The 56,739-nt window shown below is 60.9% G+C and carries 57 protein-coding genes (2 of these 57 only partly in view); 13 read left to right on the top strand and 44 right to left on the bottom strand.

Features of this window, described 5'->3' with window-relative positions; genetic code table 11:
- The 4 genes from AC13RM_RS19100 to AC13RM_RS19085 all read right to left on the bottom strand — a co-directional run.
- A protein-coding gene (locus AC13RM_RS19100; protein WP_488555424.1) for a formate dehydrogenase subunit gamma crosses the window boundary here: on the bottom strand, positions 1-115 show its start. The gene continues 365 nt to the left of window position 1, outside the view; only the first 115 of its 480 coding nucleotides appear in the window; the start codon lies at positions 113-115; its stop codon lies off the left edge, out of view.
- 160 nt (positions 116-275) lie between these two features.
- Positions 276-1,172 (bottom strand): LysR family transcriptional regulator, encoded by an 897-nt coding sequence (locus AC13RM_RS19095; protein WP_132720648.1) that lies wholly within the window; start codon positions 1,170-1,172, stop codon positions 276-278.
- A 70-nt stretch (positions 1,173-1,242) separates the two neighbouring features.
- A complete protein-coding gene (locus AC13RM_RS19090; protein WP_285174606.1) occupies positions 1,243-1,581 on the bottom strand; it encodes an ArsR/SmtB family transcription factor in 339 nt (112 codons plus the stop codon).
- A 101-nt stretch (positions 1,582-1,682) separates the two neighbouring features.
- On the bottom strand, positions 1,683-2,453 hold the full coding sequence (locus AC13RM_RS19085) for an SDR family NAD(P)-dependent oxidoreductase (RefSeq protein ID WP_285174604.1): 771 nt from the start codon (positions 2,451-2,453) through the stop codon (positions 1,683-1,685).
- A gap of 97 nt (positions 2,454-2,550) precedes the next feature.
- Between AC13RM_RS19085 and AC13RM_RS19080 the strand changes: the two genes are divergently transcribed.
- Both AC13RM_RS19080 and glpD read left to right on the top strand, forming a co-directional pair.
- On the top strand, positions 2,551-3,324 hold the full coding sequence (locus tag AC13RM_RS19080; protein WP_374822802.1) for a DeoR/GlpR family DNA-binding transcription regulator: 774 nt from the start codon (positions 2,551-2,553) through the stop codon (positions 3,322-3,324).
- 114 nt (positions 3,325-3,438) lie between these two features.
- Positions 3,439-4,950 (top strand): glycerol-3-phosphate dehydrogenase, encoded by a 1,512-nt coding sequence (gene glpD, locus AC13RM_RS19075; RefSeq protein WP_488555423.1) that lies wholly within the window; start codon positions 3,439-3,441, stop codon positions 4,948-4,950.
- Between the two features lie 9 nt (positions 4,951-4,959).
- Here the strand turns inward: glpD and soxR are convergent, their stop codons facing one another.
- Entirely contained in the window at positions 4,960-5,424 is a 465-nt protein-coding gene (gene soxR / locus AC13RM_RS19070; protein WP_488555422.1) for a redox-sensitive transcriptional activator SoxR, read from the bottom strand.
- 73 nt (positions 5,425-5,497) lie between these two features.
- Between soxR and AC13RM_RS19065 the strand changes: the two genes are divergently transcribed.
- Positions 5,498-6,073, top strand: a complete 576-nt coding sequence (locus AC13RM_RS19065; protein ID WP_488555421.1) for an NADPH-dependent FMN reductase — start codon at positions 5,498-5,500, stop codon at positions 6,071-6,073.
- Positions 6,074-6,245: 172 nt separating this feature from the next.
- Positions 6,246-7,457, top strand: a complete 1,212-nt coding sequence (locus tag AC13RM_RS19060; protein WP_488555420.1) for an acyltransferase family protein — start codon at positions 6,246-6,248, stop codon at positions 7,455-7,457.
- A gap of 150 nt (positions 7,458-7,607) precedes the next feature.
- On the opposite strand, the gene AC13RM_RS19055 is transcribed toward AC13RM_RS19060, so the two are convergent.
- From AC13RM_RS19055 to AC13RM_RS19045, 3 genes are read right to left on the bottom strand one after another with little or no spacing between them, the layout of a single operon-like run.
- Entirely contained in the window at positions 7,608-8,729 is a 1,122-nt protein-coding gene (locus tag AC13RM_RS19055; protein WP_113231547.1) for a mandelate racemase/muconate lactonizing enzyme family protein, read from the bottom strand.
- Between the two features lie 21 nt (positions 8,730-8,750).
- Complete coding sequence (locus tag AC13RM_RS19050) at positions 8,751-10,250, bottom strand: aldehyde dehydrogenase family protein (RefSeq protein ID WP_113231546.1); 1,500 nt, start codon at positions 10,248-10,250, stop codon at positions 8,751-8,753.
- Position 10,251: 1 nt separating this feature from the next.
- Positions 10,252-11,397 carry an iron-containing alcohol dehydrogenase gene (locus tag AC13RM_RS19045; protein ID WP_488555419.1) on the bottom strand — a complete coding sequence of 382 codons (1,146 nt, stop codon included), beginning with the start codon at positions 11,395-11,397 and terminating at the stop codon, positions 10,252-10,254.
- Positions 11,398-11,515: 118 nt separating this feature from the next.
- On the opposite strand from AC13RM_RS19045, the gene AC13RM_RS19040 reads away from it, so the two are divergent.
- On the top strand, positions 11,516-12,418 hold the full coding sequence (locus tag AC13RM_RS19040; RefSeq protein WP_374822826.1) for a LysR substrate-binding domain-containing protein: 903 nt from the start codon (positions 11,516-11,518) through the stop codon (positions 12,416-12,418).
- A gap of 237 nt (positions 12,419-12,655) precedes the next feature.
- Positions 12,656-13,216, top strand: a complete 561-nt coding sequence (locus AC13RM_RS19035) for a type II secretion system protein GspG (RefSeq protein ID WP_374822829.1) — start codon at positions 12,656-12,658, stop codon at positions 13,214-13,216.
- Positions 13,217-13,312: 96 nt separating this feature from the next.
- On the opposite strand, the gene AC13RM_RS19030 is transcribed toward AC13RM_RS19035, so the two are convergent.
- The 11 genes from AC13RM_RS19030 to AC13RM_RS18980 form a co-directional block, all read right to left on the bottom strand.
- Positions 13,313-13,720 (bottom strand): F0F1 ATP synthase subunit epsilon, encoded by a 408-nt coding sequence (locus AC13RM_RS19030; RefSeq protein ID WP_015341386.1) that lies wholly within the window; start codon positions 13,718-13,720, stop codon positions 13,313-13,315.
- Between the two features lie 77 nt (positions 13,721-13,797).
- A complete protein-coding gene (atpD, locus tag AC13RM_RS19025) occupies positions 13,798-15,228 on the bottom strand; it encodes a F0F1 ATP synthase subunit beta (protein WP_285176742.1) in 1,431 nt (476 codons plus the stop codon).
- A 24-nt stretch (positions 15,229-15,252) separates the two neighbouring features.
- Positions 15,253-16,137 carry a F0F1 ATP synthase subunit gamma gene (locus tag AC13RM_RS19020; protein WP_015341388.1) on the bottom strand — a complete coding sequence of 295 codons (885 nt, stop codon included), beginning with the start codon at positions 16,135-16,137 and terminating at the stop codon, positions 15,253-15,255.
- A gap of 29 nt (positions 16,138-16,166) precedes the next feature.
- Positions 16,167-17,696 (bottom strand): F0F1 ATP synthase subunit alpha, encoded by a 1,530-nt coding sequence (atpA, locus tag AC13RM_RS19015; RefSeq protein WP_069613405.1) that lies wholly within the window; start codon positions 17,694-17,696, stop codon positions 16,167-16,169.
- Entirely contained in the window at positions 17,696-18,262 is a 567-nt protein-coding gene (locus AC13RM_RS19010; RefSeq protein WP_285176739.1) for a F0F1 ATP synthase subunit delta, read from the bottom strand. Before AC13RM_RS19010 ends, atpA begins: the two co-directional genes overlap by 1 nt.
- A gap of 261 nt (positions 18,263-18,523) precedes the next feature.
- Entirely contained in the window at positions 18,524-18,907 is a 384-nt protein-coding gene (locus AC13RM_RS19005; protein ID WP_488555418.1) for an AGROH133_08824 family phage infection protein, read from the bottom strand.
- 109 nt (positions 18,908-19,016) lie between these two features.
- Entirely contained in the window at positions 19,017-21,248 is a 2,232-nt protein-coding gene (locus tag AC13RM_RS19000; protein WP_488555417.1) for a primosomal protein N', read from the bottom strand.
- A 150-nt stretch (positions 21,249-21,398) separates the two neighbouring features.
- Positions 21,399-21,959: a hypothetical protein gene (locus AC13RM_RS18995; protein WP_285176736.1), complete on the bottom strand. Its 561-nt coding sequence runs from the start codon at positions 21,957-21,959 to the stop codon at positions 21,399-21,401.
- A 64-nt stretch (positions 21,960-22,023) separates the two neighbouring features.
- Positions 22,024-22,458 (bottom strand): hypothetical protein, encoded by a 435-nt coding sequence (locus tag AC13RM_RS18990; protein WP_285176735.1) that lies wholly within the window; start codon positions 22,456-22,458, stop codon positions 22,024-22,026.
- Between the two features lie 26 nt (positions 22,459-22,484).
- The gene (locus AC13RM_RS18985; protein ID WP_285176734.1) at positions 22,485-23,621 is read right to left on the bottom strand and encodes an AAA family ATPase; all 1,137 of its coding nucleotides are present in this window, start codon (positions 23,619-23,621) and stop codon (positions 22,485-22,487) included.
- 26 nt (positions 23,622-23,647) lie between these two features.
- A complete protein-coding gene (locus tag AC13RM_RS18980; protein WP_113231535.1) occupies positions 23,648-24,592 on the bottom strand; it encodes a GNAT family N-acetyltransferase in 945 nt (314 codons plus the stop codon).
- Between the two features lie 247 nt (positions 24,593-24,839).
- On the opposite strand from AC13RM_RS18980, the gene AC13RM_RS18975 reads away from it, so the two are divergent.
- Together AC13RM_RS18975 and AC13RM_RS18970 are read left to right on the top strand one after the other, a co-directional pair.
- A complete protein-coding gene (locus AC13RM_RS18975; protein WP_374822928.1) occupies positions 24,840-25,775 on the top strand; it encodes a tyrosine recombinase XerC in 936 nt (311 codons plus the stop codon).
- A 130-nt stretch (positions 25,776-25,905) separates the two neighbouring features.
- Positions 25,906-26,997 (top strand): TraB/GumN family protein, encoded by a 1,092-nt coding sequence (locus tag AC13RM_RS18970; protein ID WP_374822853.1) that lies wholly within the window; start codon positions 25,906-25,908, stop codon positions 26,995-26,997.
- Here the strand turns inward: AC13RM_RS18970 and AC13RM_RS18965 are convergent.
- The 20 genes from AC13RM_RS18965 to sdhC all read right to left on the bottom strand — a co-directional run bounded on the left by AC13RM_RS18965 (position 26,981) and on the right by sdhC (position 48,932).
- Positions 26,981-27,487, bottom strand: a complete 507-nt coding sequence (locus AC13RM_RS18965) for a DUF2867 domain-containing protein (protein ID WP_374822856.1) — start codon at positions 27,485-27,487, stop codon at positions 26,981-26,983. The two genes, AC13RM_RS18970 and AC13RM_RS18965, sit on opposite strands and share 17 nt — an antisense overlap.
- A 101-nt stretch (positions 27,488-27,588) precedes the next feature.
- Positions 27,589-30,450 carry a M16 family metallopeptidase gene (locus tag AC13RM_RS18960; RefSeq protein ID WP_374822859.1) on the bottom strand — a complete coding sequence of 954 codons (2,862 nt, stop codon included), beginning with the start codon at positions 30,448-30,450 and terminating at the stop codon, positions 27,589-27,591.
- A 112-nt stretch (positions 30,451-30,562) separates the two neighbouring features.
- Complete coding sequence (gene lpdA, locus AC13RM_RS18955) at positions 30,563-31,969, bottom strand: dihydrolipoyl dehydrogenase (protein WP_374822862.1); 1,407 nt, start codon at positions 31,967-31,969, stop codon at positions 30,563-30,565.
- 141 nt (positions 31,970-32,110) lie between these two features.
- Positions 32,111-32,749 carry a LysE family translocator gene (locus tag AC13RM_RS18950; protein ID WP_374822865.1) on the bottom strand — a complete coding sequence of 213 codons (639 nt, stop codon included), beginning with the start codon at positions 32,747-32,749 and terminating at the stop codon, positions 32,111-32,113.
- A 17-nt stretch (positions 32,750-32,766) separates the two neighbouring features.
- A complete protein-coding gene (locus AC13RM_RS18945; RefSeq protein ID WP_374822931.1) occupies positions 32,767-33,519 on the bottom strand; it encodes an SDR family oxidoreductase in 753 nt (250 codons plus the stop codon).
- Positions 33,519-34,040 (bottom strand): hypothetical protein, encoded by a 522-nt coding sequence (locus AC13RM_RS18940; RefSeq protein ID WP_374822868.1) that lies wholly within the window; start codon positions 34,038-34,040, stop codon positions 33,519-33,521. Before AC13RM_RS18940 ends, AC13RM_RS18945 begins: the two co-directional genes overlap by 1 nt.
- Positions 34,041-34,042: 2 nt before the next feature.
- Positions 34,043-34,792: a DUF4241 domain-containing protein gene (locus tag AC13RM_RS18935; RefSeq protein WP_374822871.1), complete on the bottom strand. Its 750-nt coding sequence runs from the start codon at positions 34,790-34,792 to the stop codon at positions 34,043-34,045.
- Positions 34,793-34,807: 15 nt separating this feature from the next.
- Entirely contained in the window at positions 34,808-36,046 is a 1,239-nt protein-coding gene (gene odhB / locus AC13RM_RS18930) for a 2-oxoglutarate dehydrogenase complex dihydrolipoyllysine-residue succinyltransferase (protein ID WP_113231528.1), read from the bottom strand.
- A 31-nt stretch (positions 36,047-36,077) separates the two neighbouring features.
- Positions 36,078-36,398 (bottom strand): YciI family protein, encoded by a 321-nt coding sequence (locus AC13RM_RS18925; protein WP_285176725.1) that lies wholly within the window; start codon positions 36,396-36,398, stop codon positions 36,078-36,080.
- Positions 36,399-36,409: 11 nt separating this feature from the next.
- Positions 36,410-39,394 carry a 2-oxoglutarate dehydrogenase E1 component gene (locus AC13RM_RS18920; protein ID WP_374822875.1) on the bottom strand — a complete coding sequence of 995 codons (2,985 nt, stop codon included), beginning with the start codon at positions 39,392-39,394 and terminating at the stop codon, positions 36,410-36,412.
- A gap of 175 nt (positions 39,395-39,569) precedes the next feature.
- Positions 39,570-40,472: a succinate--CoA ligase subunit alpha gene (gene sucD, locus AC13RM_RS18915; RefSeq protein ID WP_077471929.1), complete on the bottom strand. Its 903-nt coding sequence runs from the start codon at positions 40,470-40,472 to the stop codon at positions 39,570-39,572.
- Between the two features lie 12 nt (positions 40,473-40,484).
- Positions 40,485-40,976, bottom strand: coding sequence for a DUF1579 family protein (locus tag AC13RM_RS18910; protein WP_285176724.1), 492 nt, complete (start codon positions 40,974-40,976; stop codon positions 40,485-40,487).
- Positions 40,977-40,981: 5 nt separating this feature from the next.
- Positions 40,982-42,175 carry an ADP-forming succinate--CoA ligase subunit beta gene (sucC, locus tag AC13RM_RS18905; protein WP_374822880.1) on the bottom strand — a complete coding sequence of 398 codons (1,194 nt, stop codon included), beginning with the start codon at positions 42,173-42,175 and terminating at the stop codon, positions 40,982-40,984.
- Between the two features lie 27 nt (positions 42,176-42,202).
- Positions 42,203-43,165, bottom strand: a complete 963-nt coding sequence (gene mdh / locus AC13RM_RS18900; RefSeq protein WP_015341411.1) for a malate dehydrogenase — start codon at positions 43,163-43,165, stop codon at positions 42,203-42,205.
- Positions 43,166-43,345: 180 nt separating this feature from the next.
- A complete protein-coding gene (gene zapE / locus AC13RM_RS18895; RefSeq protein WP_374822883.1) occupies positions 43,346-44,509 on the bottom strand; it encodes a cell division protein ZapE in 1,164 nt (387 codons plus the stop codon).
- Between the two features lie 65 nt (positions 44,510-44,574).
- Complete coding sequence (locus AC13RM_RS18890) at positions 44,575-45,102, bottom strand: protease inhibitor Inh/omp19 family protein (protein ID WP_113231665.1); 528 nt, start codon at positions 45,100-45,102, stop codon at positions 44,575-44,577.
- Between the two features lie 325 nt (positions 45,103-45,427).
- Positions 45,428-46,207, bottom strand: a complete 780-nt coding sequence (locus AC13RM_RS18885; RefSeq protein WP_112607823.1) for a succinate dehydrogenase iron-sulfur subunit — start codon at positions 46,205-46,207, stop codon at positions 45,428-45,430.
- 17 nt (positions 46,208-46,224) lie between these two features.
- Positions 46,225-48,081, bottom strand: coding sequence for a succinate dehydrogenase flavoprotein subunit (sdhA, locus tag AC13RM_RS18880; protein ID WP_374822888.1), 1,857 nt, complete (start codon positions 48,079-48,081; stop codon positions 46,225-46,227).
- A gap of 7 nt (positions 48,082-48,088) precedes the next feature.
- On the bottom strand, positions 48,089-48,469 hold the full coding sequence (sdhD, locus tag AC13RM_RS18875; protein ID WP_069613381.1) for a succinate dehydrogenase, hydrophobic membrane anchor protein: 381 nt from the start codon (positions 48,467-48,469) through the stop codon (positions 48,089-48,091).
- 64 nt (positions 48,470-48,533) lie between these two features.
- Positions 48,534-48,932 carry a succinate dehydrogenase, cytochrome b556 subunit gene (gene sdhC, locus AC13RM_RS18870; protein ID WP_113231519.1) on the bottom strand — a complete coding sequence of 133 codons (399 nt, stop codon included), beginning with the start codon at positions 48,930-48,932 and terminating at the stop codon, positions 48,534-48,536.
- A 302-nt stretch (positions 48,933-49,234) separates the two neighbouring features.
- Between sdhC and AC13RM_RS18865 the strand changes: the two genes are divergently transcribed.
- On the top strand, positions 49,235-49,630 hold the full coding sequence (locus tag AC13RM_RS18865; RefSeq protein WP_440479754.1) for a hypothetical protein: 396 nt from the start codon (positions 49,235-49,237) through the stop codon (positions 49,628-49,630).
- 6 nt (positions 49,631-49,636) lie between these two features.
- On the opposite strand, the gene AC13RM_RS18860 is transcribed toward AC13RM_RS18865, so the two are convergent.
- The 5 genes from AC13RM_RS18860 to tsaD are packed head-to-tail and all read right to left on the bottom strand — an operon-like array spanning position 49,637 to position 53,170.
- Positions 49,637-50,287, bottom strand: a complete 651-nt coding sequence (locus AC13RM_RS18860) for a class I SAM-dependent methyltransferase (RefSeq protein WP_374822896.1) — start codon at positions 50,285-50,287, stop codon at positions 49,637-49,639.
- 30 nt (positions 50,288-50,317) lie between these two features.
- Entirely contained in the window at positions 50,318-50,749 is a 432-nt protein-coding gene (locus AC13RM_RS18855) for an EVE domain-containing protein (protein ID WP_113231516.1), read from the bottom strand.
- Between the two features lie 3 nt (positions 50,750-50,752).
- Entirely contained in the window at positions 50,753-51,046 is a 294-nt protein-coding gene (locus AC13RM_RS18850) for a YciI-like protein (protein ID WP_374822899.1), read from the bottom strand.
- Between the two features lie 40 nt (positions 51,047-51,086).
- Positions 51,087-52,076 (bottom strand): NAD(P)H-dependent glycerol-3-phosphate dehydrogenase, encoded by a 990-nt coding sequence (locus AC13RM_RS18845; protein ID WP_374822902.1) that lies wholly within the window; start codon positions 52,074-52,076, stop codon positions 51,087-51,089.
- The gene (tsaD, locus tag AC13RM_RS18840; protein WP_374822905.1) at positions 52,073-53,170 is read right to left on the bottom strand and encodes a tRNA (adenosine(37)-N6)-threonylcarbamoyltransferase complex transferase subunit TsaD; all 1,098 of its coding nucleotides are present in this window, start codon (positions 53,168-53,170) and stop codon (positions 52,073-52,075) included. The genes AC13RM_RS18845 and tsaD overlap by 4 nt, the downstream gene beginning before the upstream one ends.
- An 84-nt stretch (positions 53,171-53,254) precedes the next feature.
- On the opposite strand from tsaD, the gene hemC reads away from it, so the two are divergent.
- The 4 genes from hemC to AC13RM_RS18820 all read left to right on the top strand — a co-directional run.
- Entirely contained in the window at positions 53,255-54,184 is a 930-nt protein-coding gene (hemC, locus tag AC13RM_RS18835; RefSeq protein ID WP_113231511.1) for a hydroxymethylbilane synthase, read from the top strand.
- A gap of 6 nt (positions 54,185-54,190) precedes the next feature.
- A complete protein-coding gene (locus AC13RM_RS18830) occupies positions 54,191-54,919 on the top strand; it encodes a uroporphyrinogen-III synthase (protein WP_374822908.1) in 729 nt (242 codons plus the stop codon).
- Positions 54,920-54,999: 80 nt separating this feature from the next.
- Entirely contained in the window at positions 55,000-56,295 is a 1,296-nt protein-coding gene (locus tag AC13RM_RS18825; RefSeq protein WP_374822911.1) for a COG4223 family protein, read from the top strand.
- Between the two features lie 15 nt (positions 56,296-56,310).
- Positions 56,311-56,739, top strand: partial view of a heme biosynthesis protein HemY gene (locus AC13RM_RS18820; protein ID WP_374822914.1) — the 5' portion only. The gene runs 1,173 nt beyond the window's last position; 429 of the gene's 1,602 nt are visible here — the first part of the coding sequence; it begins with the start codon at positions 56,311-56,313; the stop codon falls past the right edge of the window.

The raw sequence follows: 56,739 nt of genomic DNA, 5'->3' as shown, positions 1-56,739 counted from the left end.
ATTCCTCTTGAATCCCGTGCAGGATCGGCAAAAGCGGCCCTTCCATCGATTTCATGCTATCGATGATGGTGCCGGCCCGGGTTGCGATATCGCCCGCGGCCTGATTCAAACTCATTAGCAGCCTCCCGCGCATAGCTCCGAAGATCGAAGGCGAATCTTCGGAAAAGGCCTATGCGGCATTTCCTCCTGGCGCACGATCGACACGCCACAGTGATAAGCTCGCAGGGAGACGACTAGGGATCAATAAGGCAGTCCCGTCGCGTGATAGAAAATTTCTATCGACTTCTATTCTCTTCCGCGAGCAATCTCGCCTCGTGCAACAAGGCAGACACGAGCGGCGTAAAGGGTTCACGATGTGTGGCGACCAGGCCGACAAGATGCTCGGCGTCAGGCTCCGTGATCGGGATCTTATGAATATCCGCCGGAAAACCGAATGAATCGGCAATATTCTTCGGCATAATGCTCGCCCAGCGCCCGGTCTGCACATGCGAAAACAGCACGATCATCGAATTGGATTCCAGCGTCGGCCTGGCCGTTGCGCCCGCCTCGGCAAGATGCCGGTTGATGATGCGGCGATTCTGCATGTCGGCAGTCAATAGACAAAGCCGAAGATCGCCGACCTCTTTCCAGGTGACCGTCTCACGCTCGGAAAACGGGCTGCCTGCCGCGGTGATGAGGTGATAGCGCTCGGCATAGAGCGGCACGCTGGTGACGCGGCCGAGCGGCTCGTTTTCCAGATAGGTAATGCCGGCATCGATCTCGAGATTTTCCAGCAGGCTCAGAACCTGCAGCGAATTACGCGATAAAATGGAGAAGGTGACATCCGGATGCCTTTCCTGGAAAGGCGTGGTGATTTTCTGCACCATGGCAAGCGCCGTCGGAATGGCGGCGATCCGAATATGGCCGGCAAGGCCCTTGCGCGCAGCCCGCATCTCCTCGCGCATAGTGCGGCTGTCGCCGACGATGCGGCGGGCCCATTCCAAGACACGCTGGCCCTCGGGCGTCAGTCCCTGAAAGCGCGAACCACGGCTGACAAGCATCACGCCGAGCTGGTCCTCCAGCTGGCGGATCGCCGCAGACAGGGTCGGCTGCGTCACGCCGCATTCTTCCGCGGCGCGGCCAAAATGCTTCTGATTGGCCAGCGCTATGAAGAATTCCAGCTTGTCGATCATCCCGCTCTCCCGCGACGAAAGAGTTAGACCGGCAGCATGGCGAGCGCAACATGCAAAGCGGCTTCAGGGATCAGCGATCGGTCTGACAGAAAGCCTTCTGCAGCGAATCGACGACGGCGCAGATTTCCGACCGCGCAACGGCATAATGGATGAGACGTCCTTCGCGGCGCGTATCGACCAGCTTGTCCAGACGAAGGCGCGCCAAATGCTGCGACACGACGGCCTGCGGCAGATCAAGAAGAGCCTCGAGTTCCATCACCGTTTTCTCGTGCCTGGCTAGCATAAAGAGAATTGTCAGGCGCGTCTCATGCGATAGTGCTTTCAACAGGGCGCTCGACTTTCGCGCCCTGTCGGTCATTTCCTCAACATCATGTTCCGCTGCACCGCCCTGCGGTAGAGACGACGACATATCACAGCCTCTAATAAGAATCCCCCAGGGAATGTTTATAATATTATCAAATCAGAAGCTGATTCAAAAAAGACGCGGAAAACCAAAAAAGGTCCGTTTTATCAGCAGATAAGCTGCCCGCCATTGATCTCGATGACCTGCCCGGTGATGTAGCCGGAAAGCAGGGGCGCTGCGAGAAAGAGATAGGCGGGCGCGCAATCTTCGGGGGTGCCCAGGCGCTGAAGCGGGATCGATTTGCGCGTCTGCTCCAGCTTCTCTCTCGATGAATAACGCTCATGAAAATCAGTCGCTATCGTGCCGGGGGAGACGCAATTCACTCGGATGCCGTCAGGCGCCAGCTCGCGCGCCAACCCTTTCGAGTAGGTCGCGACAAAGGCCTTCGAAGCGGAATAAATCGCCGATCCTGGGCTGCCGCCGGTCAGCGCCGAAATCGAAACCGTGTTGACGATCGCGGCCTGCCCGGCTGCCCGCAGCAGCGGCAACAGCCCTCTCGTCACTTCCATGACGGAAGTCTGATTGAGATGAACGATCTGCTCGTATTGTTCGTCCGTCAGTTCGCCGGCGGGAAATCGCCCGACCATGGTGCCGGCATTGTTGACCAGCACGTCGATGCGGTCGAAACGCTCGCCGGCAGCGCTGACGAAATCGTGCGTGCCATTGCCGGTGGCGAAATCGCCGGCAATGAGAAAGGCGCGGCGCTCGGCCTCCGCTTCCATCAGGAAATCGGGCAATTGGCGACCGGCATCGCGGCCGACATGAACAAGGACATGAGCGCCGCAATCGAGGAACTGGCGCGCGACCTCCAGCCCGATGCCACGACCGGCGCCGGTGACCACGACGTTGCGATTGTCGAATAGCTTCGGATGAAACACGATGACCTCCCCAACCACACTATTCGCGTGCCGGTAATTGCGGAATTTTCACTTTACCATATGATGACGAAAAAACGAAAGAAAGGGAGCGAAAACCATGTTCCTGTCCGGGCGTCAGACAGAGATCCTCGACATCGCCAAGGCGGAGGGGCGAGTGCTTGTGGAGGAGCTCGCGCTGCGCTTCTCGGTCACGCCGCAGACCATTCGCAAGGACCTGAACGATCTCTGCGACGGGCGCGTACTCTCGCGCGTGCATGGCGGCGCAATCTTTCCCGGCGGAACCGAGAACGTGAAATATGAGGCGAGACGGTCTATTGCCGCGCCCGAAAAGCATGCGATCGGCCGTGCTGCGGCGAGCCTGATCCCCAACAATAGCTCGCTTTTCATCAACATCGGCACGACGACGGAAGCCGTCGGCGAGGCACTCCTTGGCCACCACGAACTAATGGTAATCACCAATAATATCAATGTCGCCAATAAGTTACGAATTTTCCCGTCCATCGAAGTGGTGATTTCCGGCGGCGTCGTACGCGGCTCCGATGGCGGTATCGTCGGTGAAGCCGCCGTCGATTTCATCAAGCAGTTCAAAGTGGATTATGCCGTCATCGGCGCCTCTGCCATCGATCCCGACGGCGCGCTTCTGGATTTCGACTTTCGCGAAGTGAAAGTCGCACAGGCCATCATCGCCAATGCCCGGCACGTCATACTCGTTGCCGACAGCACCAAGTTCGAACGAACCGCCCCGGTTCGCATTGGTCATCTCTCGCAAGTCCACACCTTCGTCACGGACGAATGCAGCATCGAATCCGTGCGCTCCATCGCCGCGGAACATGACGTGCATCTCGTTGAAACCGCTCGCAGATCAGTCTGACCGGCGCACTTTCCGTCAAGAAACGTTCGTTTGACATTCGTATCTGTTTCGTTTTAGATGGATTAGTTTCGATTTTCCATCTTCAGGGGATGGCTGACCTTTGCGGAGGGGCGGGTGAGCGAGCAGGTCTACGACATTTTCGTTATCGGCGGCGGCATCAATGGCTGCGGCATCGCCCGCGACGCCACGGGGCGCGGCTACAAGGTCGCGCTTGCCGAGATGAACGACTTCGCCTCCGGCACGTCGTCGGGCGCCACAAAGCTCATCCATGGCGGCCTGCGCTACCTCGAACATTACGAATTCCGCCTCGTGCGCGAATCGCTGATGGAGCGCGAGGTGCTCTGGGCCATGGCGCCGCACATCATCTGGCCGATGCGCTTCGTCCTACCTTATCATAAGGGCGGCATCCGTCCGGCCTGGCTTATCCGCCTCGGCCTTTTCCTCTACGACCACCTCGGCGGACGAAAGCTGCTGCCCCCTACCGCGACGCTGGACATGAAGAAGGATCCGGCGGGCAAGCCGCTGAAGGCGCTCTTCACCAAGGCTTTCGAATATTCCGACGGCTGGGTGGATGATGCCCGCATGGTGGTATTGAATGCCCGCGATGCGGCCGACCGCGGCGCAACGATCATGCCGAGAACGAAGGTGGTCTCGGCCCGCCGCGAAGGCGCCGTCTGGGCGATCGAAACGGAGAATACGATCAACGGCGAGAAGAGCGAGTTTCGTTCGCGCATGCTGGTCAATGCCGCAGGTCCCTGGGTCGATCATGTCCTGTCCGGTACGTTCGGCAAGAACCAGGTGCACAATGTCCGTCTCGTTCAGGGCAGCCATATCGTCGTGCGCAAGAAGTTCGATGATCCCCGCGCCTATTTCTTCCAGAACCCGGACAACCGCATCATCTTCGCCATTCCCTACGAGCAGGATTTCACGCTGATCGGCACCACAGATCGCGACTACAAGGACGATCCGAGGGATGTGAAAATCACCGAGGGGGAAACCACCTATCTCTGCAACGCCGCCAGCGAATATTTCAAGGAGCCGGTAAAGCCCGAGGATATCGTCTGGACCTATTCGGCCGTCCGCCCGCTCTATGACGATGGCGCATCGAAAGCGCAGGAAGCCACACGCGACTACGTTCTCAAGGTCGAGGGCGAAGAGGGCCAGGCGCCGCTGCTCAACGTCTTCGGCGGCAAGCTTACCACCTATCGCCGCCTGGGCGAACATGCGCTGGAAAAGATCGGCGAAGCCATCGGCCTCAAGGGTAAACCCTGGACTGCCGGCAGCTCGCTGCCCGGCGGCGATTTTCCGGTTCGCGGCTATGAGGCCGAAGTCACCAAGCTCAAGGCGCGTTACCCCTTCCTTGCCGATCCGCATGCCCGCCGGCTCATCCGCCGCTACGGCACGCGCGCTGCCATGATCCTGGGCAATGCCAAGACGATCGCCGATCTCGGCCGGTGTTTCGGAAGTGATCTCTATGAGGCGGAAGTACGGTATCTGATCGAACAGGAATGGGCCTATAGCGCAACAGATATCCTATGGCGCCGTTCCAAGAAGGGCCTCTACCTCTCGAAGGAAGAAGCCGCAGCGCTCGACAGCTATATGGCAGAGACCCACGTCCACGCCTGAGCAGCCAATTCACTCTCCGGGATCGAGCAGCCGCGGGCCTACGCCTTCCTCGGAAAGCTGATCCCAGGGATTGCGCAAGGGACAGCTATCGAGCGAAAGGCAGCCGCAGCCGATGCAGCTGTCCAGCTGATCGCGAAGTCCCTGCAGGCGCTTGATGCGGGCGTCGAGATCATCCTTCCATAGCTCCGAAAGCGCCTTCCAGTCGGATGCCATCGGCGTGCGACCCTGCGGCAGCGATTGAAGAGCTGCCTGAACCTCAGCAAGCGGAATGCCGACGCGTTGGGCCACCTTGATGACAGAGACTCGCCGCAGCACTTCGCGAGGATAGCGCCGCTGATTGCCGCTGCTGCGATGGCTCTCGATCAGGCCTTTCGCTTCATAGAAATGCAGCGCCGATACAGCCACGCCGCTGCGTGCGGCCACCTCGCCGACCGTCAGCAGCTTCGGAAATTGAGCCGGATCGATTTTTCCCATTTTCGCTATTGACCTCAACTTTACTTGAGGTTTTATAACCCTGGCTCCGAACCGCGTAAAGCAGGAGCATGACATGACAGAAAGAACCCGGCTGGCGATCATCTACGGCAGCACGCGCCCGGGCCGGCTGTGCGACCGGGTGGTCAACTGGGTCGCCCGCGAATTGGCGCACTATCCGCTCATCGACATCGACCTGATCGATCCTCTCGAATTCGATCTGCCTTTCGCGCACAACCGCGAGCATCCCGGCGTCGCCGCCCTATCGGAGCGGCTTTCGGATGCCGATGCCTTCATCGTGGTCACGCCGGAGTACAATCACAGTTTCACCGCCTCGCTGAAATTCGTGCTCGATCTCGTCTATGAGCCCTGGCATGGCAAACCCGTCGCCTTCGTCTCCTATGGCGGCATCTCCGGCGGCTTGCGCGCGGTGGAACAGTTGCGGCTCGTCTTTGCCGAACTGCATACGGTCACCGTGCGCGATACGGTGAGCTTCGCCAATCCCTGGGGCAGATTTGCCGAGGATGGCACGCTGGAAGACCCGCTCGATGCCAGAAAATCGCTTGTCCTCATGATTGCGCGGCTGACGTGGTGGAGCAACGCCCTGAAGCCGGCTCGCACGACACGCCCTTACCGCTCCGCCGCCGCCTGATCCTTATCCCGAACATAGGAATCCGATCTCTCGTTTCTGGCAGGTGCGGGAGATCGGTTCGACGCCCGGACCCGGCACCACGGGTCCGGGCGTCCTGCCTTCAAGGATCACGCTTGCCGAAACCGCCGCAATGACCTAACGCAATAGAGGGAGATCTCGGGCGGATACGGGAATGGAGAACGCCAAGCGGCTGGGAGGAGCGGATTTCATGCGCGCTGTCGCATGCTTGATGGTGCTTGCTCACCATCTCGTGCTCCGAATGAATTTCTACAAGATCCCACCGGATCTGGACATGACCTTCATAATCGCGCGCTTCGGCAATCACGGCGTCTCGGTCTTCTTCGTGCTCAGCGGCTTTCTCCTTGCACGCCCCTTCTGGCTGGCGCTGGATAGAGCCCAACCCTTACCTTCGCTGAAGATCTATGCCATGCGCCGTGCCGCACGCATCCTGCCGGGCTTTTGGTTTGCCCTGACGGTCGGCTTCCTGATCAGCTTCACGATCTATGGCTTTCCGCTGGACGCGGAACTGGTTGGCCGCTACGTCTCCGGTTTCTTCCTGATGAGCCAATGGCATTGGCGCACCTTTTTCCCGGTGCAGGGCGATGGGCCTTTATGGTCGATCCCCTTCGAGACGACTTGCTATGTTCTCCTGCCGATCGGTTTCCTGCTGCTGTTTCATCCGAAACTGAGATCGCGTTCCATGCTCGTTAGCCGCCTGCTCTGGATCGGCATTATCGCCATGTCTTTGGTCTGCCATTGGCTCGTGGTGACCTATTTACCGACCGACAATGTCGGGCGAGGATGGCAATATGGCTTCCAGGGCGGCGCCAAGGAATGGATGCCGCGCTACAACCCGGTCGGCTTCTTCGCGATATTCGCGATCGGGGCGCTGGCTGCCGGCATCCAGACCATCCTCCCGCCTCGGCGCTCGGTGTTCTACGACGTCATCGGTGCACTCGCGATCGTCATGGGCGTGTGGCAGCTGCCGCAGTCGATCGGCGGCGCAGCGGAGGGCTATGCGTGGCTCGGCATTCCCTATCAATTCCCGCTGCTGCCCCTCGCGGTCGCGATCGCCCTTTGCGCGCTTCCTCAATCGCTATTGCTGGCAAAGCTGCTCGATAATCCTGTGTGCCGTTATGTCGCCACTGTCTCCTTCGGCGTCTACATCTGGCAGGATATCGTGCTGACCTTGATGCCGCAGCTCTTTCCCTCATCCTTCGGCGCAGGCTCCGACGACGTTCTCGGCGGCTGGATAATTTCAAGCCTCATCGCAACCGCCATCATTTTTGCCATCGGCACGCTGAGCTATGTCCTGCTCGAACGCCCTGTCATTCAATGGGCGCGGACGCGTGAAAACAAAGTCATGCGACCAGCCACGGCGTAATGTAGGGCCATCACATGTGAGGCATGTCAGAGCAGCAGTTCCTTCTCCCCTCGGGGAGAAGGAGGACGCGGCAACGACTTCACTTCACATTCGATTGCCTAATGCGCGATAGCACGAGGACAGATATCGCCTCGAATTCCGCAAGCGCCTTTAGATTCGCGTCGCCTTCAGCCGCTCCTCGTCAAGGACGATGCCGAGCCCCGGTGCGCCCCCCAGATCCAGCCAGCCGGCATCGTGCTTGAGCGGCGACGCCATCGGATAGTCGCGACGGGCCTCGCTCCACTCCGGATTGTCATAGGGATATTCGAGCCAGGCGGCATCGGCGACGCCGGCGGTCAGATGCGCATTGGCAAGAACCCCGATGCCGTTCGTCCAGGAATGCGGCGTGAACTGCACGCCCGCCTCGCGCGCCTGATAGACCAGCCGCCGGCAACCGGTGATACCGCCGACAAGCGCGACATCCGGCTGGATAACGTCGAAAGCGCGCTCCTCGATGATATCGCGAAACTCGTAGAGCTCGCGCGTCATCTCGCCGCCGGCGATCCGGACCGACGTTGCCTGTTTCAACTCTTTCATGCCCTTGCGGTCGGAGCGGTGAAGCGGCTCTTCCATCCAGTAGACGCCGAGCCGCTCCAGCTCCCTGGCGACAGCAAGCGCATCCTTGAAGGTCCATGGCAAGGTCGTATCCCAGGGCATTCGCCAACCCTGATTGCAGTCGACCATCAGCTCCAGCCGGTCGCCGACGCGGGCGCGGATCGCTTCCAAGGCCTTGACGTCTTCGCGCCAGCCGCCACGACCGCCCGACGACGAGGAGAAGCGCACCTTCATGGCCGGGAAGCCTTCGTCGATATAACGCTCGGCCTGATCCGCCATGGCCGAGGGCTCGCGCAACACGCCGGAGGACGCATAGAGCCGCACGCGGCTGGCGCGCCCGCCGAGCATCCGCCAGACCGGCTCGCCGGTGATCTTCCCGGAGAGATCCCACAGCGCCAGATCCATTGGCCAGCAGCGGCCATAGTGGAAGTTGATGTGCGACAGGACTTCGTAATGGCGTTCGACATGCCGCGGATCCTGTCCGATGAACAGATCCTCATGCCCCTCGAAACCCTTCATCAGGTCGCCGGAGCCAATACCTTCGCGCCCCTCATCGTCTCGGACGCGCACGATGGTCGCATCGAAATGCTTTCGTGGGCGGCCATCCCAACTCGCCTTGAATGCCGGATCGAGCGGCAGGCGGTGATGGGTGATCTCGATGGAAACGATCTTGCTCATGGTCGTGCCTCCCCGCAAACCTCAGCCGAACTGCTGCCAAATGGTCTTGTAGTCGCAATATTTGTCGATCGCATGCACCGAGCGGTCGCGGCCAAAACCGGACTGTTTGAAACCGCCGAACGGCGTCGCGAAGTTCGACATATCGTAAGTGTTGATCCACACCGTACCCGCATGGATCTCTTCGGAAAAGCGGTGGGCGCGATCCATATCCTTGGTAAAGACGGCCCCGGCCAACCCGTAGATCGTGTCGTTGGCGATCTTCAGCGCCTCCTCCTCGGTATCGAAAGGAATGGCGGCCAGCACCGGGCCAAAGATTTCCTGCCGCGCCAGGCTCATGTCATTAGTCATGTCGACGAAGACGCCCGGCGAGACATAATAGCCACCGGTTTCGCTCAAGACGCGTTCGGCCCCGAAGGCACGGCGCGCGCCCTCCTTCTCGCCGGCCGCGATCATCGCCAGCACCTTGATCATATGCTCTTCTTCGATCAGGGCGCCGATCTGCGCCGAGGGATCAAGCGGATGCTTGAGCGCGATATCGGAGCGGGTGACAGCCTCGATCTTCTCGATCAGTTTGTCCTGCACCGAGCGTTGAACGATGAGGCGCGTCGAGGCATGGCAGGTTTCGCCGGAATTGTAGAAACAGCCCCAGGCAGCCGCGACAGCGGCGGCATCGAGATCGGCATCTTCGAAGACGACCAGCGGCGACTTGCCGCCGAGCTCCAGCGCCACACGCTTGACGTTCGATTGCGCCGCATAGCCCATGATCAGCTTGCCGACTTCGGTGGAGCCCGTAAAGGCGATCATGTCGACATCCATGTGCAGCGCCAGCGGCTTGCCGGTCTCTTCGCCGTAACCCGTGACGACGTTGAAGACGCCAGCCGGCAGGCCGGCTTCGATCGCGAGCTCGGCGAGGCGGATCGCCGAAAGCGAGGATTGTTCGGCCGGCTTCAACACGACGGAATTGCCGGCAGCAATCGCCGGCCCGAGCTTCCAGGCATCGATGATCATCGGATAGTTCCAGGGCGTGATCGCGCCGATGACGCCGAGCGGCACCTTGCGCACTAGCGCGCGTGCATTCGGACCGGTCGGCGCAATCTCGTCATACATCTTGTCGATCATCTCGCCGTAGAACTGGATGCCGTCGGCGCAGAGGCGCACGTCAACCGTCAGCGACGCCATGACCGGCTTGCCGACATCGATCGTCTCCAGCATGGCCAGCTCGTCGCCGTGGGCGCGAATGAGATCGGCCCATTTCAGCATGATCTTCTTCTTTTCCAGCGGCTCCTTCTTGCGCCAGATGCCGCTTTCGAAGGCAGCGCGAGCTGAGGCAACGGCAGCATCGACATCGGCTGCATTGCCGCGCGCAAGCTGCGCACCCGTTTTGCCATCCATCGGCCGGATACGGGTGAAAGTTTCGCCTGAAGCGGCGGCATGATGCGAGCCGTCGATGAAATGACGACCTTCTGGCTTGAGGTCGGAAAGAACGCTCTCCCAATAGTCGCGCGTGTAATTCTTGGTCATCTCAGATTCCTTTCGGCAGCGCCATGACGACGGCGGCAAAGCGATCGATATCGGCATCCGTCACGTCGCGGATCGTCGATCGCCGCATGGGCTGGTTTTCGGTCGCCCGCATCTCGCGGGCGAGATCGGAGGCATCGAACGGTTTGAAGGCAGCCGGCAGCGCGCGAACGATACCGCAGCGGTCCATCCAGTTTGAAACGAAAGCGGGCAGCTCGGCGGCACTCTCGACGCCGCAGGCCTTGGCGGCGGCATTGAGATCTGCCGTATCCGCTTCGACGAGCCACGGAAGCGTCGCCTCGAAGCCGAGCGCGGTTGCAAGCCCATGATGGACGGGACCAAGGCCCGCCAGCGCATGGCTGATATTGTGGGCGATCGCCGTGCCGCAATTGTCGATGGCAATGCCGGCAAAGCAGGAACCGAGCAGCACGTCGCCGCGCGCCGTCATATCATCGGGATGCTTGACGGCCGTCTCCAGCGCACCAGTCAGCAGCCGCAGCGCCTGATGCGCATAGAATTGCGCGCCGCGATGGGTGTTGCGGTTCGTCGCCGCTTCAAAGGCATGAATGAAGGCGTCCAGGCCGCACCACGCCGTCAGGCTGGCGGGCAAGGTTTTCGTCAGCGCCGGATCGAGAATGACGAGATCGGCCTTCGTCTCCGGTCCCCAGATCCAGAGCTTCTTGCCCTCAGGCCCCGCGAAGATATTCGTCGCCGATGTTTCCGAGCCCGTGCCGGCCGTTGTGGGTATCATGATCTTCTTCAGCGGATTCTTCGGCAACGGGTTGGCGGCCAGCGCATAATGCATCGGATCTTCGCCCGAAGCGATGCAGCAGGCGACGATCTTGCCGATATCGAGCGCCGAGCCGCCGCCGATGCCGATCACCATATCCGCCCCCTGCCCGGCTTCGATCGCCGCATGCAGATGCGCAAGTTTTGGCTCGCCGGCAAAATCGGAAAAGACCAACGTCTTCACGCCCGTTTCGGCGAGCTCAGCGCCGATCTTGGCGGCAAGACCGGAGTGCGCCAGGAAGGCATCGATGACAAGCAAAACCGTGCCAACGCCATCGAAGGATTTGACCGCAGCGGGAAGGCCGGAGAGCGCACCCTCGCCGAAACGAATGTCTGGAATGGCGGAAACGGAAAAGGACACGCGGGATCCCCTTTGGAGGAGCGGCTGATTTGATACCCACGATCCTGCATCACAATTTCAGATCTTCAAATCCGGGCAATTATCGGGAATATTGATGATCTGAAGTCATGGAGGGGAGATGCTAGAGAAAATACCGCTGGAAGCCTTCCGCGTGTTCGATGCGGCCGCGCGCGCCATGAATTTTTCCCGCGCCGGCCGCGAACTGAATATCACCCAGGCGGCCGTTAGTCGCCGCATCAAGGGGCTCGAGGATCATCTCGGCGCGACACTCTTTACCCGCCGCGGTCGAAATCTCGCACTGACGCCGGACGGCGAGCGGCTGTTTCAGCGCGTGCGGGCTACGCTGGAATATCTGGAGGAAAGCCTGGAGCCCTTTCGTGCCGGCACCGGCGAAATCATCTCGATTGCAGCGAGCGGCTCGATCTCGCATCTCTGGCTCGGACAGCGCCTCCGGGATTTCGGCAAGGAAAGCCCCGGCATCTCCGTGCGCCTGCTGACGACGGATGTGCACTCCGAACTCGCCTCTGAGAACAATGATCTCATCATCATCTATTCCACCGGAGAACATCCGCGCTGGAGCCTGACGCCACTTTTCAACGAGGTGCTGGTCCCGGTCGCCTCGCCGGATTATCTGGCAGCCCGCAGCTTGGACCCGCAGACACTGACGGCGGTCGACATTGCCGGTCTCGATCTCATTGATTACGAGCGCGCCAACGCCCACTGGATCAGCTTCCGCCAGTGGTTCGGCCGCGTCGGCGACCCGCTGAAGGGCAAGCTGCCGCGACCGCGCCTGTCCTTCTCGACCTATATCATGGCAGTAGAAGCGGCCCTCAGGGGTGAAGGCATAGCGCTCGGCAGCCTCGGCCTCATCGAGGAGCATCTGCAGTCCGGCGCACTCGTCACCGTTGGCAACGATCGCGTCGAGAGCGGCTTCGGCTATTATCTCGGCGCGCCGCGCTTTCGCGCACTTTCCTCAGAGGCGGCGCAACTGCACCGGTTTCTGCTGGATGACAATCGCTGATATCGCGATCTCGAATTCGGCCGATGATTGGAAAGATCTAAAGCCATTTGTGGTCCGCCAACGCACCGTGAAAGCTACCTGAGGTGCATTTTCGGCCTATTGCAACCGATCTATTTCGCAGCCATATACATATACAGTTCGTACTGGGCTTAATCCGGTGCAACGTGCAAGATGCTTGCCCCCGGCTCGCAATGAGTGCCGGATGTTTTCCTTATTTCCTGGCGCGAGGCGGATTCGATGATGGACAATCAACAACGGCTTGGCGCAGCGCCGTATGTCATAGCGGGATTTTCATTCTTTCCTCTCTTGGGCGTTCCGTTTGGTATCGCGGCAATTCTCTGGGGATTGCTGACCAAGAAGAAAGGTCGAGGACTATTGGTCGTTCTCGGCGCGGGTGGAATACTCGTCACCATAGGCCTGTACGGTGGTCTTTATTACAAAGGGTTTGTCGAGCGGGGCGGGATTGCGGACGACCTAAAGAAGAGGCTCGCATTGCAGACCCTCGACAATCTGGTTTCGACGGTAGAGCTCTATAGACTGCAGCATGGATCCTATCCGAGTTCGCTCGATGAACTTCAAAAGGCCGTACCGAAAGGCAATGCAGTTTTTATCAACGACCCATTCCAACTCGGAGCTTCGAAAGATCAGGAGCCTTTCTATTATCAGCGTGTGGAGAGCGATCACTACTATCTGCGCAGCATCGGTCCAGACGGCATGCCATTCACGGCCGATGACATAGTTCCAGATGTTACCAATCCATCCGGCAGGCTGGGGCTACTGATTGACAAAAGCCAATGACATCATGGGCAGATGACATCGCGACAAAATCAAATGAGAAACAAAAAAGCGGCCCATAGGACCGCTTTCATCTCACTCATCGATGTTTGGATCTCATCAATCCTGCGTGATCGAACCGCGCAGATGCGAGAGTTCCATGATGAAGTGCTCCAGGCGCGACTTATGCTCGTGATGCTCGGCATCTTCGAGCTCGGCCTTGGCGGCATTGATGCGGCGGTCCAGCTCGTCGCGGCTCATGTCTTCTACCGGAACGGCGGATTCGGCCAGCAGCGTGCAGCCGGTCGGCAGGATGTCGGCAAAGCCGCCGAAAACGACGTAGTCCTGCTTCTTGCCCGAAGCCGAATGCACCTTGACGACACCAGGCTTGATCGTGGTCATGGTCGGCGCATGGTTCGCCATGACGGTCATCTCGCCTTCGCTGGCGGGGATGACGACATCGATGACCTGTTCCGACAGCAGCAGGCGCTCCGGAGAAACCAGTTCGAAATTGAAATTGTCAGCCATGACCCGTCACTTCTCGATTGTCTTATTCGCAAGGCAAGGGCGCGCGGGCAATGCCGCGCGCCAATGGATTGGCCTGATTAGGCAGCCAGCTTCTTGGCCTTTTCGATCGCTTCTTCGATCGAGCCAACCATGTAGAAGGCAGCTTCCGGCAGGTGGTCGTATTCGCCGTTGACGAGACCCTTGAAGCCCTTGATCGTGTCTTCGAGCGCGACGAGCTTACCCGGCGAGCCGGTGAAGACTTCGGCGACGAAGAACGGCTGCGACAGGAAGCGCTCGATCTTGCGGGCGCGGGCAACAGCCAGCTTGTCGTCTTCGGACAATTCGTCCATGCCCAGGATGGCGATGATGTCCTGCAGGGCCTTGTAGCGCTGCAGCGTCGACTGAACCTTACGAGCAATTTCGTAGTGCTCTTCGCCGACGACCAGCGGGTCGAGCATGCGCGAGGTGGAGTCGAGCGGGTCGACTGCCGGGTAGATGCCTTTTTCAGCGATCGAGCGCGACAGAACCGTCGTTGCGTCCAGGTGGGCGAACGAGGTTGCCGGTGCCGGGTCGGTCAAGTCGTCGGCCGGAACGTAAATGGCCTGAACCGAGGTGATCGAGCCCGTCGTCGTCGTGGTGATGCGTTCCTGCATCTGGCCCATGTCGGTGGCGAGCGTCGGCTGATAGCCCACGGCCGAAGGAATACGGCCGAGCAGAGCCGACACTTCCGAACCTGCCTGGGTGAAGCGGAAGATGTTGTCGACGAAGAACAGAACGTCCTGGCCTTCATCGCGGAAGTTTTCAGCAACAGTCAGACCGGTCAGAGCGACACGAGCGCGGGCGCCCGGCGGTTCGTTCATCTGGCCGTAAACGAGCGCAGCCTTGGAACCTTCGCCGCCGCCGTGCTTGTTGACGCCCGATTCGATCATTTCGTGGTAAAGGTCGTTGCCTTCGCGGGTACGTTCACCCACGCCTGCGAACACCGAGTAACCACCGTGCGCCTTGGCGACGTTGTTGATCAGTTCCATGATGAGAACGGTCTTGCCGACGCCTGCACCGCCGAAGAGGCCGATCTTGCCGCCCTTTGCGTAAGGGGCGAGCAGATCGACGACCTTGATGCCGGTGACGAGGATCTGCGCTTCCGTGGACTGCTCGACGTAGGACGGAGCATCCTGGTGGATGGCGCGCTTCTTGGATGTGTTCAGCGGACCTGCTTCGTCGACCGGCTCGCCGATGACGTTCATGATGCGGCCGAGCGTCTCATGTCCGACCGGAACCGAGATCGGCGCGCCCGTGTCCTTGACCGGCTGGCCGCGAACGAGACCTTCGGTCGAGTCCATGGCGATGGTGCGGACGGAATTTTCGCCGAGGTGCTGTGCGACTTCGAGAACCAGACGATTGCCGTTATTGTCGGTCTCAAGCGCGTTCAGGATCGCCGGGAGATCGCCGTCGAAAGCAACGTCCACAACGGCGCCGATAACCTGAGTAACCTTACCGACAGAACCTGCGGGGGTAGCTGCGTCAGCCATTTTCTTACCCTCTTTTCCCTAACCTCAGAGCGCTTCCGCGCCCGAAATGATTTCAATCAATTCCTTGGTGATCTGTGCCTGGCGCTGACGGTTGTAGTTCAGCGTCAGCTTGTTGATCATCTCACCAGCGTTGCGCGTCGCATTGTCCATCGCGCTCATCTTGGCACCCATCTCGCCGGCGACGTTTTCGAGCAACGCGCGGAAGATCTGGACAGAGATGTTGCGCGGGATCAGGTCCGCGAGGATCGAAGCCGCATCCGGCTCGTATTCATACACAGCGCCCTTGTGGGCCGCATCTTCTTCGACGACGGCGGGAGCCGAAGCCGGAATAAGCTGCTGCGCCGTCGGGATCTGGCTGATCACCGACTTGAATTCGGAATAGAACAGCGTGCAGACATCGAATTCGCCGGCTTCGAACATCTCGATGATGCGCTTGCCGATGGCGTCGGCATTGTCGAAGCCGATGCGCTTGACGTCGCGCAGTTCCTTGCGCTCGACGATCAGCGAAGCATATTCGCGGCGAAGGACGTCGTAGCCCTTCTTGCCGACGGTGAAGATCTTCACCGTCTTGCCTTCGGCCAGAAGCTTGCGGGCATGGTCGCGGGCAAAGCGCGAAATCTGCGAGTTGAAGCCGCCGCAAAGGCCGCGTTCGGCCGTGCAGACGACGAGCAGATGCACATCGCTCTTGCCGGTTCCGGTCATCAGCAACGGCGCGCCGTCGGCATCGCTGACGGCAGCCGAAATGTTGGCCAGAACAGCGGCCATGCGCTGCGAGTAAGGCCGGGCGGCCTCGGCCGCCTCCTGCGCACGCCGAAGCTTCGCCGCGGCGACCATTTTCATCGCCTTGGTGATCTTCTGCGTCGCCTTGACGGAGGCGATCCGGTTTTTCAGATCCTTGAGTGAAGGCATCCTTGGTCCGTCCTAGAGCTTGGGCCCGATTACGCGAAAGACTTGGCGAAGCTGTCGAGAGCAGCGGTGAGCTTGCCCTTCGTCGCGTCGCTGATGGCCTTTTCGGTGCGGATGGTGTCGAGGATGTCCTTACCTTCCGAGCGGAGGTACGACAGCAGACCCTGCTCGAACTTGCCGACCTGAGCAACAGGCAGCTTGTCGAGGTAGCCGTTGACGCCGGCGAAGATCACCGCAACCTGCTCTTCCGTCTTCAGCGGCGAGAACTGCGGCTGCTTCAGGAGTTCGGTCAGACGAGCACCGCGGTTCAGCAGGCGCTGCGTTGCGGCATCGAGGTCGGAACCGAACTGGGCGAAGGCGGCCATTTCGCGATACTGGGCGAGTTCACCCTTGATCGAGCCTGCAACCTGCTTCATCGCCTTGATCTGAGCCGACGAGCCGACGCGCGAAACCGACAGACCGACGTTAACGGCCGGACGAATGCCCTGGTAGAACAGGTCGGTTTCGAGGAAGATCTGGCCGTCGGTGATCGAGATCACGTTGGTCGGAATAAAGGCCGAAACGTCGTTGCCCTGCGTTTCGATGACCGGGAGAGCGGTGAGCGAGCCAGCACCCTTCTCGTCGTTCATCTTTGCGGCGCGCTCGAGGAGACGCGAGTGCAGATAGAAGACGTCGCCCGGATAAGCTTCGCGGCCCGGCGGGCGGCGCAGCAACAGCGACATCTGACGGTAGGCAACGGCCTGCTTGGACAGGTCGTCATAACCGATCAGGGCGTGCTGGGCGTTGTCACGGAAATATTCGCCCATGGCGCAGCCGGCAAACGGAGCCAGGAACTGCATCGGAGCCGGATCGGAAGCCGTCGCAGCAACGATGATCGAATACTTCAGAGCGCCGCGCTCTTCGAGCACCTTGACGAACTGGGCGACGGTCGAGCGCTTCTGGCCGACGGCGACGTAGACGCAGAAGAGCTTTTCGCTGTCCGGACCGTTATCCTGAATGGACTTCTGGTTCAGGATCGTGTCGAGGATGATGGCGGTCTTGCCGGTCTGGCGGTCGCCGATAACAAGCTCGCGCTGACCGCGACCAACCGGGATCAGAGCGTCGATGGCCTTGAGGCCGGTCGACATCGGCTCATGAACCGACTTGCGCGGAATGATGCCCGGAGCCTTGACGTCGACGCGCGAACGGCGGGTTGCGTTGATCGGGCCCTTGCCGTCGATCGGATTGCCGAGCGCGTCGACAACGCGGCCGAGCAGTTCCGGACCGACCGGAACGTCAACGATCGCGCCGGTGCGCTTGACGGTGTCGCCTTCCTTGATGTCGCGGTCGGAGCCGAAGATAACCACGCCGACATTGTCGGCTTCGAGGTTCAGGGCCATGCCGCGGATGCCGCCGGGGAATTCGACCATTTCGCCGGCCTGAACATTGTCCAGACCGTAGACGCGGGCGATACCGTCACCGACGGAGAGAACCTGGCCGACTTCGGAGACTTCAGCTTCCTTGCCGAAGTTTTTGATCTGATCTTTCAGAATTGCGGAAATTTCCGCGGCGCGGATATCCATCAGCCGACCTCTTTCAATGCAAGCTTAAGGGTGGAGAGTTTGGTGCGAAGGGACGTATCGATCTGACGCGAACCGACCTTGACGATCAGGCCGCCAAGGATCGACGGATCGACGGTGACGGCAATCGCCACGTCCTTGCCGGTGACGCCCTTCAGCGCCGCCTTCAATTCATCTTCCTGCGCTAGGGTCAGCGCATGGGCCGAGGTGACCTCGGCTGAAATCTCGCCGCGGTGCTGGGCGGCAATGATGCGGAAAGCCTTGATCATGCCCGGCAGCGCAAAAAGGCGCCGGTTGCTGGCCACAAGCTTCAGAAAATTGGTGACATAGGCGCCGAAGCCAGCCTTTTTCGCCAGCGCTTCAATCGCGCCGACCTGCTCTTCAGCCGAAAAGACCGGGCTGAGGACGAAGCGCTTCAGATCATCGCTTTCGTCGAGCATGGCTTGGAACCGATCGAGATCGGCGGTCACTGCCGGTACGACACCCTCTTCAAGGGCCAATTCGAACAGCGACGAGGCATATCGTTCTGCGACACCAGAAACATGCTGGGATGTGTCTGCCACGGGCACAAAATTCCCTGATTTCAACCCAAGAACCAAACTTCCGGGTGACGGAAGCGATATGTCCTTGAATTCGTTTTGATTTCCCCCAGAAATCAGCGGGAGCGCGCTCCTGCCTCATCCGAAATTCGGGGTTCGTCTAACATAGGATATTGAGACTCGCAACACGCGTATTCGACGAATACGCCATTCGGGCGAATTTATGATGGCAAAATTCGAAAAGCATGGGGATACCGCAGGCAAAAATGGCCGCGCCGAGCCGTTTTCCGCTCAAATATAGCCGAGACCATAGAGAAAAGGTAGCGCAGCAAGAATCGCCTGCACAACCAGAAGGAGAAGGCTCAAAAATACGCTGCCCCGATCGGACATGAGCGACAGAATGCGGCCGAACGCCGCAACGCCGAAGGCGGCACCGAGCGCGAGATAGATCATCGGCTGCGCCAGCAGGATCGCGATCAGCCCGAAGCCGATCATGAAGCCGCCAGCCGAGCGCGCCTCGGCATAGGCTTCCGAACGGCCTTCCTTCACCTGCAGCTTGAGGAAGCGATAGGTGTAACCTGGCGCGAACATCAGGAAGAGGCCGATCAGCGCCGTAATGGCAGCCGAACAGTAGGCAAGCCGCTCGCCGAATTCGGTCGGAAAATAAAGCTCCATCGTCGCCCTCAAAATCAACCGCGCGCAAATCACGTCAAGTGAGACGGCCGACTTATGGCATGATCCGCATTGCAAGGGAAAGGTGCAGACTGGATATCTATCCCGCCAATCACAGAAAGCTTTGCGGATCGATATCGAGCTGCACCTGCACAGAGCCGCGCTCCCTAGGTGATTGCGCCAGCATGGCCCGAAGAAAGCCCTGCATGTCGGAATTGCGCCGGCCATGTACGAGCAGGCGGAAGCGATGGCGGCCGCGCACCAGCGCGATCGGCGCCTCTGCCGGACCAAGCACCGAAATACCCGAAACCTGCGGCGCGGCATTGCGCATGCCGCGTGCATGGGTCTCGGCATCCTGCCTTGTATCGGCGGAAACGATGATCGACGCGAGCCGGCCGAAAGGCGGCAAGACGGCCCTCTCCCGCTCTGAAATCTCCCGCTCGTAAAAGGCGCTGGCATCGCCGGATACGATCGCTTGCATGACGGGATGCTGCGGCTGGTAGGTTTGCAGCAATCCGTGGCTCTCGAGACCCGTTCGCCCGGCGCGTCCCGTCACCTGTGACAGGAGCTGGAACGTCCGCTCGGCGGCGCGCGGATCGCCATTCGCCAGGCCGAGATCCGCGTCGACGATGCCGACCAGCGTCATCAGCGGGAAATTATGCCCCTTGGCGACGAGCTGCGTGCCGATGACGATGTCGGCCTCGCCCTTGGCGATGGCGTCGAGCTCCAGCCTCAGCCGCTTGACGCCGCCCATGATGTCGGAGGAAAGCACGATCGTCCGCGCTTCGGGGAAATGCCGCTCCACCTCCTCGGCGATGCGTTCCACTCCCGGCCCGCAGGCGACGAGATGGTCGAGCGTGCCGCATTCGGGACAGGCCTCCGGCGTGCGCTCCGCATAGCCGCATTGATGACACTGAATCTGGTTGCGGAAGCGGTGCTCCACCAGCCAGCTCGAACATTGCGGGCATTGGAACCGATGGCCGCAGACCCGACAAAGCGTCAGCGGCGCATAGCCGCGTCTGTTGAGGAACAAGAGTGCCTGCTCGCCCTTGGCGACCGTCTTGCCGATCGCGCGGATCATGACGGGCGAAAGAAAGCCGCCGCGCTCCGGCGCATGCCGGCGCATATCGATCAGATGCAAATCCGGAAGCGCCGCATCGCCGAAGCGAGTCGGCAGATGGATTTTGGTGTAGCGCCCGCTCTGGCCGTTGACCTGGCTCTCGACCGATGGCGTCGCCGATACCAGCACGACGGGAAAATCACCGATGCGGCCGCGCACCACAGCCATGTCGCGCGCATTATAATAGACGCGGTCCTCCTGCTTATAGGCCGGATCATGCTCTTCGTCGACAACGATCAGCCCGAGATCCTCGAAGGGCAGGAAGAGCGCCGAGCGAGCACCGGCCACGACCCTGACTTCGCCCGTGACCGCCTGGCGCCAGACTTTTTCCCGCATTTTCGGCGCGAGATCGGAATGCCATTCGGCCGGCTTGGCGCCGAAGCGATCCTGAAAGCGCTCCAGGAAGCTGGCCGTCAGTGCGATCTCCGGCAGCAGGATCAACACTTGTTTGCCACGCCTCAGCGTTTCGGCAATGGCCTCGAAATAGACCTCCGTCTTGCCGGAGCCGGTGACGCCGTCGATCAGGGAAACCGCGAACTCGCCCTTGCGCACGTCGGCCAGGATTTCGTCGGCCGCTTGCCTCTGCGGCCCTTGCAGCCGCGACGCGGCGAATTCCGGATCAGGCTTGGCGACGACAGGCGGCGGCGGCAGGAAGATGGTTTCGAAAATGCCCTGCGAGATCAACCCGTCGACGACGCTGGTCGAAACGCCGGCCGCATGCGCCAGACCAAGCCGTGTCCACGAAAGCCCATCGGCAGCGATCTCCATCACTTTGGCGCGGGCCGGCGTCATCCGTTCCGGCTGGCCGCCGATGAATCGCAGTCCCTCGACCATCGGTTCGGGATCGAAGGCGGCCGGCGCTCGAAGCGCCATGCGCGCCACCAGCCCCGGCGGCGACAGCGTATAGGCGGCAACCCAATCGATGAAATCGCGCATATGCTTGCCGAGCGGCGGGCAGTCGAACACATGGCTGATCGGCCGAAGCTTCTTCGGATCGACACCGCCGTCGTCCTCGCCATCCCAGACAACACCGATGACCTGCCGCGGCCCGAGCGGCACCTGCACGACCGAACCGGGCTCCACCGCCATGCTCTCAGGCACGGCATAGGAATAGGCCCGCGGCGCCGGCATCGGCACGAGAACGGGAACCGTACGGCTCATCACAGGCTTTGCGGGCGCCGCCTCGAAAAGCGCACCGAACAGATCGGAAGAATCTTTGCTCATTGCGCCAGACCATGCCCCGGACGGACAGAAAAAGAAACCCGGGAGGAGTGTGCGGCAGCTGCAAAATGGGGACGATTACAGAGGCGCCGATATCATTAACGACCACGATCACCTCGAAATGGACGTCGACTCCACTGCGGAAAAGCGCGGCTATGAACTCGCGGCAGCGATGACAATCTGCACGAAGGTTATCAATAGGCTCGCGATTCCTGTCACACCGGCGAGTGTGGGAGAACGTAAAAGACGCATGATCTCCGGCCAGAGCGGATCTGGCGTTTCGACCAGCTTCTCGGCAGATTCTATTAGAGCCATAGCATTGACTTTACGAGCGTTTGACAACTTAGCCGTTTCAATAATCGCTCGCATCTCATTGAGAATTCTCCGAAGCTCGGACTTCTGATGCTCGGATAGATCGAAGCGCCCGGTCCAAGCTGCGCTATCCACCCTGACGGGGATATCTCCCTTTTCCACGGCATCAAAACCTGCGGCAGTAATTTGGAATAGCCGGCCACCGGACATTTGGTATGCTTGGCGGGTTATTACAAATCCCGCAGTCTCTAAGTCATCAGTCAGAGCTAATAAATATTGGTTGGAGCTCTCGAGCCCTGTGTTCTTTCTGATTGTGGGAATAGTGCAGTACCGGGTGTCTCCACTAGCCAAACGGCGATACAGGTACTCGAGAATTACTTTCTGATCGCTTGTGGCGCTCACCTAGATTTTCCTCCGACTTTACCATAGATCTTGGTAGCATCTCTAGCACCCAAGGAAACTACGGTTAGTGAATGGAAAGCGGGTGTCCACAATGAATCCGATTCAATTTTACTAAGCTCAATTGATAGCAACCATTGCCCGGATGACTATAAATACTGCCTTTAGCGCAAGCTTCCGCGAACGGCTCCGCAAGCTGATCGCACCTACAACGCATCCTGTAAGCATCAAAACCTTCCCGACACAGCAGCCAGCCTACCAGTCTCACGCAGCCGAATCGCCCGCCGATCGAGATCGTCGTTGTTGATAATCGGAGCGGCGGAAAGAGCGGCGCGGTCAGGCTTTCACGAGCAAAGGCGGGCCGATATCGATCGGCATAGAGGTGGCGGGTACCCTCTGCTCCTTTCAGCAGTGTGGTGTCGCGATCTATGCCGCATTGTTCGGAGACATACTCGGGGGTCTCAACGAAGACCGCACCATCGGCTTTACGCGAAGACGTCATATTGCCAATCCCGTTTTGTCAGATCGCTATTCATCCTCGTCATCAATCTCGCCGGTCAGCCGCATACCGTCGATCCAGGTGGAGCCGTCTTCGCGGATCACCCGGCGCGGCTTCGCGCCGCAGCGCTCGCGCACGGCCTCGGCCAGACGTTCCGAGTGGGTCACGATCCAGATTTGGCTGGTCTTTGCGGCCTCAGCGATCATGTCGGCAAGCGGCGGCAGCATATCCGGATGCAGGCTAGCCTCCGGCTCGTTGAGCGCGATCAGCGGCGGTAGGCGGTAGGACATCAAGGCGGCGGCGAGACCGAGAAACCGGATTTGGCCGTCCGACAATTCGCGGGGCTGGAAGACGCGGTTGGGAAATTCGGGCAGCATCAGCCCGAAATCCGCAGTTTCCTGCGGTTCAGGCACAACAAGCCGGGCACCGCCGAGCGCTGCGGCAAGAACCCGGTCCAGCTCGACGGTATCTTCACGCGTATGGACAAGGGTTGCGAAAACGGCGGCGATATTGGCGCCGTCCTCGTCCAGCATGGGCGACGTCACGGCAAGGCAAGGCGCACGCAGCGGCGAGCCGCGATCGGTGCGGAAGCCGTGGTAGAATCGCCAGGCATCGACGGCTCGGCGGAAGGTGCCGACCTCCGGAAAATAGCCGGCATCGCCCAGCAATGCGATCGCAGTTTCGGATGTCAGAGCGTTCTCGGGATGGGCCTGCATGCGGCCGCTCTCGCCGCGTACGGAAATGCCGGGGCCATCGCGCTTCATCATCGTCACCGGCCTGCGCCCGGTTTCGACCGAAAGCTCCTCGGCCTTGACCTGCGGCTCCAGTGGAAAGCCGGCGGAAGCACAAGGCGGCCGCATGCCCGCCTCGATCCAGTAGCGGAAGGTCGCCGCCCGCTCGATGTCGAGCAACTCGACATCGAAGCGGATGCGGGCAGACTCATGCGAACGCCGCTTGCCCGACCACATGGCCGAGAACATGCCACCCTCACCGGAAATCTCATGCGCCAGCCGGCCGCGAACCGCCGCCTGCACGAGCTGCAGCGAACGATAGAGGTTGGATTTGCCCACCCCATTTTCGCCGATGAACAGATTGACGTCGGCAAGATCCATGCGGATCGAGCGCAGGGAGCGATAATTCCGGGCAAACATGGAGCGTAGCTGCATGCCACGCGGTTTAGCCGATTCCCCTATCAAAGAGAATGCGAAACCAGGGGCTCGTCCCGCTCGGGCGAAACAAGCGGCGAGAACGACGCATTGCCGTCGGCCGCAAGGTCGACGACCGTGTGCTTTTCCAGCGCCTTCGTCACCTCGTTGACGTCGCCATCCAGATGTTCGACGGGAATGAGATTGCCGACGAGGAAATCGAACCGGTCGCCGCGCTTGTTGAGCAGCTCGTGGAAGACGGTCATGTCACGCAGCTCGGTCGACCATTTGGCGAACCAATAGAACAGGCCGGAATTGCGCGCCGTCAGGTGCACCGGCAGGATCGGCAGATTGTATTTGCGCGCTAGGCCCACGGCAGAGGTCTTCCACGGCCGCTCGTTCAGCTTGCCGTTCGCCCAATAGGCGATGCGGCCGGACGGGAAGAGCACGGTGACCTTGCCTTCCGCCACGGCGCGATTGGTCAGTTGCAACGTCTCGCGCGTCTTCGGCTTGCTCTTATATTCCTCGCGCCATTCGACTGGAATGATCATCTCGGCAAAGCGCGGGTTGACGCGCACCGCATCGCGATTGGCAAAGATCATCATGTCGGGCCGGCGCGACTTCAGGAGGTCGAAGACGGCGACGCCATCGGCGATGCCTGTGGGATGATTGCTGACGAGAATGAAGCCGCCCTTAGCCGGAATACGATCGGCATGAGTGACGCCGATATCGAGCCTCAGCAGATCGCTCATATATTCGAAGCACTGGAAGCCCGAAAGTTTGGCGACATCATCGGCGAACTCGATCGCCTTGTTGTAGCGCAGCAGCGTGTAGAGAAAGGGGCGCATGAGCGGCCAGAGCGGATTTCGGACAATCTTCTGCCCGCGCTCGGCGATCAGAGTATCGACAATATGTCCGGGCTGACCCTGAGACACCAAAGCGATCGCTTCTGCAAGTTGTCCCAATGCAGTTATCGAGCCGCGGCGCGCCATGAAGTGTCCTGAATGGTTGGGATATATTCTATCGCAATCGAATATGATCGAAGCATGACAAGCGCCTCGCATATGGAAGGCGAACCATCCGAGATCCGGAATCGATCCATATGCAGTTTCATTGAAATCCAGATGCGCCCCGCAGCACGAAGGGAAAACGCACCGGAAGCAGCGGGAAAATTAGCGATTCCATAACCTTCCTTCCTTCAAAGTGGCAGAAGGAATCCGAATTTCAAGGGGTTTTCCACTGAACGAATTGCTTGTTATCGCCGACTCCAGGTTGATGGCGGAACGCAACCGCTGGCTCCTAGCGCTTGGCCAGGAGCGGCGGCTTGCCGCCCATACGCTGAATGCCTATGAACGCGATACGCGGCAGTTTCTGACCTTCCTCACCGGGCATCTCGGCGGTCCGGCGACGATCGAGGATATTCATGCGCTGCGCCCTGCCGATTTTCGCGCCTTTCTGGCCGCACGCCGAAAAGACGGCGCCGGTGCGCGTTCGCTCGGACGCAATCTAGCCGGCCTTCGCTCGCTGCTGCGCTATCTCGAAAAGAAGGGCCTGGTGAATGCTGCGGGTGCAGCCGCGGTGCGTTCACCGAAGCAGCCGAAATCGCTGCCGAAGCCTCTTTCCGACAAGCAGGCGATTACCGTCGTCAGTGACGAGGCGCAGCTGCACGAAGAACCATGGATAGCCGCGCGAGATGCGGCGGTGCTGACCCTGCTCTATGGCTGTGGCCTGCGCATCTCCGAAGCGCTGGATCTGAAGCCGCAGGATTTTCCACCGGGCGCAACCTCACTGCGCATTACCGGTAAAGGCAACAAGACACGGCTGGTGCCGCTGCTGCCGATCGTCACGCAAGCGGTCGATCAATACCGCAAGCTCTGCCCTTATCATCTCGAAGTCGATGACGCCCTCTTTCGCGGCGCGCGCGGCGGCAAGCTGCAGCCGGGCATCATCCAGCACGGCATGCAGAAGCTGCGCGGTGCCTTCGGGCTGCCGGATACGGCAACGCCGCACGCGCTGCGTCATTCCTTTGCCACTCACCTCCTGGCCGGTGGCGGCGATCTGCGCACCATTCAGGAACTGCTCGGCCACGCCAGCCTTTCGACGACGCAGGTCTATACCGGCGTCGACTCCTCGCGCCTGCTCGAGGTCTACGACCGCGCCCATCCCCGCGCATAAGAAAAGATTAACCTCGCGCGTTAAGGGAATTTCCGTCTCGTTCGCGTAAAGCAGAACCTTGTCTCGGCATGCCTCCCGAAAGCCGCTTTCCGGCGTTGGCGGTCATGCTCTCTGCGAACGGAAGATTCTGATGATTTCTGCCCTCGGATCCAGGACGATGCGGTCGATGAAGCCGACGCTGGACGATATGCTGCTCTGGCTTGCAACCGCCTTTCCGCTGATGCTTGCTGTGCTGTTGATTGCGACTATGCTGACGCTGCAGCCGGCCCATGCCGAAGGTGCTGTGTCCGATAGCTGCGGCGGCAAGGATCTGATGGCCGAACTTCAAAAGAACGATCCGGCAAAATACGCCTCCATCATCGCCGCCGGCGACAAGGTGGAGAACGGCAAGGGGATCTTCTGGAAGATCGAGAAGCCCGGCCTGAAGCCGTCATGGCTGCTCGGCACTATGCATGTCTCGGATACACGCGTGCTCACCTTGCCGAAGGGCGCTGCAGATGCCGTTGCATCAGCCGATACGATCGTCGTCGAATCGGATGAGATTCTCGACGACAAGAAGGCTGCGGCTACCCTTTTCGCCAATCCCTCACTTACCATGCTTACCGACGGCTCGACCATCAGCCAGCATCTCACACCCGAAGAAAATGCGCGGCTGGAAGCAGGGCTGAAGGAGCGCGGCATCGCGCTCGCCGCCGTCTCCCGCATGCAGCCCTGGCTGATCTCGAGCTCCTTCGAGATGACGGGTTGCGAGGTTCGCCGCAAGACGGCCGGCGCGAAATTCCTCGATCAGAAACTCGCAACCGACGCCGCGGCCGAGGGCAAGAAAGTCGTCGGTCTCGAAACGCTGGCCGAGCAGGCCAAGGCCATGAGCGATCTGCCGGTGGCGCTGCATCTGAAGTCGCTGATGCAGACGCTCGAGCTGGGCGACAAGATCAACGACGTCAACGAAACGATGACGGAGCTCTATATCGACGGCAATATTGGCGCGATGATCCCGATGCTGAAGGTGATCGAGCCGGACCAGAAGATCACGGATGCCGATACCGCCGCTTTCGAGCAGCGCATCATCCTCGACCGCAACAAGGTCATGGCCGAGCGTGCCGCGCCCGTTCTCGACAAGGGCAATGCCTTCATCGCCGTCGGCGCGCTTCACCTCGTCGGCGATCAAGGCCTCGTGGCGCTGCTGCGCAAGCAGGGTTTTACCGTCACGGCGGTGAACTGACTGCTCGCATCCGCTTTCCCAAATCGGAAAGCATCGACGCAACGATCAGCCGGTGGAATGGCGTGATGATTGCGAGATAGATCCGGCCAAGCAATATGTTCCGCCGGACGAGCGTCGTGGCGTCGACCAGCCGACGCCCCTGATCGTCATCACGCACGTCGATGACGACCCGAAAATCGAGATGCCGATCGTCGAACCCGAGCACGACCTGATTGTCGGACTTGCTGACGACGGGAAAGAAGCCGATCTTCTCCCACTCCTCCGCCCGAAGATCGCTGCTGGATCTCAAGCCGAAAAGGCCAATTACCGCATCGCGCACTCGTAGCAACAGCCGCACCCAAAACGGAAAGCGGCTGAGCATCGTTTGCGCGGCGGCAATGGCCGTCAGATCCGAGTTCGGGATATTCAGTTCATAGCAGTCAGCCCAATCGGCATCCGGCAACGCCGGATGCGGCATAAGGGGCTTCACCATCAAAGGCCTTGCAGACATGGTTTCATCCGCCTTTATTCGACGGCTGCAGACTACCACACATTGCAATGCTACCCGACCAACAAAAGCCGGCTGCGGCAATTTGGCCGGCAGATAATGGCCTAACGCACGGCCGATCCATCCGCCGGCAATATCTTCAGCCGCCAGGATGTGTTTGGCTTCAGATAGGTCGTTGCAATGGCACGAACATCCTCGGCGGTCACGGCCTCGTAGCCGCTGATGCTCCTGCGGATGCGATCGAGGCGTCGCGGATCGGCCTGAGCATCGCGAAGATTCTGGACCCAATAGCCGTTGGTCTGCTGCGAACGCTTCACCGATTCGATGATCGGAACCTTGGCCCGCGTCAGCTCATCGGGCGAAACGTCTCCATGACCGAGATCGGCGGCGATCTTGTCCACCAGTTCGAAGAAGTGATTTACCTTGGCGGGCGTGGTTTCGACATAGAGATAGGCGAAGCCATAGCCAGGGATCGATCTCGACAGATCGACCTCGCCCTGAGGGCTGTAGGTAGCGCCCTCGGCGATGCGGAACTGGTCGACCAGGCGGTTCTGAAGGATCGCCCCGGCGACATTGGCGGCCGCCGCCCTCGGCAGATCGGAAAGGAAATCGCCGATCGGCATGGCGACGGCGGCACCGGCGCTGTCGCTGCGCCCGTCATGAAGCCGCACGACGGGATCGGTCGTCGGCGCGGGAAAATGCACGCCGGAACCGTCGCCCTGTTTCTCTCCGTCGCCGCGAACCGGCAAGGCGCCGAAAGTTTGCGCCGTCAAACGAATGGCGTCATCGACCCCGACGTCGCCGGCGATGATGACCTCAACCGGCCCCTTCGAAAGAGCGGGCTGCAGGAGGCCCTCGAAATCTTCCGGCTTCGCATCGATCAACTGCGTCCGGTCCGGGAATGCCCAGCGCGGATCGCCGGCGTGCAGGAGACCGGAAAGATCGCGCCCGACCACGCTGCCCGGCGTCGCCTGAAGCTGGGGAAGCATGTTCAGATAGGCTTGCTGGACCCGCTTGAAGACATCCGGACGATAGGCCGGATCGGAGACATAGGCGGTCAGCAGCTGCAATTGCGTCTGTAGATCGCGCGGCCGCGTCGCGCCCTCGAATTTGAAGGCGGCATCCTGAATGGCAAAATCGATGCTCACGACCTTCGCGGCAAAGGCCTTCTGAATATCGTCATAGCTGATGGCCTTCAGGCCGGATAGCGGCAGCGCGGGCGCCGCCCAGATCGGCAGTGGACGGTCGTTCGGGAGCGCCAGCCGGCCATGGCCGACCTCGGCGCGCACCAAAACCTCGTCGGCGCGATACTTCGTCGGCTTGACGGTCAGGCGAACGCCATTGGCGAAACGCACCATGGTCACGCCGAGATCATCGACCGTCCGGCGTTCGACGATATCGCCGGGCTTGCCGAAATCGGTGTAGGGCCATGCGACCGAAGCCGTCTGTTCCGGCGCCGTCACCGCCACGGCACGCGAGTCGGAATAAGCCTTCTCGACAACGGCATCGCCGCCCTCGGGCATTTGCGGGATCTGCAGCACCAGCTGCGGTCCATTGCCGGCAAAGACGCGCTGAAGAGCCTTGTTGACCTCTTCCGCATGCAGGTCCTTCATCGCGGCATCAAACAGTGCCAGATCGTCCGCAGGCGAGGTGAAGACCATGTTTTCGCCGACGCTCCAGTTCAGGGAACTGGCAATATCCGGGCTGGCGCGCGTCGCAGTCCCGCTCGCGGCCGCCTGCAGGGTCGAACGATATTCGGCAATTTCGCGGTCGATCTCGCTTTGGTCGGCACCAAACTGCGCTATGCGGCGCTGTTCCTGATCGATGGCTGCCAGGGCCCCCTGCCACTTCGCAGGATCGCTATCGGCGGCAACCATCGCGACATGCGCCGATTTCAGCAGATCCTGGGCGCCGGCCTGCGCGCTGACGAAGGGTGGATTGGGCTGCTGTGCCAGAACCGACAAGCGCCGGTTCAGGACTGCCAGGCCGATATCCTCGACCAATTGCGCCCGGCGCTTGGCAGTCCTATCCGGCGAAGCATCGTAGGGGCGCGTCCAGGCAAGCTGCACGCGGGTCGCACCACCCGGCACGATGACCGTGCCGACGCGCTCTCCATGGTTTTGGAGAGTGCCGAGATCAGGGTCTGCGGGTGCAGGTGCGGCGGCGGCCCAATTGCCGAAGCGGTTGCGGATATCGGCTTCGATGGCGGCCGCATCGATATCCCCCACCACGATCAGGGTAGTGCGATCGGGGCGATAATAGGTGCGATAGAAGTCCCGCAACAGGTCGACCGGCGCGTTGCTGATAATATCGGTCTTCCCGATCGGCGGGCGCTCCGGCACCCGCTGCCCCGGCAGCAGTTGAGCGAGGAAACCGGTCCCGCCGCGATATTGCGGCGTGTCGCGCAGCTTCTCTTCCGAAAGAATGACACCGCGCTCGCGATCGAAGGCGCCGGCATCGAGCGTCAGCTCGCTTGCCGTCTCGCGCATCAGCATTAATCCGGTCGAAACCGTCTCCGGATTGGCTTCCGGCAGATCCAGCGCATAAACCGTTTCGCCATAGCTCGTGGACGCATTGGTGTCCGCGCCGAAAGCGAGACCCAGGCGCTGGAGGGTGCGCACCATCTCGCCTTCCGGCACATGGGCCGAGCCCTTGAAGGCCATATGCTCGAGGAAATGCGCTAAGCCCTGCTGGTCGTCGCGCTCCTGCAACGAGCCGGCGCCGATGCGGAAGCGGATCGCCACCTGACCGGCCGGGGTCACATTATGCATGACGGCATAGCGCATGCCGTTCGGCAAGGTCCCGAAGCGTATCCCTTGCTCCACAGGCAGGTCGCTTGCCGCCTGAGGCCAGCTGGCGACGGGCGTTTCCGCATGGGCAGGAGCCGCAACGGTAACGAGGAGCGCGAGCGTTGTCGCAACGAAGAGTTTTAGGGATAGACGACCGGGTGGGTTTTGACGCGACATGCTTGCTTTGTTGGTGAAAACGATTGGACGATGCGATGCACGGGAGCCCGTACATCGCATCATCAGGCAAGCATTGCAATCCCGGCGCTTGTCTCGCCGGGATGGCCCGATCTTACATATGGATCGGCTTGAAGAAGGTCGCTAGCGCGGCTTCCTTGACGGCTTCCGACATTGTGGGATGCGCATGGCAGGTGCGGCCGAGATCTTCCGAAGAACCGCCGAATTCCATCAGCACGGCAATCTCGTGGATCATCTCGCCGGCACCGAAGCCGACGATATGACCGCCGAGAACGCGATCCGTTTCCTTGTCGGCGAGAATCTTGACGAAGCCGTCCGTTGCTAGCATGGCGCGGGCGCGGCCGTTGGCGGAGAACGGGAACTTGCCAACCTTGTAGGCGATGCCTGCGGCCTTCAGCTCTTCCTCGGTCTTGCCGACGGAGGCTACTTCCGGCTGCGTGTAGACCACGCTCGGGATGACATCGTAGTTCACATGGCCGGCCTGACCGGCGAGGATTTCGGCAAGCGCCACTCCCTCGTCTTCCGCCTTATGCGCGAGCATCGGACCCTTTACGACGTCGCCGATGGCATAGATGCCGGCGACATTGGTCTTGAAGTGACCGTCGATCTCGACGCGGCCGCGATTGTCGAGCACGACGCCGGCTTCTTCGAGGCCCAGGCCTGCCGTGTAGGGCTTGCGGCCGGTGGCAACGAGAACGACATCGGCATCGAGCACGACCTTGTCGCCGCCCTTGACCGGCTCGAAGGTAACCTTCGCGCCATTGCCGGTTTTTTCGACGCCGACAACCTTGGCGCCGAGATGGAACTCGATGCCCTGCTTGGCCAGCATGCGCTGGAACTGCTTGGAGACTTCGCCGTCCATGCCGCCGAGGATGGTATCGAGATATTCGACGACGGTAACCTTGGCGCCGAGGCGCGACCAGACCGAGCCGAGCTCGAGGCCGATGACGCCGCCGCCGACCACGATCATCTTGCCCGGAACCTTGTCGAGTGCGATGCCGCCGGTCGAAGAGATGATGACCTTTTCATCGATCTCGAGCGGAACGCCCGGAATGCCGGCAACATCGGAGCCGGTGGCGATAACGATGTTCTTGCCTTCGATCTCGGTCACCTTGCCGTCGTCAGCCGTAACCGAAACCTTGCCGGCCGAAACGATCTTGCCGGTGCCCTGGAAGGCATCGATCTTGTTCTTCTTGAAAAGGAAGGCGACGCCGTCGACGTTCGACTTAACCGTCGCGTCCTTGTGCGCCAGCATCTTTTCAAGATTGAGCTTCGGTGCGGCAACTTCGACGCCAAGCGCATCCATGCCATGGCCGGCATGATGGAACACTTCGGAAGCGTGCAGCAGCGCCTTGGACGGTATGCAGCCGACATTGAGGCAGGTGCCGCCATAGGTCGCGCGCTTTTCGACGACCGCGACCTTCAGGCCGAGCTGCGCGGCCTTGACTGCGCAGACATAGCCGCCGGGGCCGGTTCCGATAATGATCACATCGTAGGACATGTTTTAATTTCCTTGTTTTGTATCTTTGTTAGAGCATGATGCCGAAAAGTGTGAGCGGTTTTCGGACGACATCATGCTCTACTTCTTTGATTCTAGAGCGGATTCAGATTTTAGGTCGAACAGACCTAAAATCATCCGGTTCTAATCGGTCGCCCGTGCCAAGGCGAGGCGGATGCCGAAGCCGACGAGCGCCGCTCCGGTGATGCGGTTGAACCATTTGCCCGATGCGATGAAACGATCGCGCACCGGCTTGACGGTGAAGAAGGTGGAGACGCCGGCAAACCAGGCGACAAGCGCCGCCGCCATGCCGATGCCATAGCTGAACTGGATGAGCCCCGGCGTATCGTGATGAACGAGCGTCGAAAACAGCGACAGGAAGAACAGCACCGGCTTCGGGTTCAATGCGTTGGTGACGAAGCCCGTCGCCAGGCAGCGCCAGACGGAAACTGGCTTGCGGTCTTCCTCGGTGATCTCGACATCCTTCACCTGGAAGCCCGCCTGGCGGAAGGATTTGATGCCGAGATAGACGAGATAGAGAACGCCGGCCCATTTGATCATGCTGAACAGGACAAGCGATTGCGAGACGATCAGGCCAAGGCCGAGAATGGTGTAGCTGATGTGGAAGAGCAGCGAGAAGCCCATGCCGAGGCCCGTCATTATGGCGGCGCGGCGGCCATGCACGATGCTCTGACGCAGGATCACGGCAAAATCGGCGCCGGGAACGACGATAAAGATCGAGAACACCGCCATCAGGCCGAGGAATTCGAGAATATATTGCATCTATCGACCCTTTCCGATCAGCGACCGCCGCTCACGTCGAGCACGGCACCCGTTATATAGGATGCGTGCGGGCTCAAAAGGTAGAGGATGGCGTCAGCGACCTCGTCGGCCGTTCCCGCTCGTTTCATCGGCAGCTGCGGTGCGGTATCACGAGCCCGGTCCGGCAGCCCGGCGGCAGCGTGGATATCGGTATCGATGATTCCCGGTCGGACGGCATTGACCCGAATGCCTTCCGCCGCCACCTCGCGAGCAAGCCCCACAGTGAACGTATCGATCGCGCCCTTGGAGGCGGCATAATCGACATATTGTCCGCCGCCGCCGAGCGTGGCGGCCATGGAGGAGAGGTTGACGATCACTCCGCCCTTGCCGCCATGCCGGGTCGACATGCGGCGCACAGCTTCAGCCGCCGCCAGCATCGAACCCGTGACGTTGATGCGGAACATGCGGTCGATCCGTTCTGGCGTCATTTCATCCAGGCGCTGGATGACATTGACGATGCCGGCATTGTTGACGAGCCCGTCGATGCGGCCGAAATGCGTGTCGACCTTGGCGAAGATGGATTTGATATCCTCGGGCTTACCGACATCGCCGGCGATCGCGATCGCCTCGCCGCCGGCGTCAACGATCGTCCCCACCACGGCCTCGGCCGCATCCTTGTTGGACGCATAATTGACCGCCACGGCCCAGCCGTGCTGGGCGGCCGCCAGGCAAATGGCAGCACCGATGCCGCGGCTGCCGCCGGTCACGAGAAGAACAGGTGCATCGCCGATCATTGATTGCATCCTTTCAGACTAAGGACATCCCAGGGCGCGACGGTCGCCTTGCCCTTGCCCCAGAGGGACGATTTCTGGATCGAGGGACCGAGCGCCGGCAGGAAAAGCCGATCCGCTGCACTCTCGCCTTCCGCCGGCAGGGCGCGGATATGACCTTTTAGATCCGAGGCATAGACCATGCCCTGCCAGACCGTGCAGGCCCTAAGGTCGGCCCCGGTTACATCCCCTTCAGGACATTCGAACATGATCCGTCCATCGGCGCGCAGATGGTCGTCCGTGCGCATCACGATCCCATCGGCCACGATATTGGTGTTGCGCACTGTGAGCTTGAACCTGTTGCTGACCGACGAGTCCGCTTCCATGGGCTCGAAGCGCAGCTCATAGGCATTGTCCATATCGACATAGACAGCCTTTTCCTGCACGCATTCTTCCGCACAGACAGGCACGGGATTGACCGCACAAGCCAACATTATCCAAGGCATCGAAGCCAGTCGCGCCATCGTGCTTTCGGCCGGCATGCTCAGCCTCCTCCCGGCTCGCGCCGGCCGTCGGCATTCTCGATCACACCGAAATCGGTGAGCAGAACCAGCGGCCTGCCGGCAGCATCCAGCCCCCAAAACACCGGATAGAATCCATCACCCCAACCGCTCGAGAAGATGGCGACGTTGCCGCGCTTGCCCGATATCGGCCGATGTAAGACGTAGTCATCGTTATTTGGCTGCAGCTCGGACGCCAGAACATCGTCATAGTAGTTGATATCCGACGACGCTTTTTCCAGCCGGATCTTGTTTTCGCGCTCCTGGATCAATGCGAAGGTATCGGCATCCATGTAGCAGCCGAGACCGGCATCGACCGGATAGCCGAAGAATTCGTCATTCTTCAGCGAATTGATATCCTGGTCGGGTACCACCGCCAGTTCCCAGCGCACCGGCTTGCCCTCGGCAAAACGTATGCTGGCCGCAGCGATGCGACCGAAGGCCTGATACAAGGTGACGGGATAATCGCCGGGAGAAACGGTGCGGGAAAATGCCGCTCGGTCAGGCCCGACGAGCGGGTCGCTGGCGACGATGCGCCCGGAGGTCAGTTCCACCTTGCCGATGCGCAGGACATTGATCGAGCGGGCGGTAAGATCGGCGTCGCCAAGCGACGCCAAATCGAGATTGCTGCTGAGCTTGGAAATGTCGAGCTCACCCGCATTGGCGGACGATGGCACCCATGCGGCGACGGCGCATAGCAATCCGCGCAGCGTCCGCATGGGCCATGTCGACATGATCCAACGCTCCCGTTAGAGATCGAGAACGAGACGTTCCGGATCTTCCAGGCTTTCCTTGACGCGCACGAGGAAGGTCACCGCTTCCTTGCCGTCGACGATGCGGTGATCGTAGGAGAGCGCCAGATACATCATCGGGCGGATGACGACCTGGCCGCCGATGGCGACCGGACGCTCCTGGATCTTGTGCATGCCGAGAATGCCCGACTGCGGCGCATTCAGGATCGGCGAGGACATCAGCGAACCATAGACGCCGCCATTGGTAATGGTGAAGGTGCCGCCCTGCATGTCGGCCATCGCCAGCGAACCGTCGCGAGCAGCCTTCGCCAGACGGCCAAGCTCCTTCTCGACTTCCGCGATCGACATCTGGTCGGCGTCGCGGATCACGGGAACGACAAGGCCCTTGTCGGTGCCGACAGCCATGCCGACATGGCAGTAGTTCTTGTAGATGATGTCGGTGCCGTCGATCTCGGCGTTGACAGCCGGCAGTTCCTTCAGCGCGTGGGTAACGGCCTTGGTGAAGAAGCCCATGAAGCCGAGCTTCACGCCATGCTTCTTCTCGAAGACGTCCTTGTACTTGTTGCGCAGGTCCATGACGGCCTTCATGTCCACCTCGTTATAGGTGGTGAGCATGGCGGCGGTGTTCTGCGCATCCTTGAGGCGCTTGGCGATCGTCTGGCGCAGGCGGGTCATCTTGACGCGCTCTTCGCGACTGACGTCCTCAACGGCCGTCGGAGCGCGAGCGGCAACGGGTGCTGCCGGTGCAGCAGCGGGAGCCGACGCAGCCTTGGCGACAGCGGCGATGACATCGCCCTTCAGGACCTGGCCGCGCTTGCCGCTGCCTTCGACCTGATCGGCGGAGAGATTGTTTTCAGCAAGCAGCTTACCGGCAGCCGGTGCCGGCGGCATGGAGGAAGCCGGAGCGGAAACGGCGGGGGCGGCAACCGGCGCAGCAGCTGCAGGGGCCGGAGCAGCAGCAGGTGCGGCAGCTTGTGCCGGAGCGGCGGCGGCGCCGTTGCCGGCGGAGATCTGGCCGAGCAGCGCGCCAAGACCTACGGTCTCGCCGGCCTGGACAACGATTTCGGAAAGCGTGCCGGCAGCCGGCGCCGGAACTTCGATCGTCACTTTGTCGGTTTCGAGTTCGAGAAGCGGCTCATCGGCCTTGATGGCATCGCCGACCTTCTTGAACCAGGTACCGACGGTCGCTTCGCTGACGGATTCGCCGAGGGTAGGAACGCGGATTTCAGTGGCCATTGTTCAGATCCTGATTTTTCGTCGTTATGACTTAGATAGAATTACCGGCGACGGACGGCCGGAGAATGAGTGAGGGCATCGGCGAGATTTCGATACGGAAACCGAGCCCGGCGAGAAGGACGGGATCGGCATCGCCAAGCGACTTGGCGGCATCGGCATGCTCCACATCGACGATAGCCACGCCGAAAGCACCATCGGCCGCGAAGACCGGGCCGACGACAATTGCCGTCCCGGCACTCGCATGTTTTCGCCAATAGGCTGCGTGCTGCTGCATGGCGGCCATCTCCTCCTCTGTGCCGTCATGCGGAAAGCTAGGGCGCGGCGGCACAAGTTTCAGATGGAAATAGGCCATCGCGCAACCCCTTAACCGCCGAGCGCGTCCTCGAGGAACGCCGCAAGCTGCGACAGATGCTTGGACATCAGGCCCGTCGCCGGAGAGGCGGCGGCCGGACGGCCGGTGTAGCGAACGCGCTGGTACTTGGCATCGATATGGGCAAGCACCCATTCCAGATACGGATCGATAAAGGACCATGCGCCCATGTTCTTCGGCTCTTCCTGGCACCAGACCATCTCCGCATTGCGGAAGCGGCTGAGCTCGTTGATGAGCGCCTTGGCCGGGAACGGATAGAGCTGTTCGATGCGCAGCAGGTAGATGTCGTCGATACCGCGCTTCTCGCGCTCTTCCAGCAGATCGTAATAGACCTTGCCCGAGCAGATGACGACGCGACGGATCTTGTTGTCCTTCTGCAGCTTGATCGGGCTGTCCTTGATCAGCTCCGCATCATCCCAAAGCAGGCGATGGAAGGAGCTTTCGCCGGCCATCTCCGCCAGGGTCGATACGGCGCGCTTGTGGCGCAGCAGCGACTTCGGCGTCATCAGGATCAGCGGCTTGCGGAAGTCGCGCTTCAGCTGACGGCGCAGGATATGGAAGTAGTTCGCCGGCGTCGTGACGTTGGCGACCTGCATGTTGTCTTCGGCGCAGAGCTGCAGATAACGTTCCAGACGGGCCGAAGAGTGTTCCGGACCTTGACCTTCGTAGCCATGCGGCAGCAGGCAGACGAGGCCGGACATGCGCAGCCACTTGCGTTCGCCCGACGAGATGAACTGGTCGAACACGACCTGTGCGCCGTTGGCGAAGTCGCCGAACTGGGCTTCCCAGAGGGTTAGCGCGTTCGGACGGGCGAGCGAATAACCGTATTCGAAGCCGAGAACGGCTTCTTCCGAGAGCATCGAGTTAATGACTTCGTAGCGGGCCTGAGTCGGCGAGAGATTGGCGAGCGGGATATAGCGCTCTTCGGTTTCCTGATCGTAGAGTACCGAATGACGCTGCGAGAAGGTGCCGCGTTCGCAATCCTGACCGGACAGGCGGATCTTATGGCCTTCGACGACGAGCGAACCGAATGCCAGGGCTTCCGCCATGGCCCAATCGATGCCTTCGCCCGTCTGCACCATGTTGGCGCGATTTTCCATGAAGCGCTGAATGGTGCGGTGCGCATGGAAGCCGGCCGGGATTTCCGACAGCTTGCGGCCGATCTCCTTCAGCGACTTCATCGGAACGGCGGTCTTGCCGCGGCGCTGCTCGTCGGCATTGTCGGCCGTGTGCAGGCCGGACCACTCGCCGTCAAGCCAGTCGGCCTTGTTCGGCTTATAGGACTGGCCGGCCTCGAACTCCTGCTCAAGGTGGGCGCGCCAATCGGCCTTCATCTTCTCGACTTCGCCTTCGGTCAGCACGCCTTCACTGATCAGCCGCTGCGAATAGATCTGCAGCACCGTCTTGTGGGCACGGATGACCTTGTACATGTTCGGCTGCGTGAAGGACGGCTCATCGCCTTCATTGTGGCCGTAGCGGCGGTAGCAGAAGAGGTCGACCACAACGGGCTTGTGGAACTTCATGCGGAATTCGGTCGCGATCTTCGCCGCATAGACGACCGCTTCCGGATCGTCGCCGTTGACGTGGAAGATCGGCGCCTCGATCATCTTGGCGACGTCGGACGGATAGGGCGACGAGCGCGAGAAGGCCGGATTGGTAGTGAAGCCGATCTGGTTGTTGATGATGACGTGCATGGTGCCGGCTACACGGTGGCCGCGCAGACCGGAAAGGCCGAGGATTTCGGCAACGACGCCCTGGCCGGCGAAAGCCGCGTCACCATGGATCAACAGTGGCACGACCTTGGCACGCTCGGAAAGCGGGATGATGTCGCCATCCCACTGGGTGGCGCCCATGTCCTGCTTGGCGCGGGCCTTGCCCATGACCACCGGATTGACGATTTCCAGATGTGACGGGTTTGCCGTCAACGAGACGTGTACCTTGGCGCCGTCGAAATCACGGTCCGAAGAGGCACCGAGATGGTACTTCACGTCGCCCGAACCTTCGACTTCGTCCGGCGCATAGGAACCGCCCTTGAACTCGTGGAAGATGGCACGGTGCGGCTTGCCCATGACCTGGGACAGCACGTTCAGGCGGCCGCGATGGGCCATGCCGAAGACGGCTTCGCGGAGACCGAGCTGGCTGCCGCTTTTCAGGATCTGTTCGAGCGCCGGGATCAGCGATTCACCGCCGTCGAGGCCGAAACGCTTGGTGCCCTTGAACTTGACGTCGAGGAACTGCTCGTAGCCTTCGGCTTCGATGACCTTCTGCAGGATGGCCTTCTTACGTTCGGGATTGAAAGCGATTCCCTTGTCCGGCCCTTCGATGCGTTCCTGAATCCATGCCTTTTCCTCCGGATTGGAGATGTGCATGAACTCGACGCCGAGGGTGGAGCAGTAGGTGCGCTCGAGAATCTCGATCATCTCGCGAATGGTTGCGAATTCGAGGCCGAGCACGTTGTCGATGAAGATCTTGCGGTCGAGGTCGGCCTCGGTAAAGCCGTAGGCTTCCGGCGACAGTTCCTTGTAGTCTTCGACCGGTGCGGCGATGCCGAGCGGGTCAAGCTTGGCGTGCAGGTGGCCGCGCATGCGATAGGCGCGGATCATCATGATGGCGCGGACGCTGTCGCGCGTCGCCTGCAGGACGTCGGTCGCGCTCGCCGGCGTACCGGCAGTTTCCGCCTTCGCCTTCAGCTTTGTTTCGATGACCTTTTCAACCACGCCCCAGTCGCCATCGAGCGCGGAAACCAGATCGCCCTTGGCCGGGATCGGCCAGTTCTTGCGCTTCCAGGAGGCGCCCTTCGCTGCCTTCTTCACATCGTCGGGACTATCCTCGAGCGCCTTGAAGAAAGACCGCCATTCGTCGGAAACCGATGAAGGATCGTCCTCGTAGCGCGCGTAGAGCTGCTCGATATAGGCAGCATTGGCGCCATCCAGGAACGAGGTGATCTGAAATTGCTCGTTGGCTTCTTGCCTTGCCATGGTGAATCTGCGGGCGCTCTCGCCCGTCTCCCAACTTGTTTGCATTGCCGGTTTTCGGGTCCCCGGCGACCGTATTTCGTTCACAGCCATGAAGGCCGCAGCTATGCACTTACGAATGTCTAAACCGGACGGGACAAGGCGACTACCGCCCCGTCCGGCCTTGCTATAGGTAGGCTCAGCCCTTCAGGACTTCCACCAGCGTCTTGCCGAGACGCGCCGGCGACGGCGACACGCGGATGCCTGCGGCTTCCATCGCTGCAATCTTGTCTTCCGCGCCGCCCTTGCCGCCGGAAATCACGGCGCCCGCATGGCCCATGGTGCGGCCGGGAGGTGCCGTGCGGCCGGCGATGAAGCCGACCATCGGCTTCTTGCGGCCCTTCTTGGCTTCGTCCTTGAGGAACTGCGCGGCTTCTTCTTCAGCCGAACCGCCGATTTCGCCGATCATGATGATCGACTTGGTTTCGTCGTCGGCGAGGAACATTTCCAGGATGTCGATGAATTCGGTGCCCTTGACCGGGTCGCCACCGATGCCGACAGCGGTCGTCTGGCCGAGGCCCTCATTGGTGGTCTGGAACACGGCTTCATAAGTCAGCGTGCCGGAACGCGAGAGAACGCCGACGGAGCCCTTCTTGAAGATGGAGCCCGGCATGATGCCGATCTTGCATTCGTTCGGGGTGAGAACGCCCGGGCAGTTCGGTCCGATCAGGCGCGACTTCGACTTGATGAGACGATCCTTGACCTTGACCATGTCAGCGACCGGAATGCCTTCCGTGATGCAGACGATCAGCGGGATCTCTGCGTCGATCGCTTCGAGAATCGCAGCTGCAGCGCCTGCCGGCGGCACGTAGATGACCGAGGCGTTGGCGCCGGTGGCATCCTTGCCTTCGGCGACGGACTTGAAGATCGGCAGCTTTTCACCGTCCTTGCCGGTCCAGGTTTCACCGCCCTTGGAAGGGTGGATACCGCCGACCATCTTGGTGCCGTGATAGGCAAGAGCCTGTTCGGTATGGAAGGTACCGGTCTTGCCGGTCAGGCCCTGAACCAGAACCTTGGTGTCTTTGTTGATGAGAATAGACATGCGAGGCCTTTGTTACGAGAGGTTGGAAGACGCGGAGGCAACGCGGCGATATGAGCCACTGACGACCTCCTGCCATGTATCGCTGCCGGCGGGCGAGAACGTGACGCCCATACGGTAGCAGTCTTCATTTTCGAACTGGAAGAGAGTGCGTTGCTGACCGCGCGGCGAGACCTTGGTCAGGACAAGCTTGTCGTCGATCCATTCGCCGGAAGCCGGCGCGGCAGGCACGAAACCCACCGTATCGAACTGATAGAGCTTGTAGGCCTGATCGGCAGCGTCGAAGCCGAGAATGTTCCGGGCTTCGAACGACGTGCTGCCGTCCCGCGTCTGCACGTAGCGCTGTTCGACGAAAAAACCGCCGAACAGACACTCGGCCGTGAGGCGCGCGGTTGCCATGCCTTCCTTCGTCCAGGCCGAAGCCGCGACATGCTCTTCCCCTTCCCAGGTGCCGGCAAAGGCACCGAGGCGGAGATGAGCAGCCGTTGGAGCGAAGGAAGCAGCCATCCCGATCAGCCCTTGACTGCCTTCACGATCTTCTGGGCGGCATCGTCCAGGTCATCTGCGGAGATGACGTTGAGACCGGATTCGTTGATGATCTTCTTGCCGAGCTCGACATTGGTGCCTTCAAGGCGCACGACGAGCGGAACCTTCAGACCGACTTCCTTGACGGCTGCGAGCACGCCTTCGGCAATGACATCGCACTTCATGATGCCGCCGAAGATGTTGACCAGAATGCCCTGGACGGCCGGATCGGCGGTGATGATCTTGAAGGCGGCCGTAACCTTTTCCTTGGTGGCGCCACCGCCGACATCGAGGAAGTTCGCCGGCTCAGCGCCGTAGAGCTTGATGATGTCCATGGTTGCCATGGCGAGACCGGCGCCGTTGACCATGCAGCCGATGTTGCCGTCGAGGGCGACATAGGCGAGATCATATTCGTGGGCCTGGATTTCCTTCTCGTCTTCTTCGGTCGTGTCGCGCAGCGCGCGGATGTCTTCATGACGGAAGAGCGCGTTGCCATCGAAGGAAACCTTGGCGTCGAGAACGCGAAGGCGGCCGTTGGTCATGACGATCAGCGGGTTGACTTCGAGGAGCGCCATGTCCTTTTCGACGAAGGCCTTGTAGAGGATCGGGAAGAGCTTGGCAGCGTCTTCGCGGGCAGCACCCTCGAGCTTCAGCGCGTCGGAAAGAGCAGCCGTGTCGGCAGCCGTCACGCCCGTCGACGGGTCGATGGCGACGGTGATGATCTTTTCCGGCGTGTCGTGCGCAACAGTCTCGATGTCCATGCCGCCTTCGGTCGAAACGACGAAAGCGACCTGACCGACGGAACGGTCGACCAGGATCGAGAGATAGAGTTCGCGGTCGATGTCGGCGCCGTCTTCGATGTAGAGGCGGTTGACCTGCTTGCCGGCCGGGCCGGTCTGCTTGGTCACCAGCGTGTTGCCGAGCATGTCCTTGGCGTTGGCGACAACATCGTCAACGGACTTGGCGAGGCGAACGCCGCCCTTGGCGTCCGGGCCGAGTTCCTTGAACTTGCCCTTGCCGCGGCCGCCAGCGTGAATCTGGCTCTTCACGACGTAAAGCGGGCCCGGAAGCTGTTTGGCAGCGGCAGCGGCTTCATCGGCGGAGAAGATGGCAACGCCGTCCGCGACGGGTGCGCCATAGCTCTTCAACAGCGCCTTGGCCTGGTATTCATGAATGTTCATGGGTCTATCCCTGTTGGAACGGCTAGATTATTTCAGCGACGGTGCGATGGTGGCGCAGGCTTCGCAGAGGCCGGCAACGGCTGCGACCGACTTGTCGAAGGCTTCCTTTTCGGCCTTGTTCAGGTCAATCTCGATGACGCGCTCGATGCCGCCGGCACCGATGACAGTGGGAACGCCGACATACATGTCCTTGACGCCGTACTGACCATCGAGGTGAGCGGCGCAAGGCAGAACGCGCTTCTTGTCCTTGAGGTAGGATTCGGCCATCGCGATGGCGGAAGCGGCCGGGGCGTAGTAAGCGGAACCGGTCTTCAGCAGACCGACGATCTCGGCGCCGCCGTCACGGGTGCGCTGGATGATTTCTTCGAGGCGCTCGGCAGTGAGCCAGCCCATGGTGACGAGGTCCGTCAGCGGGATGCCGGCAACGGTGGAGTAGCGGGCGAGCGGAACCATCGAGTCGCCGTGGCCGCCGAGAACGAAAGCCGTGACGTCTTCGACCGATACGTTGAATTCTTTGGCGAGGAAGAGGCGGAAGCGCGAGCTATCGAGCACGCCAGCCATGCCGACGACCTTATTGGTCGGCAGGCCCGAGAACTTCTGCAGCGCCCAGACCATGGCGTCGAGCGGATTGGTGATGCAGATCACGAAAGCGTTCGGGGCGTACTTCTTGATGCCGGCGCCGACCTGCTCCATGACCTTGAGGTTGATGCCGAGGAGATCGTCGCGGCTCATACCCGGCTTGCGGGGAACGCCTGCGGTGACGATGCAGACGTCAGCGCCTTCGATCGCGGAATAGTCGCTGGCGCCGGTGAGGTTGGCGTCGAAGCCCTCGACGGGAGAGGACTGGGCGATGTCGAGACCCTTGCCCTGAGGAATGCCGTCCGCGATGTCGAACAGGACGATGTCGCCCAGTTCCTTCAGGCCGGCGAGATGCGCCAGCGTGCCACCAATCATGCCAGAACCAATAAGTGCGATCTTGTTGCGCGCCATTTCGGTGTATCCTTTGCGATCAAAATCCGTGGCGGGACACCGTGACAGGCATCCACAATAGCCGCCAATCGCATAGACCCAAAGGTCGAAATTGGCAATTGATTATTTTGAGATCAGGAATTTCAATCGGTTAGATCGAAAAATTCTTACGTAAACGTAAGGTACTCTGTCACCGATTTGTTACTCGGCGGCGCGCCGGGCCGGAGTCTGCGCGAGATATTCGGCGCTCCGCATCTCGAAAAGCCGCGATGCCGTGCGGTCGAATTCGAAACCCTCAGTCCCTCGCCGCTCATCGAGCAGGTCTTCCGGCATGGCGGCCGCGGAGACGTAAAGGCGGATATTATGGTCGTAAAGCGTGTCGATCAGAATGATGAAACGCTTCGTCTGATTGCGCTTGTCCGGGCCGAGCTTCGGCACGCGATCGAGGAAGATCGTATCGAAGCGTTCGGCAATGGCGAGGAAATCGGAAGGCCCGAGCGGCGCCTCGCAAAGATCGGCGAAAGAAAAGCGCGCCATGCGGTCGACGGCGAGCGGGACGTGGATGGAGCGCCCCTTCATCGGGATCTCCGCCGGTTGCGCCTTGCGCCCGTGCAGCGCCTGCATCCAGGATGCATCCATCGCCATGTCGGTGCGCTGATCGAGCGGTGTCAGATATACGGGCTGGCTGTTCAGCTTCTCCATGCGGTAATCGGTCGGCGAATCCAGCGTCACCACATCGACATGCTTCTTGAGGAGATCGATGAAGGGCAGGAAAAGGCCACGATTGAGCCCGTCGCGATAAAGATTGTCCGGCTCGACATTCGAGGTGGCGATCAGCACGCAGCCGAGCGAAAACAGCTCGGAAAACAGCCGCGACAAGATCATCGCGTCGGCAATGTCGGTGACCGTGAATTCGTCGAAGCAAAGCAGTTCGGCTTCGGCGTAGAGATCGGCGGCAACAGGCGGTATGGGGTCGGTCTGCTTTGTCTCGCCGTTCTTGAATTTCAGCCGCTGCGCCGCGATCCGGTTGTGCACATCGTTCATGAACTCGAAAAAATGCGCCCGGCGCTTCTTCGGGCAGGGCGCCATCGCGAAGAACATATCCATCAACATGGTCTTGCCGCGGCCGACGCTGCCGTGAATATAGAGGCCCTTGATCGTCTCGGCCGATTTCTTGCGCGCGGCAAACATCCAGCCGAGCGCGCTGGATTTCGCGGCGGGCCGCTTGCGCTTGAGATCGGCAAGCACCCGATCCAGCATTTTCGCCACATCCATCTGCGCCGAATCCACCTGGAGGGATCCGGACGCCGTCAGCGCCTTCAGCTGTTCGCAGACGCTGATCGAATAATCTGGCATGGGCTGCATGGGGAAATATCCGCCTGTGCAAAACAAGGGCGCACCCGAAAGGTGCTGCCCCTTTCAAAATAAGCTTATCGGCTGAGGCTGAGCGGCTGGCCGGAGGCAGTCGAACCGTCAAAACGCGAATCGGCCGTCTTGTAGACCGTACCGATCGTCGAACCGTCACGATTCTTCAGGAGAACCTGCTTGCCGGAGACTTCCCACGACCCCATCGAGGTGAGTTCGCCCGCGCAGCCGCGCGTGCCGCCGCGCGAGCCGCTGCCGAGGTTGGTCAGCGTCAGGAACATGTCGCAGCTCGATCCGCCGTTGCTCACCTTCCAGCTGCCGACCATCGATTCCTTCGTGACATCCATGGCCGAAGCCGCCATCGCCTGCTGCTGCGCTGGATTGGCCGCATTCGGCGCGCTCGCGGGAGCGGCAGGAAACTGCGAACCGTTGCCGGCGCCTGCGGGCGGAAGCTGGCTGGATTGTACGGAAGGAACAGGCTGAGCCTGCAGTGGCGGCGGAGAAGAATAACTGTCGTTGTTGTATGCCGTGCGCTGGCAACCGGCAAGCGACAGACCAATCGCCGCAGCCGTCACTGCATATCTAAACTGCATCATCACACTCCTAAATGATTGTCCACCGCTGACATCGGCAAAGTGATATTTAATGATGTCCGAATTATCGTATTTCACTTTGGTTAATCAAGTCGATACCGCTACAAATTGCCGTAGGCGATAGCTGGACAAGAATCGGGTGGTTTCAAGGCTAATCTCTGACAGCCTCACCCAAAATGGACGCAAGTGGAAAATTTCGCCGTCCTGACTGGTCCATCCGAGACGGGATGATACATCATCTTGCCTGTAGGCCACTCGGCCGCTTCGGCAAATCTACCGAAGCATTCTTTCTTTCGTTCGCGGTCAAATGACCGGAAACGGCGGGTCAGACCCGCCGCTCGACCATCATCTTCTTGATTTCGGCGATCGCCTTGGCCGGGTTCAGACCCTTCGGGCAGGTCTGGGCGCAGTTCATGATCGTATGGCAGCGATAGAGGCGGAACGGATCCTCGAGATTGTCGAGGCGCTCGCCCTTGGCTTCGTCTCTGGAATCGATCAGCCAGCGATAGGCCTGCAACAGAACGGCCGGCCCCAGGTAACGGTCGCCGTTCCACCAGTAGCTCGGACAGGAGGTCGAGCAGCAGGCGCACAGGATGCATTCGTAGAGGCCGTCGAGCTTCAGGCGGTCTTCATGGCTCTGCTTCCATTCCTTGGCCGGCGGCGGCGATACCGTCTTCAGCCAAGGTTCGATCGAGCGGTGCTGGGCATAGAAATTCGTCAGATCCGGCACGAGGTCCTTGACGACGGGCATGTGCGGCAGCGGATAGACCTTCACCGTGCCCTTGATCTCGTCCAGACCCTTGGTGCAGGCGAGCGTGTTGGTGCCGTCGATGTTCATCGCGCAGGAGCCGCAAATGCCTTCGCGACAGGAGCGGCGCAGGGTCAACGTCGGGTCGATGTTGTTCTTGATATAGAGCAGACCGTCGAGCACCATCGGGCCGCAATCGTCGACATCGATATAATAGGTGTCAATGCTCGGATTCTGGCCGTCATCCGGGCTCCAGCGATAGACGCGGAATTCGCGCGTGTTCTTGGCGCCGACCGGCTTCGGCCAGACCTTGCCTTCGCGCATCTGAGAGTTCTTGGGGAGAGCGAGTTCAACCATGGTCAGTTCCTCTCAGATCAGTACACGCGTGCCTTCGGCTCGATCTTGTGCGGATCGATGCCTTCGGCGATCAGGTCGGTGTGAACCGGACGATAGTCGAGCTTCACGTCGCCCGCCTCGTTGACCCAGGCAAGCGTGTGCTTGCGCCAGTTCTCGTCGTCGCGGCCGGCGAACTTGCCCTCGGTATAGTCTTCGCGGGCATGCGAACCGCGGCTTTCCTTGCGGGCCTCGGCGCCATAGATCGTCGTGATGGCGTTGGCCATCAGATTATGCAGCTCCAGCGTTTCGACGAGGTCGGAATTCCAGATCAGCGAACGGTCGGTGACCTTGATGTCGGACATTTCACCCCAGATTTCCGAAAGACGGCGGCAGCCGGATTCCAGCGATTCCTGGGTGCGGAACACGGCCGCATCTTCCTGCATGGCGCGCTGCATCTTTTCGCGCAGTGCTGCCGTCGGTGTCGAGCCGCTAGCGTGGCGCAGACGGTCGAAGCGCTCGATGATCTTGTCGCAGGCAGCGACATTCACAGGCGGAACCGGGCCGACGCGGTCGATGACCTGCCCGGCGCGGATAGCGGCGGCACGGCCAAACACCACGAGGTCGATCAGCGAGTTGGAGCCGAGGCGATTGGCACCATGCACCGAAGCGCAGCCGGCTTCGCCGACGGCCATCAGGCCCGGCAGCACGCGCTCGGGATTGTTGCTGTCGGCGTTCAGCACCTCGCCCCAGTAGTTCGTCGGAATCCCGCCCATATTGTAGTGAACGGTCGGCAGGACGGGGATCGGATCGCGGGTCACATCGACGCCGGCGAAGATGCGTGCGCTTTCGGAAATACCGGGAAGACGCTCGTGCAGGACGGCCGGATCGAGATGGTCGAGATGCAGGAAGATATGATCCTTGTTCTTGCCGACGCCGCGACCCTCGCGGATCTCAAGCGTCATGCAGCGCGAAACGACGTCACGCGAAGCAAGGTCCTTCGCCGAAGGCGCATAGCGCTCCATGAAGCGCTCGCCTTCGGAATTGACGAGATAACCGCCTTCGCCGCGGGCACCTTCGGTGATGAGGCAACCGGAGCCGTAGATGCCGGTCGGATGGAACTGCACGAATTCCATGTCCTGCAGCGGCAGGCCGGCGCGAGCCACCATGCCGCCACCGTCGCCGGTGCAAGTATGGGCGGATGTTGCCGAGAAATAGGCGCGGCCGTAGCCACCGGTCGCCAGTACCACCATCTTGGCGGCGAAGCGATGGATCGTGCCGTCATCGAGGCACCAGGCAACGACGCCGGTACAGCGGCTGCCATCGTCGGACATAATGAGGTCGAGCGCGAAATATTCGATGAAGAATTCCGCATTGTTGCGCAGCGACTGGCCGTAGAGCGTATGCAGGATGGCGTGGCCGGTACGGTCGGCGGCGGCACAGGTGCGCTGCACCGGCGGTCCCTCGCCGAAATTCTGCATGTGGCCGCCGAACGGACGCTGATAGATCTTGCCTTCTTCGTTGCGCGAGAAGGGCACGCCATAGTGCTCGAGCTCGTAGACAGCCTTCGGCGCTTCCATCACCATGTACTGCATGGCATCAACATCGCCGAGCCAGTCGGAGCCCTTGACGGTGTCGTAGAGGTGCCACTGCCAGCTGTCAGGCGTCATGTTCTGCAGCGAGGCGGCGATGCCGCCCTGGGCTGCGACGGTGTGCGAGCGAGTCGGGAAGACCTTGGTGATGCAGGCGGTGCGGAAGCCCTGTTCGGCCATGCCGAGCGTGGCGCGCAGGCCGGCACCGCCGGCGCCGACGACGATCACGTCATAGGAGTGGTCGATATACTTGTAGGCTTTCCCGTTTTGAGCGGGCCCATTCTGAGCGGATGAGTTCGGTGCCATGATGCAATTATCCTACGAACGCGATCTTCAGAATGGCGAAAAGACAGAGCCCCGCCACCACGATCGCGAAGAACGTGTTGAGCATAAGAAGGACGATCTTGGCGAATTCGCCATGAACATAGTCCTCGATGATGACCTGCATGCCGATCTTCATATGAATGAGGGCGGAGATCACCATAAGGCCGAAGATGACAGCGACGATCGGGTTCGAGATTGCATGCACGACTTCAGCGTAGGGCGCGCCGGCATAGATCATCAGGAAGATGACGAAGAAGAGGAAAAGTGGAACGTTGGCAACGGCGGTCAGGCGCTGGCGCCAGAAATGATCGGTACCTTCCTTTGCGGAACCGAGACCGCGGACTTTGCCCAGAGGAGTGCGCATATCCATGAGAAATATCCTTTAAAGCATGATCCGAAATGCGCCCAAGCGCTTCCGGTAGCGATCATGCCAATCAACCCAGCCGGATGGCGATGCCGATGATCCAGACCAGCGCGGTCAGACAGATCGAGGCGATGAGTGTGGCCTTGGCCATCCTGGTCGAAACGGCGGGATCGAAACCATGCCCGAGATCCCACACGAAATGGCGCAGACCGCCAAGCATATGGTGCAGCAGCGCCCAGGTGTAGCCGAGCAGGACGATGCGGCCGATGATCGTGCCCATGATCCAGTTGACCAGATCGAAATAGCCCTGACCCGTCGCCGCGGCGATCAGCCACCAGGCGACCAGCAGTGTGCCGAAGTAGAGCGCGCCGCCGGTGATGCGGTGAACGATCGACATGACCATGGTGGGGATGGGTTTGTAGATTTGCAGATGCGGCGACAGAGGCCGGTTTTGTGTGACGTTCGCCATCAGAACCTCGCGGCGTTACGGTACGCTTAGATCCCGGATATCCGGGGCAACGCGCGCGCAGAGACGTGCAGTGTGCGTTGCATCATTGCGACCAATAATCACAGAGACGCCCATCGACAAGCACAATTGAGGCCTGCATCGAATTTAATCGATTCGGATCGCACTGCACTTTAGCGAGCATGCAGAGAAGAGCCTCCCATTCCGGCCCATTTACCATTTCGGCAAGCTTGACATGGACTTCGCTGCGGTCTTCGGGCAATCTGCCGTTAAGATTTCATTAACGAACCGAAGCGGATCGAATCATGGCCCCGCATCTTTTCAAGGCAACAGCGCTCGTTTTAGCGGCAGCCGCTCTTCCCTCGACGCCGACTTCGGCCAGCGACTATCGCCACTGGCACCATCACGACCGCTCCGGCATCGTGCGCCTCAACCAGATATCCCAGCCGCAGGGTTCGGGGCAGCAACCCGCCCGGATCGTGATCATGGAACGACGCGACGCAGCAAGCGCCGGCAGCTATGCCGGCTCGGCCGACGTCTATCGGGCCGATGGCGGCACCTATGTTATTGGCTATGGCGGCTACAATCCTTATGCCCAGCCCGCTACCGTGCAGCTGCGGCCGAAGGCGAAGGTCATCGATGTCCGCTATGCCGGCAATCCCTGCTCATACGAAGCAGGCGTCTGCGTCATCCGGCACTGATGGCTGTCAATCGGCGAGAAATCGCCAGACCGTCGTTTTCTTGACTTCGCTGTCCTCGAGCGCCCGCGTCACCGGCACTTGATAGGTTGCCTGCTCTTCCAGACGATCCTTGGGAAGATAGGCTCTGCCGGGATCGCCGACCAGAACCGTCTTCCCGTCGCCCGCCAAACGTCTTAGCCAGGGAACGAGGCCCGCGGCAAAATCGCGATCATAGAAGACATCGCCGGCAAGAATGACGCCCGCATCCACGGTCTGCCCGATAATATCATCGCTGGAAAAATTCAGGGCCACATCGTTTTCAAGGGCATTGAGCCGGATCGCAGTGCTCGCCCATGGATCGATATCCACGGCAAGCACATGCCGCGCAGCCGCACGTTTGGCAGCAATCGCGACAAGCCCGGAGCCGCTGGCAAAATCCAGGACGCTTCTGCCGGCAACGATCTCTGGATGATCGAGGATGTAGCGCGCGAGACCCTGGCCACCCGCCCAGGCAAAGGCCCAGAAGGGCGGCGGCAGGCCGATCGCTTCCAGCTCCTCCTCCGTCTTCAGCCACAGTTCATGCGCCTCGCTTGCCAGATGCAGCCGGATTTCCGGCACATGCGGCGGCGCCATAAGGCTGGTATTGGCACGGATGAAGCTTTCCGGATCGGTTTTCAATGAATCTCCCACCTGCCAAACGAGGCGGAATCAGACCGGCGGATTGTCCAGACCGCCCATGCGGCAGACTTCGAGCCATTCATCATCCGTCACCGGCTGCACCGAAAGCCGCATGGAGGTAACGAGTGCCATCTGCGAAAGCTTCGGATTGGCCTTGATGTCCTTGAGGGTCACCGGGTTCGGCATGTCGCGCACCGCGCGGATGTCGACGCACTCCCAGCGCGGATCGTCCTTGGCGGTCGAATCCGGATGCGCCAGCGCGCAGACCTCGACGATGCCGACGACCTCCAGCCCGTCATTGGAGTGATAGAAGAAACCCTTGTCGCCGATCTGCATGGCCCGCATGTTGTTGCGGGCGAGATAGTTGCGCACGCCGGTCCATTCGGTCCCTTTTGCGCCGGCATCCTTCTGCTGCTGCCAGGACCAGGAGGACGGCTCGGATTTATAAAGCCAATGCGCCATATCTCATGCCTCCGGATTGTTGAAGACCCAGTTGAACGGCTTGATCTCGACACTCTCGAACAGACCGGCCTTCGTATAGGGATCGGCATCGGCAATCGCCTTGGCGGCCTCGGCGCTCTCAGCCTTGACGACAACGAGACTACCGTTCGGCTTGCCGTCCGCATCCAGGAATGGACCGGCCATCTTCAACGTGCCTTCGGCATTGAGCTTGTTCAGATGCTCCAGATGCGCCGGGCGCGTATCCATGCGAACATTCAGGTGACCGGGCTTGTCCTTGCAGACAAAGGCAAACAGCATTGCTTGGCTCCTTCAGATATTCAGAAATTATTCCCAGAAACTATTCCGTTGTGATCGGCCGCGTCATCAATTGCCCGATGGCCGTGGCTATGTCGAGCTTGCCGTCGATGATGGCGGACACCGCGTCGGTGATCGGCATGTCGACGCCGAGCTCTTGAGCAAGCCGCGCGGCGATGGAGGCGGCATAGGCGCCTTCGACCAGCGTGCCACCCGTCGGATCGGCAGCCTTGCCTTCACCCAGCGCAATACCGAATCGCAGATTGCGAGATTGATGGCTGGTGGCCGTCAGCACGAGGTCGCCAAGACCCGACAGGCCGCGCACCGTTTCAGCCTTGCCCCCCTTTGCCGCAACGAAGCGCGACATCTCGGCAAGGCCGCGGCTGATCAGTGCCGCGCGCGCGGAATCGCCGATGCCACGGCCCTCGACGATACCGCAGGCAATCGCGAGAACATTCTTCAATGCGCCGCCGAGCTGCACGCCGATGCGGTCATCTGAGGCGTAAAGACGGAAGGTTGGACCGGAAATCGCCTGCGCGAGTCTCTCGGCCACCGCCATATCGGCGGCGGCGATCGCCATGGCCGTCGGCAGTCCCTTGGCAATGTCGGCGGCAAAGCCCGGGCCTGAGAGCACGGCAATCGCATGCTGCGGCAACTCTCGCTCCAGCATATCGGTCAGCAGATCGCCGGAGACCTTGTCGATGCCCTTCGCGCACGTAACGACGACCGCATCCTTGGCGAGATAAGGGCCATAATGACGGGCAGCATCGGCCTGCGCCTGTGAGGGCATGGCAAAAAGCAGGATGCCGGCATTGGAAATCGCATCCGGCTCGGCTGAAAACTGCAGCGAATCCGGAAGGTCGATGCCAGGCAAGGCGGCATCATGCATGCGATCGGCGGCAAGATCCGCCATAAGCCCTGCGTTGCGTCCGACGAGCACCACATCGGCACGACCGGTCAGCGCGACGACGGCGGCAAGCGCCGTGCCGAAAGCGCCGGCGCCGATGACTGCGATCCGCTCCTTGCCGCTCATGCCTTCGCTCCTCGTTTGCCATGTCCGAGCAGGGTCTCCGCCTTCTGATCCAGCGGCCAGCGCGAGCGCGGCTGCACATCGAGATCGTCAGGTGCGGCACCCGTCGCCATGCGCTCCAGTCCGGCCCAGGCGATCATGACGGCATTATCCGTACACAGTCTCAATGGCGGCGCGATGAAGCGGAAACCGTTGGCATCGCAAAGCTCCTGCAGCGTGCGGCGCAGCTCGAGATTGGCGGCAACGCCACCTGCCACGACAAGCGACGGCTTTTCCTCAGTCTTCGGAAACTCCGTCCTGAAGCGCTGCAGGCCCCGACCGATGCGATCTTTCAGCGTGCGCGAGATTGCCTTCTGGAAGGAGGCGCAGATATCGGCGATATCCTGCTCCGTGACAGGCGCAATCGCCGTCGCAGCCTGACGTACCGCAGTCTTTAGGCCGGAAAAGGAAAAATCGAGGCGCGTTTCGCCGACCAGCGGCCGCGGCAGATCGAAGCGGTCCGGATTGCCGTTTTTCGCGGCTGCCTCCACGGCAGGGCCGCCGGGATAGGGCAGCCCCAGAAGCTTGGCCGTCTTGTCGAAGGCTTCGCCGAGCGCATCGTCGATGGTCGTGCCCCAGCGCTCGTATTGGCCGACGCCGCGCACCAGGATCAGCTGGGTATGGCCGCCGGAGACGAGCAGCATGAGATAGGGAAACGCAAGTCCATCGGTCAGCCGCGCCGTCAGGGCATGGCCTTCCAGATGGTTGATGGCGTATAGTGGCTTGCCTGTGGCACGTGAGATCGCCTTGCCGGTCATCAGGCCGACGAGCAGCCCGCCGATGAGGCCCGGGCCGGACGTGGCGGCAATGGCATCGACGTCTGAAAGCGACACATTGGCGCGTTTCAATGCTTCGTCGATCAGCGTATCGAGCGCCTCGACATGCGCACGCGCAGCAATTTCCGGCACGACGCCGCCATAGGCGCTATGCTCGTCCAACTGGCTGAGGATGACATCGGAACGGACCGTGGGCGTGCCGTCATCCCGGCGCTCGACAATAGCTGCAGCGGTTTCGTCGCAGCTTGTTTCGATGCCGAGAATGCGAAGAATGGATGCCATGGAGAAAGTTCGTTGCCTACAGGTCGATTGCGATAAAGCGGAAATATGGTTACGGGAACTGTCGGTAACAACGGATCAAAGCGGATGCAAACAAAACCTTTCCGGATCGGCACGCGCGGCAGCCCGCTAGCGCTCGCCCAGGCGCACGAGGCACGCGACCGCCTGATGGCGGCCCATGGCCTTCCGGAAGAGATGTTCGAAATCGTCGTTCTCACCACCAAGGGCGACCGCATTACCGACCGGTCGCTCGCGGCAATCGGCGGCAAAGGCCTGTTCACGGAAGAGTTGGAAGAGAAGCTGATTTCCGGCGAGCTCGACTTTGCCGTCCACTCCGCCAAGGATATGGCAACGAAGCTGCCCCAAGGCCTGGCGCTCACCGCTTATCTGCCGCGCGAAGATATCCGCGATTCCGTCATCGGCCGCACCGCGCCGAAACTGATCGAGCTGCCGCATGGCGCAACGGTCGGCTCCGCATCGTTGCGCCGCCAGGCGCTGATCCGCCGTCTGCGCCCGGATATCAACGTCATTACCTTCCGCGGCTCGGTCCAGACCCGTCTTCGCAAACTGGAAGAGGGACAGGCCGACGCGACCTTGCTGGCGCTTGCCGGCCTGAAGCGACTGGGCATGGTCGAGGTCATCACCGATATTCTCGACCCGGACGAATTCCCTCCAGCGCCCGCACAGGGCGCCATAGCAATCGAAAGCCGCATTGACGATATCAGGATGAACGACCTGCTCGCCGCCGTGAATGACGCGCCGACTTTCGACGCCGTATCCTGCGAGCGTGCCTTCCTGGCGGTGCTAGACGGCTCCTGTCGCACGCCGATAGCCGGCTACGCAATTTGCGAAGGCGATCATCTGCGCTTCTTCGGCATGATCCTCACCCCGGATGGCCGCCAAGTGCATACGACCACCATCGAGGGCCACCGCCGTGATGCCGAGGCGCTCGGCATCAATGCCGGCCAGGCGATCCGCGCCGAGGCCGGCAGCACCTTCTTCGAAGACTGGACCTGATAAAGGATGCGCGTCGTCGTCACCCGCCCTCAGCATTCGGGTGAGCGCACCATACGGCGGCTGGCGCAGATGGGACACGAACCCCTGCTGCTGCCGCTGGCTGAACCTGTCCACGATGTCGAGGAGGCGAGACGAGCGCTCCTGGCCACGCAGGGCGCCGTCGCCGTCACCAGCGCCGAGGCGATCCGGACGCTTTCGCTATTGGGTTCCGATCTTACGCCTTATCTTGGTCGTCGCCTTTTTGCCGTCGGAAAGGCCACAGCCAAAGAAGCGACTGATCTTGGATTCAGCAATATCGCCATATCCGAAGGCGGCGGTACAGAACTTGCCGCCATGATCTCCGACCATCCCTCAGACCTGGACAACGGCCCCCTCCTCTATCTCGCGGGTTCTCCGCGGGCGGCTGGCTTCGAAGCCGGATTGGCTGAGCGACACCTGCCTTTCCTGATCATCGAATGCTACCGGATGCAGAATATCGTCCCCGACGACAACATTCTTCGCCGGCTTTTCGCCGACACCCGTGCGGACGCCGTGCTGCTTTATTCCCACGAGACGGCGAAACGCTTTTTCAGCCTGCCATTCCTTCGGCACAACCCTGGCATCTTCGTCGAAACACGATTTCTCTGCCTGAGCGAAACCATCGCCAGCGCAGTTCCGGAGCCGATGCGATCCCGTGTCGATATTGCCGACATGCCGAATGAAGACCGGCTTATGGCGCTTCTGGTCCGCGCCTAAGGTCGCAATTTTGATGTAAGGCCTTTCCATAATCGCCTTGTCTGTCTAACTTCGTTGCAGCGCATGATAAAGAGGACCTCATGGTATCGCGAAAAACGCCTAACCATTCGAAGCCCAACGACGAACCGGTCACGATCGATCTGGAAGCCGAAAAAACTGCGCAGGACGCAGCTCCCGAAGATTTGACCGAGCGCAGCCATGGCGAGCTTGGCGGCTCCTCGGCTGATGAAGTGGAAATGCCGCTGGAAGCGGAGAAGGAGCCGTTTCGCGAGGAAGCTCAGGAATCGATCTTCGGCGCCGCGCCGCAAGAAACGCAAGCAGCCGCTGCGCAGCAGGCCGATCCTCCGCCCTCCCGTGCCGACCATCCGCCGCATACCGAGCGTCTGCAGTCGCGCGAGGGTTCGACATCAGGCCTTATCGCGGCCGGCATCACCGGCGGCCTGATCGCCCTCATCTGCGCCGGCGCCCTGCAATATGCGGGCTTTCTGCCTGGCGGTCGCGCAGGCAAGGACAGCTCTACCGAGATCGCAACGCTGAATGCGGAGATCGACGGTCTTAAGCAGAGCATCGCCAATCTCGCCGCCGCACCAGCCGCAAAACCGGACGAAGCGCTGACGGCTCGCGTCGCAGCGCTTGAGACGAGCGCTGCCAACGGCGCTTTGACGAATGGCTCGGGGACAAATGGCCCGGGTGGCACAGCAAACCCCGCTTCAGATCAGAAGATCGCTTCGCTCACCAGCGAGGTCGAGCAGCTGAAATCGGATCTCAGCAAGGCGACGCAGAGCCAGGCAACCTCCGATGCCGAGGTCAGCAAGCGTCTTGATGACGCCGAAAAGAAGCTAAGCGGGCCGAGCCAGGAAAGCGCGGTTGCCCGCGCCATCGCAGCTGCGGCGTTGAAAGCCGCAATCGACCGCGGCGGCCCCTTCCAGCCTGAGCTCGACACCTTTGCCAATGTTGCGCCGGACGATCCCGCCGTCGCAGATCTCAAGAATTTCGCCCAGACCGGCGTACCCTCTCGTGCCGATCTGATCCGTCAGGTTTCCGATGTCGCGACTGCAATCGTCGCCACTGCACAAACCGACGATCCGAACCAGAGCTGGAGCAGCCGGCTGATGTCGGGAGCGAAATCGCTGGTGCAGGTCCGCCCCGTCGGCAACGTCCCCGGCGACAGCGTCGATGCCATCGCCGCCCGCTTTGAGGACAAGGTCAGGAATGGCGATCTGCCGGGCGCGGTGACCGAGTGGAACAGCCTGCCCGATGCCGCCAAATCCGCATCGGCCGCCTTCAAGCAATCGCTGGAGGCACGCATCCGCGTCGAGGATCTGGTAAGCGACGCCCTTTCTAAGGCGATCGCCAATACCGGGAAACAGAACTAAGGACGGAGCGTAGCAATGATCAGACTGCTTATCTTCGCCATTCTCGTTCTGGCTCTCGGCTACGGTTTCTCCTGGCTCGCGGATCGCCCCGGCGATCTCTCGCTGGTCTGGGAAGGCCAGCTTTACCAGACAAAGCTGATCGTAGCCGCCGCGATCCTCATTGCGATCGTGGCCGCCGCGATGATCGTCTGGTGGTTCGTACGGTTGATCTGGACCTCGCCATACTCCGTCACCCGCTATTTCCGCGCCCGCAAGCGCGATCGTGGCTATCAGGCGTTGTCGACGGGCCTCATCGCCGCCGGCGCCGGCAATTCGCTGCTCGCCCGCAAGATGGCGGCGCGCACTCGTGGCCTTATCCGCGCCGATCAGGAGCCGCTCATCAATCTGCTCGAGGCCCAGGCCGCCTTGATCGAAGGCAAGCATGACGAGGCTCGCCAGAAATTC

The sequence above is a fragment of the Martinezella sp. CNPSo 3732 genome (assembly GCF_057784515.1).
The sequence above is the reverse complement of the archived record's forward strand: the minus strand, read 5'-3'. Positions and strand labels throughout refer to the sequence as shown.

Excerpts from the sequence above, each read along its gene's own strand:
- AC13RM_RS19095 (WP_132720648.1), bottom strand. The coding sequence starts at position 1,172 with ATGATCGACAAGCTGGAATTCTTCATAGCGCTGGCCAATCAGAAGCAT.
- AC13RM_RS19090 (WP_285174606.1), bottom strand. The coding sequence starts at position 1,581 with ATGTCGTCGTCTCTACCGCAGGGCGGTGCAGCGGAACATGATGTTGAG.
- AC13RM_RS19080 (WP_374822802.1), top strand. The coding sequence starts at position 2,551 with ATGTTCCTGTCCGGGCGTCAGACAGAGATCCTCGACATCGCCAAGGCG.
- soxR (WP_488555422.1), bottom strand. The coding sequence starts at position 5,424 with ATGGGAAAAATCGATCCGGCTCAATTTCCGAAGCTGCTGACGGTCGGC.
- AC13RM_RS19065 (WP_488555421.1), top strand. The coding sequence starts at position 5,498 with ATGACAGAAAGAACCCGGCTGGCGATCATCTACGGCAGCACGCGCCCG.
- AC13RM_RS19060 (WP_488555420.1), top strand. The coding sequence starts at position 6,246 with ATGGAGAACGCCAAGCGGCTGGGAGGAGCGGATTTCATGCGCGCTGTC.
- AC13RM_RS19055 (WP_113231547.1), bottom strand. The coding sequence starts at position 8,729 with ATGAGCAAGATCGTTTCCATCGAGATCACCCATCACCGCCTGCCGCTC.
- AC13RM_RS19050 (WP_113231546.1), bottom strand. The coding sequence starts at position 10,250 with ATGACCAAGAATTACACGCGCGACTATTGGGAGAGCGTTCTTTCCGAC.
- AC13RM_RS19040 (WP_374822826.1), top strand. The coding sequence starts at position 11,516 with ATGCTAGAGAAAATACCGCTGGAAGCCTTCCGCGTGTTCGATGCGGCC.
- AC13RM_RS19035 (WP_374822829.1), top strand. The coding sequence starts at position 12,656 with ATGATGGACAATCAACAACGGCTTGGCGCAGCGCCGTATGTCATAGCG.
- AC13RM_RS19030 (WP_015341386.1), bottom strand. The coding sequence starts at position 13,720 with ATGGCTGACAATTTCAATTTCGAACTGGTTTCTCCGGAGCGCCTGCTG.
- atpD (WP_285176742.1), bottom strand. The coding sequence starts at position 15,228 with ATGGCTGACGCAGCTACCCCCGCAGGTTCTGTCGGTAAGGTTACTCAG.
- AC13RM_RS19020 (WP_015341388.1), bottom strand. The coding sequence starts at position 16,137 with ATGCCTTCACTCAAGGATCTGAAAAACCGGATCGCCTCCGTCAAGGCG.
- atpA (WP_069613405.1), bottom strand. The coding sequence starts at position 17,696 with ATGGATATCCGCGCCGCGGAAATTTCCGCAATTCTGAAAGATCAGATC.
- AC13RM_RS19005 (WP_488555418.1), bottom strand. The coding sequence starts at position 18,907 with ATGGAGCTTTATTTTCCGACCGAATTCGGCGAGCGGCTTGCCTACTGT.
- AC13RM_RS19000 (WP_488555417.1), bottom strand. The coding sequence starts at position 21,248 with ATGAGCAAAGATTCTTCCGATCTGTTCGGTGCGCTTTTCGAGGCGGCG.
- AC13RM_RS18990 (WP_285176735.1), bottom strand. The coding sequence starts at position 22,458 with ATGACGTCTTCGCGTAAAGCCGATGGTGCGGTCTTCGTTGAGACCCCC.
- AC13RM_RS18985 (WP_285176734.1), bottom strand. The coding sequence starts at position 23,621 with ATGCAGCTACGCTCCATGTTTGCCCGGAATTATCGCTCCCTGCGCTCG.
- AC13RM_RS18980 (WP_113231535.1), bottom strand. The coding sequence starts at position 24,592 with ATGGCGCGCCGCGGCTCGATAACTGCATTGGGACAACTTGCAGAAGCG.
- AC13RM_RS18970 (WP_374822853.1), top strand. The coding sequence starts at position 25,906 with ATGATTTCTGCCCTCGGATCCAGGACGATGCGGTCGATGAAGCCGACG.
- AC13RM_RS18965 (WP_374822856.1), bottom strand. The coding sequence starts at position 27,487 with ATGTCTGCAAGGCCTTTGATGGTGAAGCCCCTTATGCCGCATCCGGCG.
- AC13RM_RS18960 (WP_374822859.1), bottom strand. The coding sequence starts at position 30,450 with ATGTCGCGTCAAAACCCACCCGGTCGTCTATCCCTAAAACTCTTCGTT.
- lpdA (WP_374822862.1), bottom strand. The coding sequence starts at position 31,969 with ATGTCCTACGATGTGATCATTATCGGAACCGGCCCCGGCGGCTATGTC.
- AC13RM_RS18950 (WP_374822865.1), bottom strand. The coding sequence starts at position 32,749 with ATGCAATATATTCTCGAATTCCTCGGCCTGATGGCGGTGTTCTCGATC.
- AC13RM_RS18940 (WP_374822868.1), bottom strand. The coding sequence starts at position 34,040 with ATGCCGGCCGAAAGCACGATGGCGCGACTGGCTTCGATGCCTTGGATA.
- AC13RM_RS18935 (WP_374822871.1), bottom strand. The coding sequence starts at position 34,792 with ATGTCGACATGGCCCATGCGGACGCTGCGCGGATTGCTATGCGCCGTC.
- odhB (WP_113231528.1), bottom strand. The coding sequence starts at position 36,046 with ATGGCCACTGAAATCCGCGTTCCTACCCTCGGCGAATCCGTCAGCGAA.
- AC13RM_RS18925 (WP_285176725.1), bottom strand. The coding sequence starts at position 36,398 with ATGGCCTATTTCCATCTGAAACTTGTGCCGCCGCGCCCTAGCTTTCCG.
- AC13RM_RS18920 (WP_374822875.1), bottom strand. The coding sequence starts at position 39,394 with ATGGCAAGGCAAGAAGCCAACGAGCAATTTCAGATCACCTCGTTCCTG.
- sucD (WP_077471929.1), bottom strand. The coding sequence starts at position 40,472 with ATGTCTATTCTCATCAACAAAGACACCAAGGTTCTGGTTCAGGGCCTG.
- AC13RM_RS18910 (WP_285176724.1), bottom strand. The coding sequence starts at position 40,976 with ATGGCTGCTTCCTTCGCTCCAACGGCTGCTCATCTCCGCCTCGGTGCC.
- sucC (WP_374822880.1), bottom strand. The coding sequence starts at position 42,175 with ATGAACATTCATGAATACCAGGCCAAGGCGCTGTTGAAGAGCTATGGC.
- mdh (WP_015341411.1), bottom strand. The coding sequence starts at position 43,165 with ATGGCGCGCAACAAGATCGCACTTATTGGTTCTGGCATGATTGGTGGC.
- zapE (WP_374822883.1), bottom strand. The coding sequence starts at position 44,509 with ATGCAGCCCATGCCAGATTATTCGATCAGCGTCTGCGAACAGCTGAAG.
- AC13RM_RS18890 (WP_113231665.1), bottom strand. The coding sequence starts at position 45,102 with ATGCAGTTTAGATATGCAGTGACGGCTGCGGCGATTGGTCTGTCGCTT.
- AC13RM_RS18885 (WP_112607823.1), bottom strand. The coding sequence starts at position 46,207 with ATGGTTGAACTCGCTCTCCCCAAGAACTCTCAGATGCGCGAAGGCAAG.
- sdhA (WP_374822888.1), bottom strand. The coding sequence starts at position 48,081 with ATGGCACCGAACTCATCCGCTCAGAATGGGCCCGCTCAAAACGGGAAA.
- sdhD (WP_069613381.1), bottom strand. The coding sequence starts at position 48,469 with ATGGATATGCGCACTCCTCTGGGCAAAGTCCGCGGTCTCGGTTCCGCA.
- sdhC (WP_113231519.1), bottom strand. The coding sequence starts at position 48,932 with ATGGCGAACGTCACACAAAACCGGCCTCTGTCGCCGCATCTGCAAATC.
- AC13RM_RS18865 (WP_440479754.1), top strand. The coding sequence starts at position 49,235 with ATGGCCCCGCATCTTTTCAAGGCAACAGCGCTCGTTTTAGCGGCAGCC.
- AC13RM_RS18855 (WP_113231516.1), bottom strand. The coding sequence starts at position 50,749 with ATGGCGCATTGGCTTTATAAATCCGAGCCGTCCTCCTGGTCCTGGCAG.
- AC13RM_RS18850 (WP_374822899.1), bottom strand. The coding sequence starts at position 51,046 with ATGCTGTTTGCCTTTGTCTGCAAGGACAAGCCCGGTCACCTGAATGTT.
- AC13RM_RS18845 (WP_374822902.1), bottom strand. The coding sequence starts at position 52,076 with ATGAGCGGCAAGGAGCGGATCGCAGTCATCGGCGCCGGCGCTTTCGGC.
- tsaD (WP_374822905.1), bottom strand. The coding sequence starts at position 53,170 with ATGGCATCCATTCTTCGCATTCTCGGCATCGAAACAAGCTGCGACGAA.
- hemC (WP_113231511.1), top strand. The coding sequence starts at position 53,255 with ATGCAAACAAAACCTTTCCGGATCGGCACGCGCGGCAGCCCGCTAGCG.
- AC13RM_RS18830 (WP_374822908.1), top strand. The coding sequence starts at position 54,191 with ATGCGCGTCGTCGTCACCCGCCCTCAGCATTCGGGTGAGCGCACCATA.
- AC13RM_RS18825 (WP_374822911.1), top strand. The coding sequence starts at position 55,000 with ATGGTATCGCGAAAAACGCCTAACCATTCGAAGCCCAACGACGAACCG.